Genomic DNA, 57671 nt, shown 5'->3' with positions numbered 1-57671 from the left:
GGGCCCGCGCACGGTGCAGCAGTTCAACCTGGGTTTCACGCCCTCGGCCGGCCGCCAGGAGCCCGCCAGCGACGAGGTGCTCACCTATCCTTGCGAGGGGACGACCGGTGTCTTCTACGAGATCACCAACGAGACGCCCAACCCTGTGCCGGGCCGCGACCTGCGGGCCAGCCCTCTCGGTCCGGGCGTGGTGGTCGCCGTGCGAAGCGGACAGACGCTTGCGATCTCCTCGGCCAGCATGACCACCCTGTCGGGCCGCACGCCTGTCACACTGCGGCCGCCCCTGGCCAAGGGGAGCGATCCGAACTCGGTGCTGGCGTCCCATCAGGCGGTGCTGATTCCCGACGCACCCCTCATGCCCAATACCAGCTACACGGTGAACGTCGTCGGAACGAACGAAGGCGCGCCTTTCGAGAAGACCTTCAGCTTCGCGACGGGGGCCGGCGCGGCGCGGTGAATACGTCGCGTGCTCCTTGGCAGGCCGATGTCCCCTTGAACAGACCCTGGCCCTTCGCACTATCCTGCCTCCCGCAGCTAGGCCGTTAGCCAGATTTGCCGCGAACCCCTCGCGCCGGAAACTAGATGTTTCCTACCCCGGCGGGACCGCCCGCCATCAACGGAGCGTGGATGAATTCGCGAACACAGGTGGTTTGTAGCGAGCGGATGCTGCTGCACCCCCAGCATCTGCAGCAAAGCGACAGCGCACCGCATCCGATCCGCTTGCGCGAGTTCCGCGAGTTCGCCCGTCCGGAGGGGCTGTGAAGGACGACGAAGGCTCGACGGCTGCGCCAGGCTGGTTCGGGAAGCTGCCCGGCTTGGGCGACTTCGCCGAGCGCCGCATGCCCATCGTCTTCCGCGATGCGTGGGACCGCTGGTTGCAGAACGGATTCGCCAGGCTGCGTGTGCGACATCCCGATTGGACCGAACGCTATCTCAAGGCGCCGCTGTGGTGCTTCGTGCTGGGGGAGGGCGTGATCGGCACCCCCAGCTGGCTCGGCGTGCTCATGCCATCGGTCGACAGCGCAGGGCGCTACTTCCCCTTGACGCTGACGGCCGAGCTTGTGTCCTCGCGCACCGCCCTGGAGGGCGAGGTGCTGGCGCGCACCCAGCGCTGGTGGACCCTGGCGGCGCAGGCTGCGTTCGAGGGGCTGGAGCACGATTTCGATGCGACGCACTTCGATGCGCGGCTGTTGGAGCTGTTCGCCGGCTATGGCAGCGAGGCGGGCGCGCGGGAGCATCCGCCGCTGGCGCTGCCGGAGGTCGGGCACTCGCTGTGGTTCACCGATCCGGATGCGGAGCGCGGGCCGGGCATGACGAGCCAGGGGTTGCCGCAGGATGAGCAGTTCGAGGCGCTGTTCGGCTTCGGCGGGGAGCCGGGTCTGCGTCAGGAGGCGGGGCCATGATCGCTGCATTCTTGCGCCCTCTCTCTTTTGGGGGAGGGCCTGACCAAACCCCTGCTGCCCGACATCAGTCGCGAATTCCTGAACCGGATCATCGGATGATCGAAGGCAGGCCGATCGAGCGGGTACAGGTGCCCGTGGCCGAGGGACAGGGCGCCTGGGTTTCTGAATGCGAAGAGATGCGCTCGCAGTGGAACTGATCGGGTGTGCGGGCCACTCACCGTCGACATATGACCAGGAGCAGTTGTCGATGAGCAACCCCACACCTTCAGTCGTCCAGCTCGCGCCGCGGGCCGACGCCTTCGACCCGGCGCTGGAGTGGACCCGCGCCCGTGAGCTGCACGAGGCCGGCCGGTTCGACGAGGCCGAGCAAAGCTACGATCGCATCCTCGCGGCAGCGCCGGACCATGCCGAGGCGCTGCATTTCAAGGGCTTGGCGGCGCACCAGCGCGGCGACCATGCGCGGGCAATCACGCTGATCCGCGCGGCCATTGCGCTTGATGGCGAGCAGTTCGGCTGGTACAGCAATCTCGGCAACGTGCTGCTGCTGGATGAACAGCCGGACGCGGCGGGCGAGGCCTACGAGCAGGCGCTGCGGCTGGCGCCGGAGCGCGCCGACGTCCACAACAACCTCGGCGTGTTCCAGGACGAACGGGGCCGGCTCGAGGAAGCGGAAGCCACGCTGCGCCGCGCCCTCGCGCTCGGCTCGGACAAGGCCGAAATCCATGCCAATCTCGGGCGCGTGCTGCTGCGCCTGGCGCGCAACGACGAGGCACTCGGTTGCCTGAACCAAGCCCTGCGCCTGAACCCCGAACTCACGATGGCGCGCCCCCTGCTGGGCATGATCTACCGCAGGCTCGGTCAGCTGGACGCGGCGGCGCAGGTCTATCGCGACTGGCTGGCGCGGGACCCCGGCGACCCGACTGCGTTGCACCATCTCGCAGGCTGCTCAGGCGAGGCCGTGCCGGAACGCGCCGCCGATGCCTACGTGGAACGCACCTTCAATGCCTTCGCCAATACTTTCGACAAGACGCTGGGGCGCCTGAACTACCGCGCGCCGGCGCAGGTCGCCGAGGCCGTAGCGCGGCACCTGGGCGAGCCGCGGCACGCGCTGGACGTGCTGGACGCCGGCTGCGGCACCGGCCTGTGCGGCCCGCTGATCGCACCGTACGCGCGGCACCTGGCCGGCGTCGACCTGTCGCAGCGGATGCTCGACAAGGCGCGGCTGCGGGACGTCTACGACACGCTGACGAAGGCCGAGCTCACCGGCTTCCTCGAAGACGCGGTGCCGGCCTCCTGCGACCTCATCGTCTCGGCCGATGTGCTGATCTATTTCGGCGAACTGGACCGCTGCTTCCAGGCCGCGGCAAAGGTCCTGCGGCCGGGAGGCTGGCTGGTCTTCACGGTCGAGGCCCTCCCCAGCGAGGACGGCGCCGACTTCCGGCTCCACGCTCATGGCCGCTACAGCCACCGAGAGGGCTACCTGCGCCAGGTGCTCGCAGCCGCCGGCCTCGCGATCGAGGGGCTGGAGCGCGTGTTGCTGCGCGCGGAGGCAGGCGAGCCCGTGGACGGGTGGATGGTGTCGTGCAGAAAAGGGGCGCCGTCCGCGGCGCACTAGCAAGCAGAGGATGTCCCTGCGCTCTTCGGCAAGGCCTTCGTGCAGGGCTACGAGGAACAGATAGTGAGCCTGAAGCATGGCCAAGGCCGCCAAGAGGAAGAGCAAGAGCAAGAGCCAGAGGTACTAGGACGAGGACGAGGACGACGGAGGGCCCATGGAGATCGAGATCGCCACCCTGTCGAGCCAGGGCGGCCGCAGCTACAACGAGGACGTGTTTGGCCAATGGAACGACGGCCGCTTCCTGGCCTGCCTGGTGGCCGATGGCGCGGGTGGCCACGGCGGCGGCGACGTGGCCGCGTCGATCGTGCGGCGCAGCGTGCTGGCGGGCTTCGCGGCGGCGCCGGGGCTGGATGCCGAAAGGCTTCGGCACCTGCTGGAGCAGGCCAACCGCGATGTGGTCGCGGGCCAGGCCGAAGGCGGCAAATTGGCGGCCATGCGCTCGACGGTGGTGCTGGCCGCCATCGATCTGCACGAGAACGCCGTGGCCTGGGCCCACAGTGGCGACAGCCGCGCCTACCTGTTCCGCCGCGGTGCGCCGGTGGCGCGCACCATCGACCATAGCCTCGTCCAGCAAATGGTGACGGGCGGCATGATCGACGAGGAGGCGGCGCGCCTGCATCCAAGGCGCAACATGCTGCTCTCGGCGCTCGGCTCCCTCGAGTCGGTGCCGGAGATCACGGTGTCCGAGCGCATGCCTCTCGCCGTGGGCGATGTGCTCCTGCTGTGCAGCGACGGCATCTGGGAGCCATTGGGCGACGCGTGCCTGTGCGAGACGCTGGAGGCCTCGAAGGACCCGAGCCGATGGGTGGAACAGCTCGACGCCGAGGTCCGCGCGCGCGCCAAGCCCGGGCACGACAACTACACGGCCTTCGCGCTATGGCTGCACGAGGATTGCGAGGGCGGCGTGGTCACGCGGCCGCGGCCCGGGGCGCGGCCGTAGCGACGTACGCCTGGTCCCGAGTGCGATCGCTATCTCGCCAGCGGCTGGTCGGCGGGCAGGAAGCGCTGGAACAGGTCGGAGACAAAAGCGGACCGGTTTTCGTCGCCCGCTGCCACGAGGTACAGCCCGCGCCAGCGCGCGCCGGCATGGCCACCGCGCGGCGCGTCGAAGAGCTGCTGCGCGAACGTGCGCAGCCCGGGCTGCAATGCGCGCAACTGCTCGACGAAGGCATGGATCGCCTGGCGGCGCGCCGGCTCCGGCTGCCTGCTCAGCAGGCCCATGCGCAAGGCATGCAGGCGCAGCGCCAGTGGCTCGAACAGCGCATCGGGGCGCCCCGCTGCCGCCGCGGTGTAGGACAGGCGGTGTCCCAGCGCCTGCGCACGCACCGCGGCCGGCAGCGTCTCGCGCAGTATCTCGTAACCCGCCAGCCGCTCCAGCCCGGTCACCAGCAGGTAGATGGGCAACTGCAGGCGCAGCAGCTCGGCCGCCTCGTCGACACGCTGACGCAGGCGTGCCGCATCGGCGGCCACGTGCTGCGCGTCGCCCTGCAGTCGGATTGCGTTCACGCAGACCACGATGCCGTTGAGCGGCAGGCGTTCGCGCTGGTCGGCGAGCGCCAGCAGGGCGCGGTACCAGAGGCCGCGTTCGTACGGCGTGGCCGGTTCGTGCACCGCCGCTGCGCGGGCTTCGATGGCGACCAGGGTCGGCAGGAAGTGCCAGCGCCAGAAATCCCCGTCCTCATCGGTGCCCTGCCCCGGCGGCACGGAGGTCTCGCGGCGCGCCGCAGTCAGCAACGCCGGGAGGCTGGCGTCCGCGTCGCCGATGAACAGCAGCCAGGGCAGGTCATAGAGCGGCTGATGCAGTCCCCGCAATGCGGGCGAGCTCAGCAACTGCTCGCGCACGCGTGCGACCGCGGCTCCGGGCTCGGCGAAAGCCTCCGGCGGTGCCGTGTCCGAGGGCGTGGCAAGCGCGATGCGGCGGCGCAGCAGGCGCCGCCGCGAAAGGTAGCGTGAGCCCAGCATGAACCACCACAGCGCGAGCAGCCCGGCCATGCACAGGGCCAGCAGGGCGCCGTAATGGGCGGGAAGTGGGTACATCATGTTCATGCGAGAGCCGGATGGCGGGTCTCAGCGCGAGACGGTCTCGAGGAACACGAAGTCGGCGACCGGCCGGCCTGCGGCCTCAGTGGAGGCCAGTGCTTCACGCAGCCGCTGCAGGTAGGCCGAGGCCAGCTCGAAGGGCGGCGTGTCGGCGGCGTCGGGCAGCGGCGCGGTCGACGACAAGGCGGTGATCAGCACCGTGCCGAAGGGCGGGCTCACCAGCCAGCTGGAGGGGATGTCGCGGCCCAGCTCGAGCACTTCGCCGGGGTGCAGAGGTCGAGAGCCGCGATTGGCGTGCAGGTGCATGACCGCGCCATCCGCCGTGTAGTAGTCGACCCGCAGGTAGCCCTCGTGGTCCGCGTTGATGACGCGCACCACCACCGTGTCGCCCTCGCGCACCCGGCTCTCCTGGGCCGTGAGCGCGGTGACTTTCAGCCCATGGCGCTTCTCCTGGTTGCGTGCCTGGTAGGGCCTGAGGATGGCAACCACCTCGCAATGGGGCCAGACGCGCAGCCCGAGTGCGAAGGTCGAGGTGCCGATGCCGGGCATGGCGCGCACCTCGCGCTCCACGCGTACCATGTCCTCCGCCGTGGGCACGAAGCCCTTCACCCGCGCCGTGCCGTCATCGCCCACCGCCACGGCCAGGTCCGCACAGGCAAAGGCCTGCAGCCGCTGCTCGATGCGCTGGGCCAGAGTCGGTGCCGGCTCGCGTGAGCCACCCAGCATGGCCCACAGCAGGTACGCCAACGGGACGAGCAGCGCCATCGCACCCGCGGCGCGCAGCAGCGCCCGCTCGCGCCCCTCCGGCACGCGCGGGCCCGGTGGGTCGGGCACGCCATAGGGCTGGGGCGTGATGCGGTCCTCGGCCAGCGTGTCGAGCGCCAGCGGGCACACGGGCAGCTGCCGCCCGTGCAGCTCCTTGAGCTTGCCGAGCTCGCCCCCGTCGCCGCTCTCGAAGTAGTACTGGCCCTTGAAGCCGTGGACCAGCGCATGCCAGTAGATCTCGCGCACCTCCCCGTCGTCCGGCTGAAGGGCGGAAAGGTGATGGAAGAACTCGCTCTGCGCGTTGTTGGAGTTGAAAAGCTGCACCTGCAATGGCGTCGCGCCCGGAGTCCACGCCGGATGGCGCGCGATCACCTCGTCGAGCCAGGCGACGACGGCGAAAGATGCCGATTCGACGTGCGCCTGGGTGCTGCCCGCCTCGCGCGCCGCGGCACGGGCCTGCTCGAGCAGATGGAGCGCGCGCCGCTGGGCGGCTTCGAGCATGGGTGCAGCACAGCGCGCCGCGATGGCCGCATCGAGCTCGAGGCCGAACGAGAAGAGCGTGCTGAAGCAGTCGAACAGGCGAGCCATGAACTGCTCGCGCTATTCTTCGGTGGCAACGGGAGCCTTGGGTTTGCGCCTGTCTCGATGGCACATGCCGATGTCCCTGTTGGAGCGGTGGATCTTGGATCGATTCTTTCAACGCCCCTGCACAGCGGCCATACCGCTTGGGGACTATGTCGTTCGTGGAGCCGGCGAGCCTTGCAGGGCTTGCTGTTCACCGTTATCTTTCGTGCTACTCGTTGAGTTGACTGCGTGCATCACGCTTAATCTATTGAGGCCGCCCATGAAAATCCTGATCGCCGACGACCACAGGCTCGTCATCGAGGCGGTCAAGGCCAAGCTGTCGGAGATCGAGCCGGGCATCGAGTTCGTTCTTGCGATGAGCGTCGACGAACTGCTCGCCCGCGCTTCCGACGATATCGACTTGGCCGTGATCGATCTCAACATGCCCGGTGCCGAGGGCCAGGCCCATGTCGACGAGATCCGGCGCCGCCACCCGGCCGTGCCTGTCATCGTGCTCTCGGGCTACGAGGATCCGGCCATCATGCGGTCGGCGCTCGAGCGTGGGGTGCTGGGCTTTATCCCCAAGGCCTACTCGCCCGAGGTCATGTTGTCGGCCGTGCGGCTGGTGCTGGCCGGTGGCGTCTATGTGCCGCCGATGCTGTTGTCGGCGGTGCCGCCGGGCGTGATGGCCGGCGTGCCGCCCGGTGCCGGCGAGGCCGCCCAGCGTGCATCGTCCGCCGCCACCGCCCAGACCCTCGAGCACCTGCGCACCGTCCTCACCGAGCGCCAGGTGGAAGTGCTGCAACTGCTGTCGCAAGGCAAGCCCAACAAGCTGATCGGGCGCGCGCTCGGCATCAGTGAGGGCACGGTGAAGATCCACTTGGCGGCGATCTTCCGTGCGCTCAACGTGCGCAACCGCACAGAGGCCGTCGTTGCGGCGCAGACGCTGACGGCGGAAGCCTGAGTGGCCAGCGCCGTTGTCGGCGGACAGTCTCAGAAGCGCAGGGTCAGCAGGTGCGGCAGGCGGGGGATCGCGAAGGCTCTTCCCGTGCGCATCGCCTCGCGATAGTCGTTCAAGAGGCGGCGCTGGTACAAGGTGACTTCATCGGCCGGCCAGCGTTCCACGTAGCGCGCCTGATGCTCCAGGGCCGCCGCCCAGTCCCCCTGCTCGAAACGGTAGCGCGCAAGTGCCATGATGCCGTTCGGATGCTCCGCTGTCCATGCAGGGACCTGGTCGAGCCAGCCCTGGACTTCGGAGAGCGCGCGATCCTCACACGCAAGCCACGCTGCGGCCAGGCAGGCGTTGGAGCGGACGATGCCGACCGGAGAGACCGCCATCGTCTCGCGCAGCCTGCGCCAGGTCTGTTGCCGATCACCGCGCGCATGGGCCAGCGCGGCCTTGAAGAAGGCGGCGGAGCCGTACAGGCAAGTCCCTTCGTAGAAGCGCCGATTGGCCTCGATCTCTGCAATCAGGTCGTGAGCAAGGTCGTAGCGCCCGCCTGCAATGGCCATGCCCGTGTTCATGGTGATCGCGAAGCTGAGCCAGAAGTGCCGCGCCTCACGCCCGAGCTTGCGCACTTGCTCCATGCGCTGCAGCGCGTCGCCGGTGCGGCCGCTGCGCCAGTGCAGCCAGGCGTCCGTCAGTTGCGATAGAAACCGGCCAGCGCGGGACTGCTGCATCGACGCCGATGCGAGCGTGGCCTGTGCCGAGTCGGCCACAGCCTGGTTGCCGGCGTAGCTGTGCACCGTGAGCTGGAACGCGAGCGTGAGCGCATGACGTACTGGCGTGCCAGCCAGTTTTGCGTAGTCGACTGCTTCGTCGATCGCCAGGGCCGCATCGTGCATGCGCCCTGCATCGCGGTAGACGATCGCGATCTGGTAGAGGGTGCGCGCGAGGTCCGCGTGCTGCAGTAGCGGGCTGCGGCTGAGCTGCGCCGAACGGTGCAGGACTTCGAGCGCGGGCGCCGCCTGGCCGCGCAAGTGCGCGATGACGCCTTCCTGCCGCAGGCATTGCGCCGTCAGCCGGTCGTGGTCGCCTCCCTGCGCTGCGGCGAGAACACGCCGGCCGATGCTTTGCGCGAGCTCGAACTCGCGATCGGCGATGGCCAGCTCGCAGCGCTCCAGCAGCAAGGCCGCCTTCAGTGCTTCGTCGCCATTCGCTTCAAGCAGCGTCAGCGCCTGGTGGATGAGCGTTCGGGCGAGCTCGTTGTTTTCGAGTGCGCGGTGATAGCCGGCGAGTGCACGCAGCACCCGCGCCTGTGCCGCCACGTCGGCCGATGCGGCCGCGCGAGCGAGCAGGCTCTCGGCCTTGGATGCGGTTTCGGGGTGTTCGATCGCCGCCAGGCTTTCGACGTGTTCCACCTCCATTTCGAGCGCATGCGGATGCGAGGCGACACACACCCGCAGGTAGTCCTGTGCCGTCTGGTAGCGCTGTTCCCTGGCTGCTTGCCTGGCGCGGGTGAAGGCCTCGTTCGTGAAGGTGTCGGTGACGACCCGTGCCGGCGCCTCGTCGACGAGCTCGCGGGCCAGCTTGCGGCCGAGTGCGATCGTCAGCTGTGTCAGGTCGCCGCCGCGCAGCGGACTGGGATCTGCAAGCGTCGTCTCCCCATGCAACTGGTAGCGCAGCTCGAAGCCGTTCTCGTGGGCGTGCACCTGGGCAGCAATCACGGTGCGGGCACCGAGTGCGCGGACCTGCTCGATGGCACGGGCGCTCGGAGGGCTTTCAGCGCTGCCCTCGAGCGCGGTGACCACGTCGACGAGCGGTAGCACTGAAAGCGCCTGCTGCGCTTCTAGCTCGCGGTTCAGCAGCGCCGCCATGCAAAACTCGACCCAGACCAGCGCGTCCCGGCCCGTGAGGTTGCGAAAGGGAAGCGCAGCGACGAAGCGCAGGAACGAAGACCCCGCCGCGGGACGGTGGATGGCGCCGATTCCCCGAGCCGGGAAAAGCGAGGGGGGATGCGGCGCCCCGATCATCGTGGACAGTGACATGGAACCACAATCAGAAAGAAGCCACTCCGTTCGCCGCTGAAAGCCGCAGGGCCAGTGGAGGAGCCCTTGTCTCGATCGCGGCTGGCAGGTTAGGCCTCCAAGCGCGGCGAGGCTTACCCGACGCGACAATTCATCAGGTTGTCATGGCTCATGGTGATCGCGCCGGCGCGTCCAAGCGATGCCCACGCCGTGCAGATTGCTCAGAGCCGGGCTCTCGCGGCCTCATTTCGTGAACGCTGTTGGGAACCCTTGTTTCCGCGCCGCCCAATCCTGATCAATTGTCGCAACCCCTCCACGCGGGTTTTGTTGCTCGGCACTATCGCAATCCTTAAGTCTTACACCACGCGTGGCGGCGACAAGGAAGCTCGTGCATTTCAACTTCTTTGCGAGTACCCACGCATTCACTGGAGCCCACTGACATGTCTGCCAGAAATGAACTGCGTCGAAGAGTTGCCGTGCTCGACCCCGTGCTTCGCTCGCGGGAACACATGCGACGTGCCATCCGCGCCCTGGGCCATGCGCCGCTCGTCTTCAACGATCTGGAGGAACTGCTGCCGTTGCGCGGAAGCCTCCTGCGATGCTCGGCCCTCTGCGTTGGCTTGCCGCAGAACCCGATCGAGCAACAGGCCTGGATCCGCGCCGCCAGAAGCCTGGTCGACCCGGAAGTTCCCTTGCTATTCCTGGCGAGAGAGAACCCCGTCAAGGCCGCCGAGACGCTGCGCTGCTCCGCCGGAGACGTGGTCCTCGCGGCGCCTTCCTCTTTTGCGGACGTCTACAAGGGGATGAGGGCTTTCTTCGCGCAGCACGGGCTCGCTGCCGAAGATGCAGGCCTGGAATGGGGCGGTTATCGCTTCCTGCCGTCCAAGGAATCCGTGGTGCTCGACGGGACCGAGATCGGCATGCGTCCGCTGGATTTCGAGCTCGCGCTGGAGTTCTTCCACAACATCGAGCACGTGCTGTCGCGCGATTGGCTGCGCACCATGGCGGCAGGGCTGGCGCCGGAAACAGGTGGCCGCTGGCTCGATGCCAGTGTGGGACGCCTGCGCGGCCAACTCGGACTCATCGCCTTCCATGGCTGCGAATGGAAGCTCAGCACCATCCGCTATGCCGGCTTCAAGCTCAGCAGGAGCCCCGGCAAGAAGGCGCCAAGATTGGTGACCTTGTCGGCTCGGGAGCCGCAGCTCGAAGCGTCGCCTGTCCTCGGATTCTGAAAACGCCCGGAACCTTCAAGCGTCAAAGGCCGGATTTTCCGGGCTCAAGGGAAGGCCAATGAAGAAGGTCGTCCCCGCGTCGGGTGCGCTGATGACATCGATCCAACCCCCGTGGCGCGCCACGACGGTGTGCACGATCGTCAAGCCGAGTCCCCAGCCGTGTCCTGCTTCTGGATCGGCATTTGCGCTCCACCGGCGGCCCTGGTTGGGGATCATCAACTTGGCACGCTGCAGTTCGTCCATGCCGCTCCCGCTGTCCTGTAACGAAATCAGCACCTCGCCATAGGGAGCGTTCGCTTCGACATTCGTCTCGACGCAGATATAAATGGTGCTCTCGGGCTTGCTGTGGCGGATGGCGTTGTGCAGCAAGTTCACGAGTGCCCGCGTCAGCAGCGAAGCATCGGCCGAGAGCGAGGCTTCCGAGGCGCCGAGCCGCGGCTTGACGATCAGTCCGCGGGCGTGGGCTGCGGCCCAGGTCGCATCGATGGCGTCGAGCACCACGGAGCCGGCGAAGGTCGGCGCGAAGTGGTATGCCTTCGATTCGGCCTCCAGCATGTCCATGAAGCTCTCGGCCAACTGGATCGTGCGCCGCGCCTCGCGGCCTACCCCGTCGACCACGTTCTGCATGGTGACGTTGGAAGCGCCCTCCACGTACAGCGCCAGCAGGCTGAGCATGGTGACCTGCGGGCCGCGCACGTCGTGCGAGAGAAAGCTGAACCACTGCTCACGTTCCCGCTGGGCACGGCGCTCGGTGGTGATGTCGTTGAGCACCACCACCCAGGCCCGCGATGTCGCCGCGCCCGATCCCACCTCCCCGAGCGACGCTGCCCTCAATGTGAAAACGCTGCCCTGCTCCGTCGTGTACTCGACGCCCATCGCCGCTTCCCAGGCGGTCGTAGTGGGCGTCGCGTGGGTGCCCGCAATCTCGGCCTTTTGCATATCGGCGAGCAGCCGCAGCACGTCGACGCCCTTCAGGTGGTCGACACCGCCCGCGGCAGGCCGCAACACGGCACCCGTGGACGAAAGCACCAGCGCGGTGGCGAGAAGATTCTGCGCAGCCGCGTTGCTCTGGCTCACGGTACCGTCGTCGCGGCAGATCAGCACCGGCACGGGCAGGCTCCACATGCCCTCCGTCAGCAGCGCCTGCAGGCGCGTCAGGCGCTCGATGGCCAGGTCCAGCGCATTCGCACGGCGTTCCACCGAGTCCAGCGGCGGCGGGTGCAAGGGCAGCGGCGGTTCGAAGGCGCCGGCCGGGACGGCATTCAGCAGCGCCGCACGCTGGCGGAAAAACACCAGCAGCGCGTTCAGCCGGCGCCAGCTCCAAAGCACATAGGACGCGATCACGCCGCACAGCGGCGAGGCGAGCGGCAAGGCGACCCGCCAGTGCACCAGCGCCAAGTAGTCCAACAGGATGCAGCCCAGCGAGACCGCGAAGGTCCAGGCCACCGCATGGCTGGCACTGACGAGGAACAGCATCAGCACGAGCCAGACCGGCGCCGAGATCCACAGCACCCGTCGCCAGTCGGTCGGAATGTCGATCGCGCGGTCGGTGAGAAGCGCATCCAATGCATTGGCGTGGATCTCGACGCCAGGCAGGCTCGTGAGCGCGCCGATGCCGGCCACCGGCATCGTGTCGCCCAGGCCTGCGTTGGCCAGCGCGCCAATCAGCACCAGCTTCCCGCGCACGAGCTCGTCCGTGAAATCGCCCCGCAGCATGTCGAGATACGAGACTGTCGGGTAACTGCCCGCAGCGCCCGCGAAGTCGACACCGAAGCGCCCCCCGCGAACCCAGCCTTCGGTCGACTGCAAGCCCAGGACTTGCGCTGACTCAGGCTCGCCCGTCTGCATGGCGATCTCGAGTCCCACGTAGGGCCAGACCTTGTCCGGCCGCCCCTCGTAGCGCCACATTGCCCGCACCAGTCCGTCCGCATCCGGTGCGGCGTTGGCGTGCCCCAGCCCTCGCGCACGCTTTGCCAGGTCGGGGATCGGGAGCTTGAAAGTGGGCGCTCCTTGCGGCAGGCCGATGGGCGGCGCGACGTAGTCGAGCGGCAGGTAGACGGGCAGCTTCGACATTGCCGTGGCCAGCGCCTGGTCCTGTGCCGGCTCGGCCGATGGCGTGTCGAAGAACAGGTCCAGCAGCACCGCGCGTGGAGCGTGCTCGGCCAATCGCTCGAGCAACTGCGCATGCATCGAGCGTGGAAGCGGCGAAGGGCCCAAGACTTCCAGCGTGCGCTTGTCGATGCCGATGATCAGGATGTCCTGGGCGGGCTGTTGTGCGCTGTCGAGCAGCATCTTGTCGTAAATGGCCGCATTGGCCTCGACAAGCCCCGGCTTGCCGTCCAGCCAGACCATGGTCGACGGCAGCAGCAGCAACATGAGCATCCACTCGAACAGGTAGCGACGGCGCAGTCGCTGCATGTACCCACCCGTCTCGACTCCCCGGTTCAAGGGGACGTTACTTCGAAGCTGCCTCCCCATTCGGTCGGCGGCGACGACTCCCCCTCGGCTTGTTCGCGACAACGCCAGTAGTAGCGTGCGGGACCTTCGAGCGGGCCGACCGTCACACCGCTCATGTAGGTTCCCGATTCGACCACCAGAGGGGACGCGAAATCGGGCGTGCGCGCGAGTTCGAAAGTATGGCGTTGCCGCTGGCGTGTTGTCCAGCGGATCTGCCAGAGGCTGTTGTCTGCTGCGCGCGCCTCGCTGGTCATCGGGCCCTGTGCCGGCGCTACAAAGGTGACGCCCTCGCTCGCCTGCCCTTCGATCCCTTGCTCGTCAAGGGCGGAGACCCGCGTGTGATAGAAACCAGCCGCCAGTGAATCCTGCAACGCGAAGCGCGGCGCCGGCTCGCGCGACTCCGCCGCCAAGCGCAGGAAGCTTGCGTCGCTCGCCAGTTGCAGGCGGTACGCGGCCGCGCCTGTCACCGGTTCCGCTGCGACCGTGTTCCGTTCGCTCGGCACGTGCTGTGTCGGCGCCGGCAGCAGACTGCGCACCTCGAGAACGGAGCCCGCGGCGCCGAGCGGCAAGCCTTCGAGTGCCGCTACTTCGGTACTGCGATTGCCACTCCCCAGCTCGGTCGCCTGAACCGTGCCTTCGAGCACCTCCAGCGCTTGCACCCCGCCTTCTGATCGGACGCGGAAATGCGTGCCCTTGACGCCCAGCGCGAAGCTGCGGGTGCGAATCTCGAACTCCCGCTCCCTCTGCTTCTCCACGTACGATTCGACCCGCCCGCTGAGCAGCTCCAGCTGCGTGCGCCGGCCATGCGCCTCGGTCAGCCGGGCCGAGCTGCTCGAGGGAAGCACTACACGGCTCCCATCTGCGAAGCCCACCGTCAGGAAGCTGTCGCGCCCGGTCGTCAGCCGGTCGCCCGCCACGAGAGCCGTTCCGGCGGCGAGCTGCTGCTCCGGCTCGGCGCCGCGTTGGAGCGACACGTTGCCCGAGACATGCAGGACGGCGGCGGGGCCTTCCAGGTTCAACATTTGCCCGACGCGCAGGCGCTCGGGCACTGGCACCGCGTTGCCGCGCTGAAGCTCGGGCCAGCGGTGTGCGGACTCCATGTACCTGCGCGCCAATCCCCACAAGGTGTCGCCCGGCTGGACCAGGTAGGTCGACACAGAACCCGGCGCCACCTTCGCCGGCTGCGCATGCGCTCGCGGCGTGGGCAGCGCTGCGAGGCAAACGAGGGTGACGAAGAGCCAACGGCGGCTGGAAACGCTAGGCGCCGGCTTTGTCATCGATGTCGTCGGATCGGCCGCTGGTGGCGGCAATGGTGTTTGCTTCGCTCTGGTCTCCGGTGACCCGCTCCAGCCGGTAGCCGCGACCGTAGACGGTCTGCAGGCGCAGGCCGCTGGCACTGTGCAAGCCCAGCTTGCTGCGCAGGCGGTAGATGTGGCTGTCGAGCGCCCGGGAGGGCATTTCCTCACCGTGGACGCCCAGCTTCTCGAGCAGGTAGGCGCGCGAAACCGCATGCCCCAGGTGGCGGAACAGCGCCAGCGCCAGGCGGAACTCGCGGTCCGTGAGGGCAATTCGTGTGAGCGCGCCGTCGGGTGCCTTGAAGTGCACGCACAGGTTCGGCTGGTCGAAGCGCCAGGCCCCGAAGCGCTCTTGCTCGGCGGCGGCCGTCAGGCTGGGCTGGCGGGTCAGCAGGCGGCGGATGCGGGCGCAGAGCTCCATCGTGCGGAAAGGCTTCACCACGTAGTCGTCTGCACCAATGCCGAGGGCGCCGGCTACGTCGCGCTCGGCGCTGCGCGAGCTCAGCATGATCACCGGCACGTCACTCTTCTGAAAGCTGCGCAGCCAGTGGAGCAGCTCCACGCCGTCCAGGTCGGGCACGTTCCAGTCGAGCACCAGCAGGTCGAAGGTTTCCTGCCGCAGCGACTTGCGCAGGGTTTCGCCCTTGTCGAAGGGCACACAGGTGATGGCTTCCTCGCCCGTATCCAGCCCGCGCTTGAGCGCGTGGACCAAGTAGCCCAGCTGGGTCGGATCGTCGTCAAGTACTGCGATACGCATGGGTTCTTTCGTCTCGTGGCTCAACAGGAAGGTGCCGAATTCTTGCCCTTTTTTCCGGCCCAAATCTCGTAAATTGTTTCGCCTTTGCCCTCCGCGCCTCGCTGTCGCCGCGCAGCGGCCCAGCTCGCTGGCACGTCCTGAAATGGGTGCCATAAGCAATCTTGCAAATTGTGACGCGTGGCGCACGAAAGATCCAATGCTCGGCAACATCCCGGCCTTTCGCAGTCAGTGGGCACATGCGGTGGGCAACAGCACGCTGCCCGCATTGGTGAGGTCAACGCTTCACATTTTTTCGCCCACGCCAAAAAGGATGTCAAGCAGCATGAACAAGTCATACCGCACCGTGTGGAACGAAGCGCTCGGTGCCTGGGTCGCGGCCTCGGAAATCACCAAGGCCAGAGGGAAGCGGAGCCGTTCTAGCGCGGTGGTGGCCGCTGCGGTGGTGCTGGTGGCGTTGGGTGGGTCGGGCGGGGCGGGCGCGCAGGCTGTCGGGGGAGGCATCATTGATGCCAGTGGTGCAACCGCCATTTCCCCGGATAACAAGCTCGTTCTTGGTTGCGAAGCCAATGCGACCGGTTACTCCGTTGCGATCGGGTGCGACGCCACTGCGGAACGCGTGTACGCACCGACGGGGGTGGGTCACCACAGCGTTCCCGCTGGGAATACTTCGGATGATAGCGTCGCAATCGGTGCTGGAGCGTTCGCGTCACCTGGCGACAATTACGGTCGTGCGGTCGCCGTCGGGGCAAGCGCAACCGCCACGCGTCCCCATGCGATTGCCCTCGGAGGCCGTGCGTTAGCTGAAGATTCCATATCGATCGGCTTCTCCCAACAAGGTGATGGCGGCGTTAGAGACGGCGAGTCCGAGAATGCGATCACGATCGGCTACAGAGGGGACTTGGCAAAATCGAGAGACGGGATTCTGCTGGGGGGCTGGTCCAAGCTCGGTGATTCGACGGGCGGCATTCTCGTCGGCACGCTTTCCTTTCTCAAGAACTCGCCGGGCGCCATTGCCCTCGGCACGGAAGTCGATATCGCAAGCGCGACCGATGGCGTTGCGTTGGGTCACTCCGCAAATGTCGGTGCGCCGAGTACCGTCGCATTGGGCGCCCGATCGAAAGCCATCGGAGCCAACGCGATCGCGGTCGGTGGCGGAAGTTCGGATGTGGAGTCTGCGCAAGCCATCGGAGCCAAGTCCATCGCGATGGGCGCTGGAGCGCGGGCCTCGGGCACCCAGTCCATCAGCATCGGCACAGGCAACATCGTCAACGGCAACAATTCCGGTGCCATCGGTGACCCCACCACCATCGATGCCACCAACTCCTACTCGCTGGGTAACAACAACACCATCGGTCTCAATGGAGGCAAAGCCACCGACGGCGTCTTCGTCGTGGGCAACAACGTCACAGTCCAGCAGGGCGCCAACGGCGCCCTCGTGCTGGGCAGCGGCTCCGTCGGCACCACCACCGTGGGCGCGGACGTCCAGAATGCCCTGGTGCTGGGCAATGGCGCGAGCGTCAGCGCCGACGACGGCGTGGCCATCGGCCAGGGCGCGAAGGCCAGCGGTGCGAACGCTGTTGCCATGGGCAACACGGCGACGGTTGACTCGCTGAACGGCATGGCGCTGGGAGCGGGCTCTTCCGTCACCAATTCGGTACAGGGCACGGTGATCGGTGCAGGTGCATCGGCCACGAACGCAGACAACGGAACGGCGGTCGGTGTCGCGGCCTCTGTCGCCGGGGTCAATGCCGTGGCATTGGGTGCTTCGGCCAGGGCCCTCGACTATGGTGTCGCTATCGGCGGCCTTGCGCAGGCCACGGGCGTGGGCTCCCTGGGCCTCGGGGAGGAAGCCGTCGCCAACGCAAAGGCCGCGACGGCTATCGGCACTCTGGCCCAGGCCAGTGGAGAGGGTGCAGTCGCGATCGGCGGCAGCACTGATATTGCGCAGGTACAGGTCACGCGAGCCGCCGGTGGCAACGCCATTGCCATGGGCAACGGTGCTCAGGCTCTGGGCGACAACTCCATCAGCATCGGCACGGGCAACATCGTCAATGGCAACAACTCTGGAGCCATCGGCGACCCGAACACCATCGATGCCAACGACGCCTACGCGCTGGGCAACAACAACCTGATCGGCACCGGAGCGGACGGCTCGTTCGTGGTCGGCAACGGTTCCGTGGTGAACCCAGGCGCCACCGGCGCCCTGGTGCTGGGCAGCGGCGCGACCATCAGCGCGAACGTCGCCAATGCGATGGCGCTGGGCAATGGCACCAGCGTCAGCGCCAACAACGGTGTGGCGATCGGTCAGCAGGCAGTCGTCAACTCTGCCAACGGTGTGGCGCTGGGCGCGGGCTCGATCGCCAATAGCGGGAAGCTGGGCGATGCGGCGTTCCTGGTGGGCGGGACGCCTACGGGTGAAGTCAATATCGGAAGTCGCCGCATCACCGGCGTCGCAGGTGGCTTGGTTGGTGACGACGCAGTCAACGTTCAGCAGCTCGTCGCTGCGACCCGGAATGTCGTCGGCGGCGTCGCGGTGGGAGCTTCAATGGCGGTTTCCCCGTCGAAGTTCGACTGCGCTGCTTGGGATGTCGCGAAGACTACGCCCTTTGGCCCTTTGGGCATGGCGATTGGGTGTGGTGCGAAAACTGGAAGCGGGACCACGAATATTGCAATCGGTACTGCCTCGAATGCGAGCGCTGCGAGTGGGGATCAGCTTGCAATCGGTTACGGTGCACAAGCCACCGGCACCGATTCGACGGCTATTGGGGCAGGTGTCACGGCGGCGGCTCCCAACTCCGTAGCGATCGGCAACACCGGCGACGGTGTCCTCGACGCCGCGTCGGTCAGCGCCACTTCCTTCGGAAACCAAGCCCGTGTGACTAACTCACCGTCCGCAACCGCGCTCGGGTTCGGCGTGACAGTCACAGATTCACAAGGCGGTACGGCGGTAGGTAATGGGACAAGTACCGTAAGTTCGGCCAACAGCACGGTGTTAGGCAATGGGGCACGTGCCGCATCGGCCATCGATGGCACGGCGATTGGTTCCGCATCATCGGTTACCGCAAGCGGAGGCACAGCGGTTGGTCGAAACGCAATTGTCTCCGCTCAAGATGGCGTGGCTGTCGGCCGCTTCAGCGCTGCCACTGGCCTGAATGCCATCGCCGTTGGCATCGGTGCGAGAGCTTCCGGCATCAGCGCCATCAGCATCGGCACGAGCAACGTGGTCAGGGGCGACAAGTCCGGTGCCATCGGTGACCCCACCACCATCGATGCCACCAACTCCTACTCGCTGGGTAACAACAACACCATCGGTCTCAATGGAGGCAAAGCCACCGACGGCGTCTTCGTCGTAGGCAACAACGTCACAGTCCAGCAGGGCGCCAACGGCGCCCTCGTGCTGGGCAGCGGCTCCGTCGGCACCACCACCGTGGGCGCGGACGTCGACAATGCCTTGGTGCTGGGCAATGGCGCGAGCGTCAGTGCCGACAACGGCGTGGCGATCGGCCAGGGCGCGAAGGCCAACAATGCCAACGACGTGGCGCTGGGCGCCAACGCCAGCACTGCTGCGGCGGTGGGCACGAGCAGCACCATCATTGCCGGGACCACCTACAACTTCGCGGGCGCTGCGCCTGTCGGCACGGTCTCGGTGGGCAGCGCAGGCAACGAGCGCACCATCACCAACGTGGCGGCAGGCCGGTTGAGCGCGACGAGCACCGATGCGGTCAACGGCAGCCAGCTGTTTGCGACCAACACGGCGATCGACGACATCACTGCCAACGCGGTGCAGTACGACGATGCGGGCAAGACCACGGTCACGCTCAACCCGGGCGGCGCCCCTGGCGCCACCACCAAGATCACCAACCTGACGGCCGGTGACGTGAGCTCCACCAGCACGGATGCCATCAACGGCAGCCAGCTGAGCAACGTCATCGACAAGGGCACCAAGTACTTCCACGCCAACTCGATCGGCAAAGACAGCAAGGCCCTGGGCACCGACTCGGTAGCCATCGGCCAGGACGCGGTGGCCAACAATGCCAATGACGTGGCGCTAGGCGCCAACGCCAGCACAGCTGCGGCGGTGGGCACGAGCAGCACCATCATTGCCGGGACCACCTACAACTTCGCGGGCACTGCGCCTGTCGGCACGGTCTCGGTGGGCAGCGTGGGCAACGAGCGCACCATCACCAACGTGGCGGCAGGCCGCCTGAGTGATACCAGCACCGATGCGGTCAACGGCAGCCAACTGTTTGCGACCAACACGGCGATCGACGACATCACTGCCAACGCGGTGCAGTACGACGATGCGACCAAGACCACGGTCACGCTCAACCCGGGCGGCGCCGCTGGCGCCACCACCAAGATCACCAACCTGACGGCCGGTGACGTGAGCTCCACCAGCACGGATGCCATCAACGGCAGCCAGCTGAGCAACGTCATCGACAAGGGCACCAAGTACTTCCACGCCAACTCGATCGGCAACGACAGCCAGGCCCTTGGCACCGACTCGGTAGCCATCGGCCAGGACGCGGTGGCCAACAATGCCAATGACGTGGCCCTGGGCGCCAACGCCAGCACCGCTGCGGCGGTCGGCACGGCCAGCACCGTCATCGCCGGGACCACCTACAACTTCGCGGGCACTGCGCCTGTCGGCACGGTCTCGGTGGGCAGCGCAGGCAACGAGCGCACCATCACCAACGTGGCGGCAGGCCGGTTGAGCGCGACGAGCACCGATGCGGTCAACGGCAGCCAGCTGTTTGCGACCAACACGGCGATCGACGACATCACTGCCAACGCGGTGCAGTACGACGATGCGGGCAAGACCACGGTCACGCTCAACCCGGGCGGCGCCCCTGGCGCCACCACCAAGATCACCAACCTGACGGCCGGTGACGTGAGCTCCACCAGCACGGATGCCATCAACGGCAGCCAGCTGAGCAACGTCATCGACAAGGGCACCAAGTACTTCCACGCCAACTCGATCGGCAAAGACAGCAAGGCCCTGGGCACCGACTCGGTAGCCATCGGCCAGGACGCGGTGGCCAACAATGCCAATGACGTGGCGCTAGGCGCCAACGCCAGCACAGCTGCGGCGGTGGGCACGAGCAGCACCATCATTGCCGGGACCACCTACAACTTCGCGGGCACTGCGCCTGTCGGCACGGTCTCGGTGGGCAGCGTGGGCAACGAGCGCACCATCACCAACGTGGCGGCAGGCCGCCTGAGTGATACCAGCACCGATGCGGTCAACGGCAGCCAACTGTTTGCGACCAACACGGCGATCGACGACATCACTGCCAACGCGGTGCAGTACGACGATGCGACCAAGACCACGGTCACGCTCAACCCGGGCGGCGCCGCTGGCGCCACCACCAAGATCACCAACCTGACGGCCGGTGACGTGAGCTCCACCAGCACCGATGCGATCAACGGCAGCCAGCTGTTCGACATTGCTGGGGACACCAACAACAACTACACCGATGCCAAGGGCCGCGGCATCCGGTACGCGCGCACCAACGAACGCACCCTCGCCAAGAGCGATGCCTTCGCTGAAGGCGTGGGCTCCACGGCCGTGGGTTACGAGGCGAAGTCCTCCGGCGTGAGTGCGGTGGCGGTGGGACGTGATGCGCAGGCCGCAGGCGACAACGCCATCGCCATGGGCAATGGCGCCCAGGCTCTGGGCGACAGCGCCATCAGCATTGGCACGCGCAACATCGTCAACGGCAACAGATCCGGTGCCATCGGCGACCCCAACACCATCAATGCTGACGACGCCTACGCGCTGGGCAACAACAACCTGATCGACACCGGGGCGAACGGCTCGTTCGTGGTGGGTAACGGTTCCACGGTGAACGCAGGCGCCGCCGGTGCACTCGTGCTGGGCAGCGGCGCGGTCATCGGCGCGAACGTCGCCAATGCGCTGGCGCTGGGCAATGGCGCCAGCGTCAGCGCCAACAACGGCGTGGCGATCGGTCAAGGGGCCAGCGTCAGCAGCGCCAGCGGCGTGGCATTGGGTTCGGGCGCCACGGCAACGGGGGCCACGCTCGGCAACCAGGCTTACCTGTCGGCCGTGCTGCCGGCTGGGGCGGGGCTGGTGCCGGCAGGTGAAGTGAGCGTCGGAGCCGCGGGCGCCGAGCGCCGCGTCACCAACGTGGCGGCCGGCGCGGGCGACACCGATGCGGTCAACGTCGCGCAGTTGCGCGCGGCATCCACCCAGGCCGGCCAGGGCTGGAACCTGAGTGCCAACAGCGAGGCCGCGCCGCAGACCATCGCCCCGGGCGAGACGGCGGACTTCGTCAATGGCGCGAGCGGGAACATCGTCGTCAGCCGCACCGGCAACAAGCTCGCGGTGGACACGGCTGCTGATGTGAACTTCACCAGCGTCACCACCGGTGCCACGAAGATCGACAACAGCGGCGTTGTGGTCGGGTCGAGCACCCTGGGTGCCACTGGCCTGGCTATCGCGGGTGGCCCGAGCGTGACGACCGTGGGCATCGACGCGGGCAGCGCGGTCATCACCAACGTGGCCGAAGGTGCCGTGAACGCCCTCAGCAAGGAGGCCATCAACGGCAGCCAGCTGAGCAACGTCATCGACAAGGGCACCAAGTACTTCCACGCCAACTCGATCGGCAACGACAGCCAGGCCCTTGGCACCGACTCGGTAGCCATCGGCCAGGACGCGGTGGCCAACAATGCCAATGACGTGGCCCTGGGCGCCAACGCCAGCACCGCTGCGGCGGTCGGCACGGCCAGCACCGTCATCGCCGGGACCACCTACAACTTCGCGGGCACTGCGCCTGTCGGCACGGTCTCTGTGGGCAGCGCAGGCAACGAGCGCACCATCACCAACGTGGCGGCAGGCCGGTTGAGCGCGACGAGCACCGATGCGGTCAACGGCAGCCAGCTGTTTGCGACCAACACGGCGATCGACGACATCACTGCCAACGCGGTGCAGTACGACGATGCGACCAAGACCACGGTCACGCTCAACCCGGGCGGCGCCGCTGGCGCCACCACCAAGATCACCAACCTGACGGCCGGTGACGTGAGCTCCACCAGCACCGATGCGATCAACGGCAGCCAACTGTTCGACATTGCTGGGGACACCAACAACAACTACACCGATGCCAAGGGCCGGGGCATCCGGTACGCGCGCACCAACGAGCGAACCTTGGCCAAGAGCGATGCCTTCGCTGAAGGCGTGGGCTCCACGGCCGTGGGCTACGAGGCGAAGTCCTCCGGCGTGAGTGCGGTGGCGGTGGGACGTGATGCGCAGGCCGCAGGCGACAACGCCATCGCCATGGGCAATGGCGCCCAGGCTCTGGGCGACAGCGCCATCAGCATTGGCACGCGCAACATCGTCAACGGCAACAGATCCGGTGCCATCGGCGACCCCAACACCATCAATGCTGACGACGCCTACGCGCTGGGCAACAACAACCTGATCGACACCGGGGCGAACGGCTCGTTCGTGGTGGGTAACGGTTCCACGGTGAACGCAGGCGCCGCCGGTGCACTCGTGCTGGGCAGCGGCGCGGTCATCGGCGCGAACGTCGCCAATGCGCTGGCGCTGGGCAATGGCGCCAGCGTCAGCGCCAACAACGGCGTGGCGATCGGTCAAGGGGCCAGCGTCAGCAGCGCCAGCGGCGTGGCATTGGGTTCGGGCGCCACGGCAACGGGGGCCACGCTCGGCAACCAGGCTTACCTGTCGGCCGTGCTGCCGGCTGGGGCGGGGCTGGTGCCGGCAGGTGAAGTGAGCGTCGGAGCCGCGGGCGCCGAGCGCCGCGTCACCAACGTGGCGGCCGGCGCGGGCGACACCGATGCGGTCAACGTCGCGCAGTTGCGCGCGGCATCCACCCAGGCCGGCCAGGGCTGGAACCTGAGTGCCAACAGCGAGGCCGCGCCGCAGACCATCGCCCCGGGCGAGACGGCGGACTTCGTCAATGGCGCGAGCGGGAACATTGTCGTCAGCCGCACCGGCAACAAGCTTGCGGTGGATACGGCCGCTGATGTGAACTTCACCAGCGTGACCACGGGTGCCACCAAGATCGACACCAACGGTCTCACGATTACGGGTGGCCCGAGCGTGACGACCGTCGGCATCGACGCTGGCAGCAAGGTCATCACCAACGTGGCTGACGGCGCCGTGAACCCTGTCAGCAAGGAGGCGGTCAACGGCAGCCAGCTGAACGCCACCAACACCAACGTGACCAACCTGGATGGGCGGGTGACCACGGTGGAAGGGGACGTGACGAGGATCGACGGCACCGTCACCAACATCGCGGGCGACACCACCACCAACAACACCAATGCCGTCGGTCTGGGCATCCGGTACGCGCGCACCAACGAGCGAACCTTGGCCAAGAGCGATGCCTTCGCTGAAGGCGTGGGCTCCACGGCGGTGGGCTACGAGGCGAAGTCCTCCGGCGTGAGTGCGGTGGCGGTGGGACGTGATGCGCAGGCCGCAGGCGACAACGCCATCGCCATGGGCAATGGCGCCCAGGCTCTGGGCGACAGCGCCATCAGCATCGGTACGGGCAACAAGGTCAACGGCAACAACTCCGGTGCCATCGGCGACCCCAACACCATCAATGCCGACGCCTCCTATGCGCTGGGCAACAACAACCTGATCGACACCGGGGCGAACGGCTCGTTCGTGGTGGGTAACGGTTCCACGGTGAACGCAGGCGCCGCCGGTGCACTCGTGCTGGGCAGCGGCGCGGTCATCGGCGCGAACGTCGCCAATGCGCTGGCGCTGGGCAATGGCACCATCGTCAGCGCCAACAACGGCGTGGCGATCGGTCAGGGGGCCAGCGTCAGCAGCGCCAGCGGCGTGGCATTGGGCTCGGGCGCCACGGCAACGGGTGCAACTCTCGGCAACCAGGCCTACCTGTCGGCCTTGCTGGCAGCCGGGGCGGGGCTGGCGCCGGCAGGTGAAGTGAGCGTCGGAGCCGCGGGCGCCGAGCGCCGAGTCACTAACGTGGCGGCCGGCTCGGGCGACACCGATGCAGTCAACGTCGCGCAGCTGAGGGCGGTGAACAATGTCGCCGGCCAGGGCTGGAACCTGCAGACCAATGGCGGCGCGGCGCAGAACGTGGCTCCGGGCGGCACGGTCGAGTTCATCGACGGCAAGAACATCCGGATCACTCAGGATGCCACCAACAAGATCACAGTGGCCACAGCCGATGACGTGAGCTTCACCAGCGTCACCACGGGTGCCACGAAGATCGACAACAACGGCGTTGCGGTCGGGTCGAGCACCTTGGGCGTCACTGGCCTGGTCATCGCGGGCGGCCCGAGCGTAACGACCACCGGTATCGACGCTGGCAGCAAGGTCATCACCAACGTGTCTGCCGGCGTGAACGGCACTGATGCCGTCAACGTGAGTCAACTCAAATCGGTGAGCGACGGCGCGGTGAAGTACGACGTCGACGTCAATGGCGTCATCGACTACACGAGTGTCACACTCAACCCGTCCAAAGCGCCAACTCGAATTCGCAACCTTGCGCCTGGAAGCGATCCCAACGATGCAGTCAACTTGAGCCAACTGACGACCGCAACCAATCGATGGATCATCGGGAACCCATCCACCTACCGTGTACCTGAGGCGACGGGCCCTAACAGCACGGCGGTGGGTTCGGGCGCCAAAAGCCTCGGCGACAACTCCGTCGCCTTGGGCAACAACTCGAATGATGGCGGGCGCAACAACGTGGTCTCGGTCGGCTCCGAGAATGGCGGCGAGCGCCAAGTCACCAACGTGGCGGCCGGTTCCAAGGATACCGATGCTGTCAACGTGAGCCAGCTCCTGCCCTTCGCCGATGCACTGGGCGGCGGCACGAAGTTGAACGCCGATGGCACGGTCACCGGGCCGACCTACAACATCAACAGGGTCGAGAATGATGGAACGCTCTCGCTTCAAACCTACAAGAACGTGGGCGATGCGCTGGGTGGCATCAGCTACTCGCTGGAGAATCTAACCGCGGAAACCAAGAACGAGTACGCCAACACCAAGTACTTCCGAGCCAACTCGACAGCAGCCGGAGCGGCAGCCATCGGCGCCGAAAGCACGGCAATGGGCCCGCAGTCCACAGCGGGCGGCGCAAGCGCAGTGGCGGCAGGCGATCGTGCCAGTGCCGGCGGCGCGGGCAGCGTGGCGGTGGGCCAGCAGAGCAACAGCTCTGGCGCATCGTCGGTAGCAATCGGCCAGAACGCGCAGGCGACCAATACCGGCTCCATCGCCTTGGGCTTCAACACCGTCTCCAGCGGGCTCAATACGATCGCGATCGGCACCGGCGCGGTGGCGACCAACTCGGTGGCCGTCGGCGCCGGCGCGCAGGCCGGTGGCGGCAGTGCGGCATTCGGCGACAACGCGATGGCGCTGAACGCGGTGCGCGGCACGGCTCTCGGCAATGCGGCTACGGTCACCAGCACCGGTGGCGTTGCGCTCGGTGCCGGCGCAGTGGCGAGCAGGGCGGGCATGAATGGCCAGCGCGAGGCAGTCTCCAACGTCGCCGTCAGCTCCACGCAGGGCGCCGTGTCCGTGGGCAGTCCGGGCAACGAGCGGCAGATCACCAACGTCGCGGGAGGTACCGAGGACACCGATGCAGTCAACGTGCGGCAGCTGCGTGCGGTGGCAGTGGACGGCGGCGTTCGCTACGACCAGAACGCGGACGGCACCACCAACTACAACAACGTGACCATGGGCAACGGCCAGGCGCCGAACGGGACTCGCATCTCGAATGTGGCGCCCGGCATCGCCGGCACCGATGCGGTCAATATGAACCAATTGAACGCGACCAACAGTCGCATCGACGGCGTGGCACGCAATGCCTACGCGGGCGTTGCGGCAGCCATGGCGGTGCAGATGCCCGGCACCTATGTGCCAGGCAAGACCGTCATGCGCGTGGGCTCGGCGGTGTTCAAGGGCGAGTCTGCGGTCGGCGTCAGCTTCCGGCGGACTTCGGAGAACAACGGGTGGAGCCTCACCGGCGGCGTGGGCATGAGCCGCGCCGGCGTGGCCGCCACGGTGGGTGCCGAGTGGGTTTTCAACTGATTCGAGGAATGTCCGCAATGACCAAAAACGCAAAGAGCCTTCGCCCCGCCCGCCGGGGCATGAGGCGCCTAGTTGCCGTGATGGCGTCCGCGATGCTGCTGGCCGCTTGCGGCACCCCGGGCCGCGCCATCGATCCGCAGGCCCAGGCGGCAGCCATGTCGGCCAAGCCTGCGGCTCCGGCTGCCGGGGATTTCCCGGCGATGGAGACGGCCAAGTGGCAGCAGGGCGCGTTCCCCAATCTGGAGAACCTCCGGCAGGTCCAGCCGGGCATGGGCAAGGACCAGATCCGCGAGCTGCTGAGTTGGCCGCACTTCAGCGAAGGGCTGTGGGGCGTGGAGGAGTGGAACTACATCTTCCACCTGCGCACCGGCGAAGGGCCGGCATTCGTGACCTGCCAGTACATGGTGCGCTTCAACGACGCCATGGTGGTGACGGGGGCGTACTGGAAATCCGGCGAATGCGAAGCACTGACGCGCCGGGAGCCCAAGACTGCAGCGGCCAGGCCGACCGTGCAGCCCTTGCCGACACCGCCGGCGCGTCCGTTGCCGCCGCAGAAGATCAGCCTGGGCACGGATGGGCTGTTCCGCTTTGGCGGCGCTTCCGCGGCCGACCTGCTGCCGGAGGGGCGGCAGAAGATCGAACTGCTGACGCAGGAGATTCGCCGCAACTTCGCCTCGGTGAAGTCGATTGCCATCACGGGGCATACCGATCGCCTGGGCAGCGCGGCCTACAACGAGGCCCTGTCGCTGGAGCGGGCGAACACGGTGCGCGACTTGATGGTCCGATCGGGTGTCGATGCGACCCTGATCAACGCGGTAGGCGTGGGCAAGACCAGGCCCGTGGTGGATTGCCCGGGTTCCAGGAAGACGCCTGCGCTCGTGACTTGCCTGCAGCCCAACCGCCGCGTTGAGCTCGAGGTCATCGGGGCAGTGCCGGTCAATGCAGCTGAAGCCGAAAAGTCGGCCGCATCTTCGAACAGGCCAACTCTCGGCAGGTAAAGCACGAGAGCAGCGCGCTGGGCTGCTCTGTGCAGCTGTTGCGCACGTTTCAGCAGTAGCGTCCCAGTTCATTTGTGCGTACGGCGATGAGGTCGATCAGCGGGTGGCATCTGCTTTCGAATTGAGACTCGGCGCCAATCATGGCGCCCTCCACTTCGCCGAGTGCTAGAAAGATCCCATGTGCCAAGCGCATGGGCATGGTGCGGCGATGCCCGATGGCCTTCAGCAGCTCGCTCAACTCGGTACGGTGAGCCAGCAGATGCTTGTGCAGATGGTCGAGACGGGCATTCACGATAAGGGTGGCCAGCGCCTCGCCGTCCTTTGAGCCGTGCTGGCGGGCCCGCTCTGGCAGGTTGCGAAATGTCTCGACCAAGGAGCGATGATTCAGCTCCCCGGTCTCGAATATCGCAGACAGCGCACCGGAGCTGGATCGGCAGGGGGAAATCGTCGCCGAACCACTGGCATGGAGCGTTGGTGCTTGCAGGCGAGATCCGGACAGTGCGGTCTGCAGCAATTCACGGGCGCTGCGCCGCTCTGATTCCGGTTGAATGTCCAGCAGCCGTTCTGGCGCGCCGATCATCAAGCCTTGCAAGTTGCGGTATGCGCATTGAAGCTGTTGCAACGCGCGTTGCGTGCTCGTCATCGTTCCGTTTCGCGCCAACTCGATGCCAACGCCCAGATCGACAAGATGCCGCCGGATTCGGACAGCCTGGCTGTACAGCTCTGCGGGTGCAGCATGACCCATCGTTCTGGCACATGCACCGGAACGCGCCGATGGCGCCTCGTGCTCCGGGAGCCTGGCCAGTGTGCCGCAGAAGCGTGCCACCATGCGCGCGAGCGGCTTCATCGCATCGTTCGCGATGCGGGACGGCCGCTCGGCGATGCGGAGAGGAACGCTCCTCAGCTGCGGGCGTTCGATGTGTTGTTCAGTTCGATCCAGCATGCGAAAAGAGGATGTCCGTTGATGATTTGGGGTGGGCCGGCGCGGTAGGCCAGGAAGCCCAGTTTTCGAAGGAGCCGCTCGATGCCGGGCGAGGAAAGCGTGGTGATGAGACGGCTCGCGCCGTGCCGAAGCGCGCAGGTCTGAACTGCCTTCAGCAGACCCACGGTCGTTGGAGATGAGAACGGCCCCGACAAAACGTTGGAACGAAAGTCGATTGCTGCAAACCGCGAGAGCTCCCAAACGTCGGAGGCCCGGGGTGGCGGCGCATCGCCCATCAACTCAGGGAAAACCTCACCGAGAAGGTAGGGGCGCACGGTTGGCAGCAATCGGGCCACTCCGATATACCGCCCCTCCTTGCGCGCTGCCACATAGAGAGTGTCCGGACGATCGAACTGATCGATTTCGAGCCCCGCCTGCGTGGGCAGATCCCACCCCAAGGTTTCGACAAATACCTTGTGCCGGTAACGAGCGAGCCCGACGAGAACTTCATCGGGTAAGTCGTGTGATGTGCCTGTAGTGAATTCCACCCTGACTCCTTTGTATGGGTGGTATTTCACCCAAACCGGAGGCGGATGGAAACTACCAATGTTGGTAGGACAACCTAGCCAACCAAATAGTTAGTGTCCCGGACGGCACGCGTACTGAACGAACAAAGCGGTACGTAGCGGCTCGGTCCACGCCAGAGTGTCCACCCACTCTGCGAGACGCTGCAGGTTGCATTGCCATGGGAGGTCCCGCCGATCTTCGTGGACCAGCAGCACATTGGTGAAAGGAAGGCTCAGGCGATGCCATCGGACCTGGCCGGGCATGCAGCGGATCTCCCAGTCCCAGCCCAGCGTTGCGGGTGAGCCCGCCGCGTCGATCCATTCCGTGTAGCCCGTGATCGTGGTGGGCCGGCCGCAGGTCTGCAGCGCAGGCGACAGGGAATCCTCGTAGACGCCCGAAATCAAGTGGGTCAGCTGCAGTGCCCGCAGGGCTGGGTTCGACAGGCGCAACAGGCCATCGGGAAAAGCGGGTGCACTGAATGCGAGATCTTTCATTGAATGGACTCTCTCTCCGCATCTGCGCCGTTCGCCCCATCGTGCCGTTAGAACCCGGTAGCCTCGATGGCCACTTCAATTCAGCAATCCGAGCATCAGGGCCCGCACGACAGCGGCTGTCTTGTTCGCAGAGCCGAGTTTGGCAGTGGCGTTGCTCACATGGAAGTTGACCGTTTCGGAGGAGATTGCGAGTATCTGCGCGATTTCGCCCGATGTCTTTCCATCGGCGGTCCATTTCAGGACTTCCAGTTCGCGGCTAGTCAGGCGAACATCCTGGGCCAGCGTTGGCGTCAGAGCCTGGGTCAGCGCCAGATGCGAGAGGTTGACCAGCCATCGCATCCGCGACTCCTTTGCCCCGAGTTCTGCGGCCGAAAGCGGCTCGCCCGAGCGCGCCAAGGTCAGCATGCCGACGACACCATTTGCGTCCAGGCTCGACTGGGCCCAGCCGACGCGTAGCCCATAGGACTGAGCCTCCGACCAGAGCTGCGGGGTGGACGCGAACAGCGCATCGTTCCAGACCAGAGGCGTTCTGCTGCGCCGGCCGTGCATGACCGTGGGGTCGGTACTGACGTAACCCGCCTCATGGTAGCGCTCGGCCCAGGCGCGGGGATATTCGAACAAGGTCAACACCTTGGGATTCGACATCGGGAAGGGGAAGCGAAGTCCGTAACTGCAGTACTCGAAGCCCAGCCCATGCGCAGCACTGACGATCTCGTCGAAGATCTTCTGCTCGCCGGGCGCCACAGCGATGATGCGCAGCAAATCTTCCTGCCAGTTTTTCATGACGCGCCTCCCAAGGACTCTGGATCGACGAGAGTTTGCCAGTCCCCTCGTTCCCCATGGCCGCGCAAGCAGAAATAATCACCATTTTGGAGATCTAGTTTGCACTTCCCCGACTTAGCGGCCCTGCACCGTCTCCGCCTCGAAGCAGCCATTGTCGACCTCGATGGCACGATGATCGACACGCTCGGCGACTTCGTCGTGGCGCTCAACTGCATGCTCGACGATCTCGCCCTGCCGCCGATCACCGCCGAGGCGATCGGCCAAATGGTCGGCAAGGGCTCCGAGCACCTGATCCGCTCCGTGTTGCGGCAGGTGCGCGGCGATCGCGAAGCCGATCCCGCGCTCTTTGATGCGGCGTGGCCCCGCTATGTGCATCACTATCTCGCCATCAACGGGCAGCATGCGTCGATCTATGCCGGCGTCGTCGAAGGCCTCTCGGTGTTGCGCGCCCGCGGCCTCCGTCTTGCTTGCCTCACCAACAAACCCATTGCCTTCGCGCGCCCGTTGTTGGCGGCCAAGGGTCTGGACGGCTACTTCGAGCATCTGTTCGGAGGCGAGGCCTTCGAGCGCAAGAAGCCCGATCCACTGCCGCTCCTCAAGACCTGCGAGGCCCTGGGCAGCGCGCCGGGGTGCACGCTGATGGTCGGCGATTCGAGCAACGACGCAAAGGCCGCGCGCGCGGCCGGATGTCCGGTGGTGCTGGTGAGCTACGGTTACAACCACGGCCAGCCGGTGCGCGAGGTCGATGCCGACGGCTTTGTCGATTCGCTGGCCGAGCTCGACCACGTGCTGGGGGCGGGAAGATGATAGTTGACAGCCGAATTGATGAAAAGTAATGTACCTATGAGCCCGCCGACTACGATGCCGGCGGCCCGCGGCCCACAACACTTCTTGCTCTATGAACATCGCGATCCTGGGCGGCGGCCATGGCTGCTATGCCGCCGCTGCCGACCTGTCTGAAGCCGGCCATTCGGTGCGCCTGTGGCGGCGCGACGCCGATGCCTTGGCGGCCGTGCGCCAGGCCGGCTCCATCCGTTTGAAAGACGCGCGCGGCGCTCGCGACGTGCCCATTGCGCTGGCCACTGCCGACATTGGCGAAGCCCTGCACGGTGCCTCGCTGATCGTGCTGCCCACGCCCGCCATCGCGCAGGAGGACATCGCCCGCGCCATGGCGCCATACCTGGTCGACGGTCAAGTGGTGTTCCTGCCTCCCGGCACCTTCGGCAGTTTCGTGATGGCACGCATCGTGAAGCAGGCCGGCAATCGGGCCGACGTGGCCTGGGCCGAGACCGGCACGCTGCCCTATCTGGCGCGCAAGCATGGCGAGCGAGAAGTCAACGTGACGATCCGCGCCATCCGCCTGCCAACAGGCGTGTATCCGGCGCGCAAGGAGGGAGAGGCGCTGGAGGTCATCCGCCAGGCCTATCCGAGCGTGCACGGTTGCGGCGATGCGCTCTCGGGCGCGTTGATGAATGCAGGCCCGATCATCCACCCGCCGCTGATGGTGATGAATGCCGCGCCTCTGCAGCATTTCGAGCGCTGGGACATCCACAACGAAGGCACGCAGCGCGCGGTGCGCGACGTGACCGACCGGCTGGACCAGGAGCGCATCGCGGTGCGCGAGGCTTTCGGCCATGGCGCGCCGCACTATCCGCTGGCAGACCACTACAACAACGACCAGTGGATGTACGGCGACGCCCACAAGCAGCTGGTGAAGTCGGGCGACTGGCGCGAGAACATCGACCTCTACGGCCACCGCTACATCACCGAAGACACGGAGCTGGGCCTGGCCTTCCTGGCTTCAGCGGCGCGGCATGCGGGCGTGGATGCGCCCATCGCCCATGGCCTCCTGGCCATCGTCGGCGGCTTCCTGGGCCGCGACTTGCGCAAGGGCCCGCGCACCTTCGAGGCGCTGGGCCTGGCCGGGCTGAACCAGGCCGAGCTGAAGAAGAGGCTGCACGATGGCGAATGAGGCCGCAGCGCCGCGTTTCGCTGCCGTCGGAGCCGGCCGCATGGGTCGCGGCATTGCGATCGCCTTCGCGTACGCGGGCCATCGCATCGCGCTCGTCGATCTGCGCATGCGCAGCGAAGAGGCCTGGCAGAAGCTGCGCGCCGAGGCCCGCGCGGAGATCGAAGCCAGCCTCGAGGGCCTGGCGCAATTGGGTGTGCTCGACGCGGCACAGGTGCCGGCAATCGCAGAACGCGTCGAGCTCGTGCCCGCGGCCGACGCCGCGCGCGCGCTGGCAGGGGCCGAGTTGATCTTCGAAGGCGTGCCGGAAACGCTGGATGCCAAGCGCGAAGCCTTCGAACAGCTCAACCGCCACTGCCGCAACGACGCCATCCTCACCTCCACCACCAGCAGCATCCTGGTCACCCAGATTGCCGCGCTGGTGAAGGGGCCGGAGCGCTTCCTCAACATGCATTGGCTCAACCCGGCCTACGTGATCCCCGTGGTGGAGCTCAGCTGCCACCCGGGCACCGACCCGGCGGTACTGGCGCGCACCAAGGCGCTGATGGAATCGATCGGCAAGCTGCCCGTGGTCTGCGGCCCGACCCCCGGCTACATCGTCCCGCGCTTGCAGGCGCTGGTGATGAACGAGGCCGCACGCATGGTCGAGGAGGGCGCCGCGACTGCCGAGGAGATCGACAAGGCAACGCGCTACGGACTCGGGCTTCGCTTCGCCGCGCTCGGCGTGGTGGAGTTCATCGACTTCGGCGGCGCCGACATCCTGCACCATGCGAGCCGCGAGATGTCGGGCTCGATCGATCCCGCGCGCTATGCCGCGCCGGCCATCCTCGACCGCATGATGGAAGAGGGCCACCTGGGCCTGAAGAGCGGCAGCGGCTTCTACGACTACGCAGGGCGCGACCTGGCCGCCTACCGGCGCGACGTGCTGGCGCGCACCCTCGGCATGCTGAAGCACGCCGGGCTCTGGCGGCCTCCTGCCGAGCGGACGCAATCATGACGAGGATCCGCCGCGCCTTCGCTGATCTGTCAGTCGGGCAAGTCCACTATGCGAGCTGCGGCGATCCGCGTGCCGAGACGGTGCTGCTGCTGCACCAGTCGCCGCGTAGCTGGGCCGAGTACCGGCACGTCCTGCCTCTGATCGGTCAGCGCTTCCGGGCCGTGGCGATGGACACCGCAGGCTTCGGCGATTCCGATGATGGTGCGGTTCCTGCCAGCATCGAGCAATGGGCGCGCGTGGCGATCGAGCTGATCGATGCGCTCGGCATTGCTCGCGCGCACGTGGTGGGCCACCACACGGGCGGCGTGATCGCAGTCGAACTGGCGAGCACCTTCGCAGCGCGCGTGCATGGGCTCGTGCTGTCGTCGACACCGTACACGGATGCGGCCTTCCGCCGCGCGCGAGCCGACCGTCCGCCCATCGACGAAGTGGCGATGAGTGACGACGGCAGCCATCTTGCCGCGCTGTGGCAGAAGCGCCTCGGCTTCTATCCGGCAGGGCGGCCCGAGCTGCTGGAGGCTTTCGTGCTGGACGCGCTCAAGGTGAGCGGCCGGATGGAAGAGGGACACCGTGCCGTGGCCGCCTATCGGATGGAAGAGCGCATCGCGAAGGTGAGGCAGCCCACGCTGATCCTTCGCGCAACCGACGATCCCTTCGCCGCCCCGCATGCGCAGGAGCTGAAGGCGCACATCCCGCACGCCCGCATCGTCGACATCGAAGGCGGCATGGTTCCGCTGCCCGATCAGATGCCCGAGGCTTTCGCGGATGCGGTGGTGGATTTTCTGGAGACGCTGCGGTGAAGGCTGTGCGCATCTCCGGCTTCAACGCGGCGCCGGTGCTGGAGCAACTGCCTGATCCGCAGCCGCGTGCCGGCCGCACGATCGTGCGCATGGCCGCGGCCACCGTCGGCCATATCGATCGCACGGTCTGGAGCGGCGCTTTTCTCAAGCATCCGCCGCTGCCCTACATTCCCGGCGTCGAGGCCGCCGGGACCGTCGTTGCGAGCGGAGCCTACCCTGCGGGTCAGCGCGTGTGGCTGCGCGGCAGCGGCCTTGGCACGACGGAGAACGGCACCTGGTGCGAGCTGATCGATGCGCCCGACGAGGCCTTGGGCCCGTTGCCAGATGGGCTCGACATGGCACTCGGCGCGGCCTTCTTCTCGCCCTGCACATCGGCCTGGGTCGCGTTGCACGAGATCGCGAAGCTGCAGCCGGGCGAGCGCGTGCTGGTGACCGGCGCCACGGGTGCGGTGGGATCGATGACGGTGCAGCTGGCGCACGAGGCGGGCGCCGCCGTGCTCACGCACGCCGAGGGAGCGGCGCAGCAGCAACAGCCTGTCGACCTCCTGATCGACACCGTCGGCGGCCCGGTGCTGGAGTCGGCACTGCCCTGCGTCGCCCCCGGCGGCCGCGCGGTGCTGGTCGGCTACACGGCCGGCAACACGCTGCCCTTGAACCTCGCCCATTTCCTGCAGCGCGACGTGGCGCTGCTGCCGCTCAACATGTTCCGTCGCGAAGCGGCCGGCCGTGCTGCCGTGCCGCACCTTCTGGCGCGGCTGGCGGACGGGAGGCTGGCGCTCCAGGTCCAGCGCTTCGCGCTCGGCGAAGCCGCCGCGGCGCTCGAGTGGATCACGCAGCGGGGGCACCGGGGCAGGGCGGTGCTGGTGCCCTGAGGGTGGTGCGCGGCGGCGCGATCTGAGATCCTTCCCACTGCAGCAACCCGCCTCCAGAAAGTCTCGACATGGACGCCCAGCTTGCCCATTCATGGCTCGCCCTGAGCCCGGCCGTAGCCGCTGCCCGCGCCGCAGGCCGGCCGCTGGTGGCGCTGGAGTCGACCATCATCGCGCACGGCATGCCCTATCCGGAGAACGTGCGCACCGCGCGCGAGGTGGAGGCCGTGATCCGCGGGCTCGGCGCCGAGCCCGCCACCATTGCACTGATGGGCGGACGCATCCGCGTCGGGCTGTCGGATGAGGAACTGGAATTGCTCGGCCGCTCCGGCCAGGCGCACAAGGTCAGCCGGCGCGACCTGCCGGCCGTGCTCGCCAGCGGCGAGCTCGGCGCCACGACCGTGGCGGGCACCATGATCTGCGCGGCGCTGGCGGGCATCGAGGTCTTCGTCACCGGCGGTATCGGAGGCGTGCATCGCGGAGCATCGCAGAGCTTCGACATCTCGGCCGACCTGCAGGAGCTGGCGAGGACTTCGGTGGCTGTGGTGTGTGCCGGCGCCAAGTCGATCCTGGACATCGGACTCACGCTGGAATACCTGGAGACGCACGGGGTGCCGGTGCTCAGCTGCGGCCAGGACAACTTCGCGGCCTTCTACACGCGCGACAGCGGCTTTCGCGCGGACTATCGGCTGGACGATGCGCAGGCGCAGGCGCGCTTCATCCGCACCAAGTGGGCCCTGGGCCTTGCGGGCGGCGTGGTGCTGAGCACACCCGTGCCGCAAGCCGCGGCACTGCCGCGCAAAGAGATCGACGCGATCACAGAACAAGCGCTGGCCGAGGCGGCGGCGCAGGACATCGCCGGCAAGGCAGTCACGCCGTTCCTGCTGGCCCGCATCAAGGCGCTGACCGGCGGGCGCAGCCTGGCGACCAACATGGCGCTCGTGAAGCACAACGCCGAAGTGGGTGCCCGGCTCGCGCTGGCGTTGGCGCGCACGTAGGCGGCTACGCCTCCTCCGCCTCGTCCGCTTCCCTCGGCGCGCTGGCGTGCAGCTCGATCATCTGCCGCAGCGTCGTCTTCAACTCCTCCGCCCGCAGCAAGCCGAAAGGCTCCAGCACCCGCCGCTCGTGCTCCAGCGCCAGTTCCATCAGCCGCTCCACCGTCTTGGCGCCCTTGCGGGTGATGCGCACCAGCGTGACGCGCCGGTCACTGTCGTGGGGCAGCCGCTCGACCTGGCCCTTGGACTCCATGCGATCCAGCAGGCGGGTGACCGTCGGCTGCTTGGTCACCGTGACCTGCGCCAGCTGGCCGATGCTGATGGGCTCGCCGCCTGCCAGCGACGCCATCACCCGCCACTCCGACACCGAGAAGCCCTGCTGCCGCGCCACTACGTGGAACTCCGAAGAGATGAGCTGGCTGGCCTGCGCCAGCAGCGCCGGCAGGTAGTCGTCGACGAAGCGCAAGGCCTTCTTCCTAGAAGCGGCAGTGGCCATGAAGCATCCCCTCTGCAAAAGCGGGCACGCAGCTTGCGTGTCTAGGGTTATTCATGATTGTGGATACATTCACTTGTCAACATTATAGAGACCGTGCGATAAAGCGGCTCCCACGCCGATACGGGAAAGATACAAACCATGGCTGAACGATCGTTCGTCGAGGAAGTGAAGAAGCTCCGGCTTGCCGAGGGCGAAGTGTTCCGGGGTGAAGGCATTCTGGCAGTCACGAAGGCGCTGCTCGAATCGGGTGTTTCCTATGTGGCCGGCTACCAGGGCGCGCCGATCTCGCACCTGATGGACGTGCTGGCCGACGCGCAGGACATCCTGGCGGAGCAGGGCATCCGCTTCGAGAACAGCGCGAGCGAGGCCACCGCCGCGGCCACGCTGGCCGCCTCGGTCAACTATCCGCTGCGCGGCGCCGTCACCTTCAAGGCGACAGTGGGCACGAACGTGGCCTCGGACGCGCTGGCCAACCTGGCTTCGGGTGGCGTGACCGGCGGCGCGCTGATCATCGTGGGCGAGGACTACGGCGAAGGCTCCTCGATCATGCAGGAGCGCAGCCACGCCTTTGCGATGAAGTCGCAGATCTGGCTGCTCGATCCGCGCCCCAACCTGCCCTCCATCGTCGAGGCGGTGAAGAAGGGCTTCGAGCTGTCCGAAGCCAGCCACACGCCGGTCATGCTGCAGCTGCGCATCCGGGCCTGCCACGTGCATGGGCAGTTCGTGGCCGGCGCCAATCGTCGACCCACGTTCACGTTGAAGGACGCGCTGGAGAACCCGCAGCGCGATGTCAGCCGCATCGTGCTGCCGCCGGCCAGCTTCGTGCACGAGCAGGAAAAGGTGAAGGAGCGCTGGCCTGCGGCGGTGCGCTTCATCGAGGAGCACAAGCTCAACGAGTTCTTCTCGGAAGACGCCGACGACATCGGCATCATCGTCCAGGGCGGCAGCTACAACACCTTGCTGCGTGCGCTCGAACGGCTGGGCCTGGCCGATGTGTATGGCAACACGCAAGTGCCGCTCTATGTGATGAACGTGGCCTACCCGCTGGTCGACAACGAGGTGCTGCGCTTCTGCGAAGGCAAGCGCGCCGTGCTGGTGGTGGAAGAGGGCCAGCCCAACTTCGTCGAACAGAACCTCGCCACCATCCTGCGCCAGGCCGGCTCGGCCACCGCGCTGCACGGCAAGGACATGCTGCCGGTGGCCGGCGAATACACGGCGGCCGAGCTGCTCAAGGGCGCACGCGCGTTCGGCGAGCGCTACGGTCGGCTGCAGCCCTTGCCGGTCCCGGCGCCGGTCCGCAAGGTGATCCCGCTCAAGGAAGTGGCCGAGATCGGCGTCGATAACGCGCCCGAGCCGGCCCTGCCGCTGGGCGACAGCGTGCACGCCCGCCCGCCGGGCTTCTGCACCGGCTGCCCCGAGCGCCCGATCTTCAGCGCGATGAAGCTGGTGGAGCGCGAACTCGGACCACACCACGTGAGCGCCGACATCGGCTGCCACCTGTTCTCCATCCTGCCGCCCTTCAACATCGGCAATACCACCATGGGCTACGGCCTGGGCGGCGCCGGCGCTTCGGCGCTCAACGCGCCGGCGGGCAAGCGCGCGATCTCGATGATGGGCGACGGCGGCTTCTGGCACAACGGGCTGACCAGCGGCGTGGCCAACGCGGTCTTCAACCAGAGCGACAACCTGACCATCGTGGTCGACAACAACTACACCTCGGCCACCGGCGGGCAGGACATCCTCTCGTCGAAGGCGCAGAACGCGACGCGCAGCACCGGCCACGCGATCGAGCGCGCGGTGCGCGGCGTCGGCGTGCAATGGGTGCGCACGATGCGCCGCACCTACGACGTCGCCGGCATGCGCGACGTGATCAAGGAGGCGCTCACGACAAAGCAGAAGGGCCCCAAGGTCCTGATCGCGCAGTCCGAGTGCATGCTCAACAAGCAGCGTCGCGAGAAGCCGCTGGTGCGCAAGGCCATTGCCGAAGGCAAGCGAATGGTGCGCGACAAGTTCGGCATCGATGAAGACACCTGCACCGGTGACCATTCCTGCATCCGGCTCTCGGGCTGCCCCTCGCTCTCGATCAAGGCCAATCCCGATCCGCTGCGTACCGATCCGATCGCCACCGTGCTCGACAGCTGCGTCGGCTGCGGCAACTGCGGCGATGTCTCGCATGCGGCGGTGCTCTGCCCTTCCTTCTACAAGGCGCAGATCGTCAGCAACCCGAACGGCTGGGACCGCTTCCGCGAGCGCGTGCGCGCGGGCGTGATCGGATGGTTGCAGCGAGGCGAGGCGAGGCGCCGCGCAGCCTATGCGTTCTGAAGTGAGCCAACCTGGGGGCGAGCCATGACACAACCGATCAAGATCGCGATCCTCGCGATGGGCGGCGAGGGCGGTGGCGTGCTGGCCGACTGGATTGTCGACATGGGCGAGGCCAACGGCTATGTGGCGCAGACCACCTCGGTGCCCGGCGTGGCCCAGCGCACCGGCGCGACCATCTACTACGTCGAGCTCTATCCCGAGGCGCAGGCCGAAGCCGATGGCGGCCGGCCGGTGCTGGCGCTGATGCCACTCCCGGGCGATGTGGACGTGGTGCTGGCCTCGGAGCTGATGGAAGCCGGCCGCGCCGTGCAGCGCGGCCTGGTCACGAAGGACCGCAGTACGCTGATCGCGTCGACCCATCGCGTCTACTCCATCGCCGAGAAGAGTGCGATGGGCGATGGCCGGGTCGACAGCGCCGAATTGCTGGCGCACGCGGACAGGGCCGCCAAGCGCTTCATCCGCTTCGACATGGCGCAGACTGCCGAGGCTGCGGGCAGCGTCATCAGCGCCGTGCTCTTCGGCGCGCTGGCCGGCGCCGGCGTGCTGCCTTTCAGCCGCGCCCAGTTCGAGGCCACCATCGAACGCGGTGGCGTGGGCGTGAAGCCCAGCCTGAAGGCCTTCGACGTTGGTTTCGCACGAGCCCAAGGCACGCGCGACGACGAGAAGCCCGTGCAGGCCTCCGCAGCCGCGCCGCAGCCTCGCCATCCCGCAGTGCGCGCGCTGGTCGAACGCGTTCAGCGCGACTTCGCGCCGGCGCTGCACCCCGTGCTGTTCGAGAGCGTGCGGCGCCTGATCGACTACCAGGACCCCGACTACGCCGGCCTCTACCTCGACCGGCTGGCCGCGATCGCCGCACTGCCCGCGGGCGATGACCATCGCCTGCAGCGCGAGACCGCGCGCCACCTGGCGCTCTGGATGTCCTACGAGGACACGGCCCGCGTCGCCGCGCTCAAGACCCGCGCGTCGCGCTTCGACCGCGTGCGCGGCGAGGCTGGCGTGCAGCAAGGGCAGCTGCTCGCGATCAACGAATACATGCATCCGCGCCTCCAGGAGATCTGCGAGACCCTGCCCGGCGGCCTTGGTCGCTGGCTGATGGGCTCGGGCTGGCCACGCCGCCTCGTCGAGCGCATGACCCGCAAGGGCCGCGTGATCCGCACCAGCTCGCTGAGCGGCTACCTGATGCTCTCCGCCGTCGCCGCAACGAAACGCTGGCGCCGCAGCACCACCCGCTACGCCGAGGAGAACCGCCGCATCGAGGAATGGCTGCAGCGCGTCGCCGGCATGGCCGCGCAGCATCCCGAGCTGGCGATTGAGCTCGCGCAGTGCCAGCGCCTCGTCAAGGGCTACAGCGACACGCACGAGCGCGGCCTGCGCAACTACGACACGCTGATGGCCGCCTTCCAGCGCGCAGGCAGCCGCATGGCGCCCGCGACCCTGCGCGAGCTGCGCGACGCCGCGCTGGCCGACGAACAGGGCCACCAGCTGCGCGCCATGCTGGTGCGGCATGCGCTGGCTTGAATTGCTGTGAACAGACAAGAGAGACACGCATGACCTCAACCCTTCAACTGCGCGTCGCCGAAGCCTGCGAACTGAATTCGCTGATTCGCATGTTCGTGCTGCGCGCCGACGACAACCGCGCGCTGCCGGGCTACAGCGCCGGTGCCCATGTCCGCGTGCAGGTCGAGCTGCCCGATGGCGCGAAGGACTGGCGCCACTACTCGCTGATCAACTTCGCGACCGAGCGAAATGCGACGAACGCGCCCACCCGCTACGTGATTGCCGTGCGCAAGGAAGACGAAGGCCGGGGCGGCTCGCGCTTCATGCACGAGCACCTGAAGCAGGGAGACCTGCTCACCCTCGAACCGCCCAAGAACGACTTTCCGCTGCACACCGGCCCCGGCGGCACGGTGCTGGTTGCAGGCGGCATCGGCATCACCCCGCTGGCCAGCATGGCTGCGCGCCGCCGCGCCGAAGGTGCGCCCGTCCGCCTGCACTATGCGGGCCGCAGCCGCGAGCTGATGGCCTTCCTCCCCGAGCTGCAGTCGCTGCTGGGCGACGACCTGCGCGTGCATGCCGATGCCGACGCCGGAACGCCGCTGAACATCGATGCGGTGCTCGACGACGTGCCGGCCGGGGACCGGCTCTACGTCTGCGGCCCCAAGGTCATGCTCGACGCCGTGCTGGCCCGCACCCAGGCGCGCGGCTGGGAACACGACCGCGTGCACTTCGAGCTCTTCACCACGCAGGTCGCCGAGGCAGGCGACCAGCCCATCGAGGTGGAGCTCGCCCAATCGGGCCAGCGCTTTACGGTGCCCGCGGATCAGAGCATCCTCGACTGCCTGATCGAGCATGGCTGCGACCCGCTCTACGACTGCAAGCGTGGCGAATGCGGCGTGTGCGCGACGCCGGTGCTGGAAGGCGAGATCGACCATCGAGACTATGTGCTGAGCGCGCGCGAGAAGGCCGACGGCAACGTCATGCAGATCTGCATTTCGCGCGCCAAGGGGCCGCGGCTGGTGCTGGACATCTGAAGGAGAGCACAACGATGAGCTATCGAGGCAAACCGGAGGCGGTGCGCGCCCTGGTCGAGAACGACCGGGTGCACCGCGACCTCTACATCAGCCAGGAGCTGTTCGAACTGGAGCAGGAGCACTTCTTCGCCAACACCTGGAACTATGTCGGGCACGAAAGCCAGCTCCCCAGGCCCGGCGACTACATCAGCAACGAGATCGGCGGTCGGCCGATCATCGTGGTGCGGCACACCGACGGCACGGTCCGCGCGATGATGAACCGCTGCGCCCACAAGGGCTCGCGCCTGGTGAGTGCGCCCTGCGGCAGCACCGGCAAGTTCTTCCGCTGCCCCTATCACGCCTGGACCTTCAAGACCGACGGATCGCTGCTCGCCATTCCGCTGAAGAACGGCTACGAAGGCACGCAATTGCACGAATGCGAGTCAGCCAAGGGACTCACCACCCTCCGCAACGTGCGCAGCCATCGAGGCTTCATCTTCGTGAAGATCAACGACGCCGGCCCCGACTTCGAGGCGTATTTCGGCGATTCGCTGAGCTCCATCGACAACATGGCCGACCGGTCGCCCGAAGGCGAGCTGGAGATCGCCGGTGGCTGCCTGCGCTTCATGCACCAGTGCAACTGGAAGATGTTCGTCGAGAACCTCAACGACACCATGCATCCGATGGTGGCGCACGAGTCGTCGGCCGGTACCGCCAAGCGCATGTGGTCCGACAAGCCGGCCGACGAGCCCAAGCCCATGGCCATCGAGCAGTTCGCGCCCTTCATGTCGGACTACAAGTTCTTCGAGGACATGGGCATCCGTACCTACGACAACGGCCACAGCTTTACCGGCGTGCACTTCAGCATCCACAGCAAGTACAAGGCAATCCCCGAATACGACGATGCGATGAAGGCGAAGTACGGCGAGGAGCGCACTGCGCAGATCCTGGGCATGGCGCGCCACAACACGGTGTACTACCCCAATCTCACGATCAAGGGCGCGATCCAGGCGATCCGCGTGGTCAAGCCGATTGCAGCCGACAAGACGCTGGTCGAGAGCTGGACCTTCCGCCTGAAGGGCGCGCCGCCCGAGCTGCTGCAGCGCACCACCATGTACAACCGCCTGATCAACTCGCCCTTCTCGGTGGTCGGCCACGACGACCTGCAGGCCTACCGGGGCATGCAGGCCGGACTGCATGCGAGCGGCAACGAGTGGGTCAGCCTGCACCGCAACTACGACCCCGAGGAGCTCAAGGGCGGCGAGATCACCACCGGCGGCACCAACGAGCTGCCGATGCGCAATCAATACCGCAGCTGGGCCCGCTACATGACGGAGACCATGCGATGAGCAGCATCGCACGCCAGGACCTGATCGACTTCGTCGTGCACGAGTGTCGCCTGCTCGATGCCAGGCGCTTCGAGGAATGGAACGCGCTTTTCTCGGACGATGCCTACTACTGGGTGCCGGCCACACCGGACCAGGAGGACGGCCTCAACCATTGCTCGCACCTGTACGAGGACAAGCTCCTGCGCGACCTGCGCATCGAGCGCCTGAAGAGCCCGCGTGCCTTCTCGCAGCAGCCGCCGAGCCGCTGCCATCACCTGCTGCAGACGCCCACGGTCGACGTGTTCGACGAGGCGGGCAACACCTTCGTGGTGCGCACGGAGTTCCACTACACCGAATCGCAGGCCGACGAGCTGCAGTTCTACGTAGGCACCTTCTTCCATCATCTCAAGCAAGTGGACGGCCAACTGCGCATGACGCTCAAGCGCGTGAACCTGCTCAACTGCGACGCGGCGCTGCCAGCCGTGCAGCTTTTCATCTAGGGACGCGATGCACACGACCGTCCACCAATGCTTCGCAGCCACTGCCGCGCGCACGCCGGATGCGGAATTCCTGTTCACCGAGTCGGTGACCGCCGATGCCTACGGCATTGCACCCGGCGCCCTCCGCTGGGGCGAGGCCGCAGCCCAGGTCGAGCGCCTTCGCCGCGCCTACTCGGCCGCAGGCTGGGGCCACGGCCATCGCGTCGGACTGCTGCTCGAGAACCGGCCGGCATTCCTGCTGCACTGGTTCGCGCTCAACGCACTGGGTGCGAGCGTGGTGCCCATCAATGCCGAGATGCGTTCGGCCGAGCTCGTCTACCTGATCGGTCACAGCGAAATCGGCCTGGCGGTGACCTTGCCCGAGCGCGCAGCCGACCTGCGCGCCGCGGCGGCACAGGCCGGCGTCGCCTTCGACACCATGGGGCCGGAGGACGTGGTCCCGCCAGCAGGCAAGGCGCCGCCGCGCCCCCACGAAGCGATCGGCGCCGACACCGAGTGCGCGCTGCTCTACACCTCCGGCACCACGGGCCGACCCAAGGGCTGCATCCTGAGCAACGCCTACTTCCTGCGCGCGGGCGAGTGGTACGCGGCACTCGACGGCGTGTGCGCCATCCGCCCGGATGCCGAACGCGTGATCACACCGCTGCCGCTCAACCACATGAACGCGATGGCCTTCTCGACCATGGTGGTGCTCGTGGCGGGCGGCTGCCTGGTTCAACTGGACCGCTTTCATCCGAAGAGCTGGCTCGCGAGCGCGCGCGAGAGCCGCGCCACCATCGTCCACTACCTGGGCGTGATGCCGGCGATGCTGCTGGCCGCGCCTGACTCGGCGGCCGACAAGGACCATGCGATCCGCTGGGGCTTCGGCGCCGGGGTCGACCGCAAGAACCACGCGCCCTTCGAGGCCCGCTTCGGCTTCCCGCTGGTCGAGGCCTGGGCCATGACCGAGACCGGTGCCGGCGCCTGCATCATGGCCCATCGCGAGCCGCGCGAGGTGGGCACCAGCTGCTTCGGCCGCCAGGAGGACTACGTCGAGATCCGGCTGGTGGACGACGAAGGCCGCGACGTACCCGCCGGCATGCCTGGCGAGCTGCTGGTGCGCTCCGCTGGCACCGACCCGCGGCGCTATTTCTTCTCCGGCTATCTGAAGGACGAGGAGGCCACGCGCGAGGCCTGGACCGGTGGCTGGTTTCATACCGGCGACCTGGTGCGGCGCGACGCCGAAGGCAACTTCTTCTTCGTCGATCGCAAGAAGAACGTGATCCGGCGCAGCGGCGAGAACATCTCGGCAGTGGAGGTCGAGAGCGTGTTGAACCAGCACCCGGCGGTGAAGACCTCCGCGGTGGCCGCCACGCCGGACTCTGTGCGCGGCGACGAGGTGCTGGCCTGCATCGTGCTGCGAGATGGCCTGGACGCTTCGGAGCGCGACCACATCGCGAGCAGCATCGTCGAGCACGCGCTCGCGCAGCTCGCCTACTACAAAGCGCCGGGCTATGTCGCCTTCGTCGATGCATTGCCGCTCACCGCCTCGCAGAAGATCCAGCGCGGCCAGCTGCGCGAACTGGCCCAGGCATTGCCGGGGCAGCCGCATTGCATCGACACGCGCGCGATGAAGAAGAGGCAGGCATGAGCCGCACGAGCAAGCGCCTGTCCTACGAAGGCGTCGCGGTGGCGGTCCCCGTCACCGTGCCCTATGTGCGCTATTCCACCCGCAGCGCCCACTGGTTCATCGGCCAGGCGCTCGAAGCGCTGGTCAAGGCGAGCGGCGTGGCCAAGGAAGACATCGACGGACTGAGCCTCAGCAGCTTTTCGCTCGCGCCCGACACGGCGGTCGGCGTGACGCAGCACCTGGGCTTGTCGCCGCGCTGGCTGGACCACATGCCCACCGGCGGCGCGTCGGGCGTGATGTGCCTGCGCCGCGCCGCGCGTGCGGTGCAGGCGGGCGATGCCGACATCGTTGCCTGCGTGGGTGCCGACACCAACCACGTCGACTCCTTCCGCCAGACCCTGGGCAGCTTCAGCAACTTCGCGCGCGATGCGAGCTACCCCTACGGCTCGGGCGGGCCGAACTCCATCTTCGCGATGATCACCGCCAACTACATGCGCACCTATGGCGCGAAGCGCGAGGACTTCGGCCGCATCGCGGTGGACCAGCGCACCAATGCGCTGCGCAACGCGAACGCGGTGTTCAAGAAGCCCCTCACGCTGGACGAATACATGGACGCGCGGCCCATCTCCGACCCGATCCACCTGTTCGACTGCGTCATGCCTTGCGCCGGTGCCGATGCCTTCCTCGTGATGAGCGAGGCGCGTGCCCGCGACCTCGGCCTGCCGCATGCCGTGATCCGCGGCGCCATCGAGCGCCACAACGCCTATGCCGAAGACGCGGTGATGGTGCAGGGCGGCTGGCGCAAGGACCGCGACGACCTCTACGCGCAGGCCGGCCTCAAGCCCGCCGACCTGGACTTCGTCCAGACCTACGACGACTATCCGGTGATCGTGATGATGCAGTTCGAGGACCTCGGTTTCTGCGAGAAGGGCGAGGGCCCGGACTTCGTGCGCGCGAACACCATGACCTTCGACGGCAGCTTTCCCAACAACACGAGTGGCGGCCAGCTTTCGGCCGGCCAGGCCGGGGCGGCGGGCGGCTTCCTCGGCATGGTGGAGGCCATCCGCCAACTCACCGATGCGGCCGGTGCGCGCACCGTGCCCGATGCAAAGCTGGGCCTGGTCGCGGGCTTCGGCATGGTCACCTACGACCGCTGCCTCTGCACCGGCGCCGTGATTCTGGGGAGACCGGCATGACCATGCCTTTGATGCGCCCCAAGCGCAAGAACCCGATCCTGCGCACGCGGCAGATGAACCTGCCGCCCGGCTCCCGTGGTCGGGTTGCGCTGGGCATGACTGCCGCCGCCGCCGAAGGCCGCTTCGAGCTGCAGACCTGCAAGGACTGCGGCACGGTGCAGTACCCGCCGCGCGAGGCCTGCCACAAGTGCCTCTCGCCGCGCCTGTATTGGCGCGAGCAGACCGGCGAGGGCGAGCTCATCAGCACCACCACGCTGCACCACAGCAACGACCTGTTCTTCCGCGAGCGCCTGCCCTGGCGCCTGGGCCTGGTGCACCTCGACACCGGCCCGACGCTGATGGTCCACCTGCACGGCGAAGTCGGCGATGCGCCGGCCCGCGTGCGCGTGGGCGCGCGCCTCGACCGCGCGGGACAGGCCGTCCTCATTGGATTTCCGAACGAAGGGAGTGCCCATATGGCCGACGACAAGATGCTGCGCGAGATGACCAGCGACCCGAAGTTCCGCAAGGCCCTGGTGACCGACGGCAAGACCCCCGTGGGCCAGGCCCTGGTGCGTGCCTTGGTCAAGGCCGGCGCCGACATCGTGTGGGTCGGCCATGCCGAGCCCTGGAAGAAGCTCGGCGGGATGGACGACATCACGGCCCTGCCGCAGGTGACGCTGGTGCCGCTGGACCTGACCAACGGCCGCTCCGTCAGCGAGCTGGCCGGCGAGATCGGCGGCAAGGTCGACATCGTGATCAACAACGCCGAGGTGCACCGCACCTTCGGCATCGGCGCGCGCCGCGGCACCGATGTCGCCAAGGCCGAGATGGACATCAACTACTTCGGCTTCCTTCGGCTCGCGCAGGAGTTCGGGCCGGCGCTCAAGGGCCGGTCGGCCGATGGCGTGACCAGCGCCACGGCCTGGGTCAACCTGCTGTCGATCTATGCGCTCGCGAACTTTCCGCCGCACGGCACCTTCAGTGCCTCGAAAGCGGCGGCGTATTCGCTGGCGCAATGCCTGCGTGCCGAAATGCGACCGGCGGGCATTCGCGTGGTCAACGTGTTCCCGGGGCCGATCGACGATGAATGGAACCAGCACATGCCGCCGCCGAAGGTGACGCCGAGCGCGCTGGCCAACGCGATCGTCAAGGCGCTGCGCGAAGGCATCGAGGACGTGTACCCGGGCGAAGTCGCGCAGGAATGGCTGGAGCGCTGGCGTGACAACCCCAAGGTGCTGGAGCGCGAGCTCGCAGCCGGAGGATGAGTAAAGCTCGCCCCCAGGTTGGCTCACTTCGTGTAGCCGCCCACCCCCTACCGGGGGCAACACCAGCGGCCCGGCAAAGCCGGTTCCGCGGTGTTCTTGGAAAAGAGATCGGAGCACAACATGACGATGACAGATGATTTGATGTCCACCGCCGAGATCCTCGGCGGCCTGGTCGGCGCCCTGGCCACGGGCCGCATCCGCGTGGTCGACCTCACGCAGACGCTCACGCCCGAGTTCCCGCAGATCGCGCTGCCGCCCGAGATGGGCCAGTGCTGGCCTTTCCGCATCGAGGAGGTCTCGAAGTACGACGAGCGCGGGCCTGGCTGGTACTGGAACAACTTCTCGTGCGGCGAGCACACCGGCACGCACTTCGACGCGCCCATCCACTGGATCTCGGGCCGCGACCTGCCGAACAATTCGGTCGACACCATCCCCGTGAAGCACTTCGTGGCACCGGCCTGCGTGATCGACTGCTCGGAGCAGGCGAAAGCCGACCCCGACTACCTCCTGACCGTGGAAGACATCGAGCGCTTCGAGGCGAAGCACGGCCGCATCCCGAAGGGCGCGTGGGTGCTGATGCGCACCGACTGGTCGAAGCGGCAGGACCCCGAGGCCTACCAGAACTTCGACGAGACCGGCCAGCACACGCCGGGCCCGAGCACGGAGGCGGTGCGCTTCCTGGTCGAGCAGCGCGAGGTGCTGGGCTTCGGCTCGGAGGCCATCGGCACCGATGCGGGACAGGGCTACCACCTGCGGCCGCCTTATCCCTGCCACTACTTCATGCACGGGGCGGGCCGCTATGGCCTGCAATGCCTGAGCAACCTCGACCTGCTGCCGCCGACCGGGGCGGTGCTGATCTGCCCGCCGCTCAAGATCGAGAAGGGCAGCGGCAGTCCGCTGCGCGTGCTGGCGCTGGTGGGTGACGCTGCTTGAGTCGCAACAGGAGACCACGATGAACCTCACGCATTCCGTTGCCGCCGTCACCGGCGGCAGTGCCGGCATCGGCAAGGCGATCTGCGCGGACCTGCTCGCGCAAGGCTACGAGGTGGTGTCGTTGGCGCGGCGTCGATGCGAGATCAACCATCCCAAGCTCTTCAACATCGAGGTCGACCTGATGGACCGCGCCGCCACCGCGCAGGCCGCGCAGGAGATGGCGCAGCGCTTCGAAGTGCGAACGGTGGTGCACAACGCGGGCGTGATCCGGCCGGCGCTGTTGCCCGAGGTCCAGCTCGAGGATCTCGACGCGCTCGCCCAGCTGCATCTTGGCTGTGCGATCCAGCTCGTGCAGGCCGCGTTGCCTGCGATGCGCGCCGAGCGCTTCGGCCGCGTCGTGCTCATGTCCTCGCGCGCCGCGGTGGGCCTGGCCACGCGCACAAGCTACTCCGCCACCAAGGCCGGCATGCTGGGCATGGCGCGCACCTGGGCGCTCGAGCTCGCGGCCGAAGGCATCACCGTGAACGTGGTGGCCCCGGGCCCGATACGCACCGACATGTTCTACGACGTGGTGGAAGCCGGCAGCGAGAAAGAACGCCAGCTCGCCGCCTCGGTGCCGGTGCAGCGCCTGGGCGAGGCCGCCGACGTGGCACGGGCCGTGCGCTTCTTCGCCGACCCGGCCAACGGCTTCGTGACCGGCCAGGTGCTCTATGTGTGCGGCGGCACCAGCGTGGGCAGCCTGGCCCTGTAGCGGTGCGTTGCGCCCTCGTTTGCCCGAATCCTCGTTGTCTCGCTTGTCATCCAGCCGAGGTCTCGCTAGCATTGTTTAGGTCTAAACATTTCACAAATCATCTTCAGGCCCGCTTCAACTTCCGAAGGATCGTCATGAGAGTTCCAAGTCCCTTTCGCGCCCTGGCAGGCATCGTCCTCGGCATCGGCGCACTGAGCGCGGCCAGTGCCTGGGCCGCCGACTACAAGGTCGGCTTCATAACGTCCTTGTCGGGGCCGGTGTCCTCGCTGGGCATCCCCTACGACAAGGGCATGAAGGCCGCGCTGGCCTACAAGTCCGAGTTGAACGGCCGCAAGATCCAGTTGGTGCAGCTCGACGATGCCTCCGATCCATCGACCGCCGCGCGCAACGCGCGCAAGATGATCGACGAGGACAAGGTCGACGTCATCATCGGAACGGCCGGCTCACCCGGCGCACTGGCGATCGCCGCCGTGGCGCGCGAAACGAAGACGCCGCTGATCTCCATCGCCAATGCCAACCTGCCGGGCGAGGAAGGCGCATGGATGGTCACGCTGCCGCAGCCCGCCCCGCTGATGCTGAACGCGGTGGTCGACCAGATGAAGAAGTCCGGTGTGAAGACCGTTGGCTACATCGGCTTCTCCGATGCCTGGGGCGACCTGGTCTACGACGCGCTCACCAAAAGCGCGCCGGCGGCCGGCATCAAGGTCGTGAGCAACGAGCGCTATGCACGCGCCGATGCCTCGGTCACCGGCCAGGTGCTGAAGATCGTCGCGCTGCGTCCCGATGCGGTGATCACCGGCACCTCGGGCACGCCGGGCGCGTTGCCCTACCTCGCGCTCTCGGAGCGCGGCTACAAGGGGCAGATCTACGGCATGCATGCGCTGATCAACCCCGACTTCGTGCGCGTGGGCGGCAATGCGGTCGAAGGCCTGCTGGCGCCCACGGGGCCGGTGATCGTGGCCGAGCAGCTGCCCGACTCCAACCCGATCCGCAAGGTCTCGATGGACTTCCGTGCGGCCTACCAGAAGGCCAACGGCGCGGCGCCCACCGATGCCTTCTCCGCCTACACCTTCGACGCATGGCTGCTGTTCCTCGACGCCGCACAGCGCGCGAAGGGCGAGCCCGGCACGCCGGCGTATCGCGTGGCGCTGCGCGATGCCATCGTCAGCACCAAGGAGCTGGTGGGCACGCACAGCGTCTACAACTTCAAGCCGAACGATCGCTACGGCTCCGACGAGCGTTCGCGCGTCGTCGTCAAGCTTGAAAAAGGTCAATGGAAACTGGTCCCCTGAACATGAAGAACATCGCACGTCTCGTCGGCCTCACGGCCATTGCCCTGGCCGCCGCGCAGGCCACGGCCGCCGATCTCAAGATCGGCTTCATCAGCTCGCTGTCGGGGCCCGTTTCGGCGTTGGGCATTCCGTATGAGAAGGGCATTCGCGCCGCCATCGCCGAGCATCCGGCGCTGGCAGGCCACAAGGTCGAGCTGATCGTGCTGGACGATGCCTCCGACCCCACCACTGCCGGCCGCAATGCACGCAAGCTCGTGACCGAGGACAAGGTCGACGTGCTGATCGGCAGCTCGGGCGTTCCCAATGCGATGGCCATCGCCGCCGTGGCGCGCGAGCTCAACACACCGCTGATCTCGCCCACGCCGGTCACCATTCCCGGCCCCGAAGGCGCCTGGACGGTGACGGTGTCGCAGCCCTTCCCGCTGATGGTCGCGGGCGTGGTCGAGAAGATGAAGCAGTCGGGCGTCAAGACGGTGGCCTACATCGGCTTCTCCGATGCCCTGGGCGACCTGGCCTACGACTCGCTGGTGAAGAGCGCCGAGCCCGCCGGCATCAAGGTGGTGGCCAACGAGCGCTATGCGCGCACCGACTCCTCGGTCGCGGGGCAGGTGCTGAAGATCATGGCCAGCCGGCCCGACGCGGTCTTTGCCGGCAACTCCGGCACGCCCGGCGCGCTGCCTTACCTGAGCCTCGCCGAGCGCGGCTACAAGGGTCGGATCTACGGCACGCACGGGCTGATCAATGCCGACTTCGTGCGCGTGGGCGGCGCCTCGATCGAGGGCCTGCAGGTGCCCAGCGGCCCGGTCCTCGTGGCCGACCAGCTGCCGGCCGACAACCCGATCAAGAAGGTGTCGATGAACTTCCGCAGCGCCTACCAGAAGGTGCACGGCGCGCTGCCGACCGATGCCTTCTCTTCCTACACCTACGACGCCTACCTGCTGCTCGCCGATGCCGCATCGCGCACCAAGGGCGAGCCCGGTACCCCGCAGTACCGAACGGCGCTGCGCGATGCCATCGTGAGCACCAAGGAGCTGGTGGGCACGCACGGGGTCTACAACTTCAAGCCGGACGACCGCTACGGCTCCGACAAGCGCGCGGTGGTGGTGGTGCGCATGGAGAAGGGCCAGTGGAAGCTGGTGCCATGATTTCTCACGGTTGAGCCATGACACCCGAAGCGATCCGCGCGCTGGTCCAGGAGGACCGCGTGCACCGCGATCTCTACCTGAGCGAGGAATTGTTCGCGCTGGAGCAGGAGCGCTTCTTCGCCAACACCTGGCTTTACGTGGGCCATGCGAGCCAGGTGCCGAACGTCGGCGACTACTGGGCGCTGGAGCTCGCCGGCAGGCCCGTGATGATGGTGCGGCAGGCCGACGGCGCGGTGCGCGTGTTCTACAACCGCTGCGCGCACAAGGGCAGCCGATTGGTCACGGACGAGAGCGGCAATGCGGGCAAGTTCTTCCGCTGCCCCTACCACGCGTGGACCTACAAGCTCGATGGCGCGCCGCTTGCGATCCCGCTCAAGTCCGGCTACGAAGGCACGCGGCTGAAGGAATGCGAATCGGGCCGTGGCCTCGTCGAGCTGAAGAACACGGCGGTCTACCGCGACTTCGTGTTCGTGCGTCTGGCCGATCATGGCCCCGGCTTCGAAGACTATTTCGGCGAGGTGCTGGGCGCGATCGACAACATGGTGGAGCGCTCGCCCGAGGGCCGGCTCACCGTGGGCGGCGGCGTGCTGCGCAACATCATCCATTGCAACTGGAAGATGTACCTCGAGAACATCAACGACACGGTGCATCCGATGTCCACGCACGAGTCGGCCACGCAGGCGGCCGACGCGCTGTGGCAGGGGCGCTCGCCGGACGAGCCCAAGCCGATGGCGATGGAGCAGATCCTGCCCTTCGGCTCGGGCTACGACTTCTTCGACAAGATGGGCGGGCGCGTGTTCGCCAATGGCCACAGCGTCCTGGGCATCAACTTCAGCATCCACTCGAACTACGCGCAGATGCCTGACTACGAGGCAGCGATGCGCGAGGCACACGGCGCGGAGCGGGCGATGGAAATCCTGCAGCGCTCACCGCAGAACTCGGTGCTCTTCCCCAGTCTCTCGGTCAAGGGCTCACCGCAGGCCATCCGGGTGATTCGCCCGTTGGCCGCAAACCGCACGCTGATCGAGGCCTGGAGCTTCCGCGCGGCAGGCGCGCCGGACCTGCTCTTCGAGCGCGCGATGACCTACAACCGGCTGGTCTTCTCCCCCATGTCGGTCGTGGCGCACGACGACGTGCACCTGTTCGAGAGCATGCAGCGCGGCCTGGCGGCCGAGGGCAACGAATGGGTCAGCCTGCATCGCAACTTCGATCCGGCCGAGCTTGCCCAGGACACGATCAGCACCAACGGCACCAACGAGCTGCTGATGCGCAACCAGTTCCGCGCCTGGGCCAGGTACATGACGGAGCCCTCTGCATGAAAGAGGCGCAGGACTTCGTCGCCCATGAGGCGGCCCTGCTCGATGCCGGCCGCTTCGACGAGTGGCTCGCCCTCTTCGCCGACGATGGCCACTACTGGGTGCCGTTGCAGGGCGCCGCGCAGGCCGATCCGCTCTCGCACAACTCCATCGCGTATGAAGACCGGCTGCTGCTGCAACTTCGCATCGAGCGCCTGAAGAATCCTCGCGCCCACTCGCAGCATCCCCGAAGCCATTGCCAGCACGTGCTGCAGCGCTCGGTGATCGAGCAGGACGACGAGGCCGGCCTCTCGCTCTCCACGCCCTTCATCTACGTGGAAGCGCGCGGCGAAGAGCAATTGCTGCTTGCCGGCACCTGCCGCCACCTGCTGGTGCGGCACGGCGAGGGCTTCCTGATTCGGCAGAAGCGCATCGACCTGCTCAATGCCGGCCGCGCGCTGCACGCCATCCAGTTGTTCATCTGACCCATTCCACCCACCCTCGAGGAGCCCCGACATGACGAAGAGCTTGATGAAGACCCTGGCGCGCAGCGCGCTGGCCACGGCCCTGGCCGCCGGATTCGCGATCACCGCGCTCGCGGCCGATCTCAAGGTGGGGCTCAGCGTCTCGCTCTCCGGGCCGAACTCCTCGCTGGGCGTTCCCTACGCCAAGGGCATGCAGGCCGCGCTCGCCTACAAGAGCGAGGTCAACGGCCGCAAGATCCAGCTGATCGTGCTCGACGACGGCTCCGACCCGACCACCGCCGGGCGCAACGCGCGCAAGCTGGTGGACGAGGAGAAGGTGGATGTGCTGATGGGCACGTCCGGCGTGCCGGCCGCGATCGCGATGGCGCAAGTGGGCCGCGATGCCAAGGTGCCGATGATCGGCCTCACACCGATCCAGCTCGACCCCGCGGAGAACGGATGGGTCTTCACCGTCGCGCAGCCCACGCAGCTGATGATCGACGCGGTGGTCCAGCGCATGAAGAGGGACGGCGTCAAGACCGTGGGTTACATCGGCTTCTCCGATGCCTGGGGCGACCTGGTCTACAACGCGCTGATGAAGTCGGCGCCCGCGGCCGGCATCAAGGTGCTGGGCAACGAACGCTATGCGCGGGCCGATGCCTCCGTCACCGGCCAGGTGCTCAAGCTGCTGGCGATGAAGCCGGACGCGGTGATGACCGGCGGCGCCGGCACGCCGGGCGCGCTGCCCTTCCTGGCACTGAGCGAGCGCGGCTTCAAGGGGCCGATGTATGGCCAGCACGGCTTGATCAACCCCGACTTCGTGCGCGTGGTCGGCGCTGCCGGCCAGGGCGCGCTGATGCCCACCGGCCCGGTGATCGTCGCGGAGCAACTGCCGGACGGCTACCCGACCAAGAAGATCGCATTGGATTTCCGCGCCATCTTCCAGAAGGTCAACAACGCGCCCACCAGCGACGCTTTCTCCGCCTACTCCTTCGACGGCTGGCTGGTGTTCACCAACGCTGCGGCGCGCGCCAAGGGCGAGCCGGGCACGCCGGAGTTCCGGCAGTCGCTGCGCGACGCCATTGCCAGCACCAAGGAGGTGGTGGGCACGCACGGCGTCTACAACTTCAAGCCGGGCGACCTGTACGGCGTGGACGAGCGCGCACGCGTGATCGTGAAGCTCGACAACGGCCAGTGGAAGCTCGCGAACTGAAGCCCGCGAGCGGCAGCGGAATGAAGCGGAGGACTCTTCAATGACACCCGATGTGGCACTGATCCTGGGCATCGACGGCCTGGCGAACGGCGCCGTCTATCTCCTGGCCGGGCTGGGGCTGGTGCTGATCTTCTCGGTCACGCGCGTGGTCTTCGTGCCCTTCGGCGATGTCGCGGCCTTCGCTGCGCTGTCGCTGGCCGCCTTCGAAACGGGGCGCGTGCCGCCCACCATCGGCCTGGTGCTGGTGCTGACCGCGCTCGCGCTGGCGACCGAGGTCGGCAGCCTGCTGCGGCGCGGCGAGAGCGCGCGCATCCCCAAGGCCCTGCTGGGCTGGGGCGTGCTGCCGCTCGTTCCCTGCCTGCTGGCGTGGCTGGCGAGCCGGCCCGGCGTGCCGGCGCCGCTGCACATCATCTCGACGGTGCTGCTGGTGGTGCCGATCGCGCCGCTCCTGTCGCGCGTCGTGTTCCAGCCGATCGCCGATGCCTCGGTGCTGGTGCTGCTGATCGTCTCGCTGGCACTGCACTTCCTGCTGTCGGGCCTGGGCCTGCTGTTCTTCGGCCCCGAGGGCTCGCGCACGCAGCCGCTGGCGGGCGGCGCGATCACGCTCGGCGACGGCTTCACGGTGAGCGGCCAGGTGGTCCTGATGGTGGCCGCAGCGGTCGTGCTCAGCGGGCTGTTCTTCCTGGTGTTCGAGCGCACGATCGCCGGCAAGGCGCTGCGCGCCACCGCGGTCAATCGCGTGGGCGCGCGGCTGGTCGGCATCCGGCCGGCGCGCACGGCGCTGCTGGCCTACGGCTGCGCCTCGCTGCTGGCCGGGCTGATCGGCGTGCTGATCGCGCCGGTCACCACCATGTATTACGACTCGGGCTTCATCATCGGCCTCAAGGCCTTCGTGGCGGCCATCATCGGCGGGCTGGTGAGCTACCCGATGACTGCGATCGGCGCTCTGGCGGTGGGCGTGGTGGAGAGCTTCGCCTCGTTCTGGAGCGGCGCGCTGAAGGACGTCATCGTCTTCAGCCTGCTGATTCCGGTGCTGATGCTGCGCTCCTTCATGAGCGTGCATGCGGAAGAGGAAGAAGAGGAGGTGGACCAATGAGCACGGCACAAACGACCGAAGGTGCGGTCCCCGTGAGCGGCACGCCCGCAGGCACATCGACGAGGCGCCTTCCCACGCGTTTGCTGTGGATCGGCCTCGTCGTCGTGGTGCTGGCGCTGGTGCCGCTGCTGGCGGGCAACTTCACGGTGTCGCTGCTGAACGATATCGGCATCGGCGCGCTGGTGGCGCTGGGCCTCGTGCTGCTGACCGGCATCGGTGGGGCGACCTCCTTCGGGCAGGCGGCCTTCGTCGGCATCGCCGCCTATGCAACGGCCTGGCTCAGCACCGCGCAGGGGCTGTCGCCCTGGCTGGGTCTGGTGTTCGCGTTGGGCCTGACGGGGCTCTCGGCGCTGGCGATCGGCATGCTCACGCTGCGGTTGGGCGGGCACTTCCTGCCGCTCTCGACCATCGCGTGGGGGCTGTCGATCGCGATGTTGTTCGGCAATGTCGATGCATTGGGGCGCCACACGGGCTTGTCGAATATTCCGGCACTCAGCATCGGCGGTTGGTCGCTGGCCGATCCGAGCGCCATCTACTACCTCATCTGGGCTCTGGTCGGCCTGGCCATGCTGTTCAGCCACAACCTGCTGCAGTCGCGGCCTGGCCGCGCGATCCGAAGCCTGCGCGGCGGCGCCATCTTGCTGGCCAGCGTGGGGGCCGATGCGTACCGCGTGCGGCTCACGCTGTTCGTCACGGCCGCGCTGTTCGCCGGCCTCGCGGGGTGGCTCTACGCGCACATGAACCGCTTCGTGAGCCCCTCGCCCTTCGACGTGCGCGCCAGCATCGAGTACCTGCTGATGGCCGTGGCCGGCGGGCTCGGGCACCTGGCCGGCGCGCTGGTTGGCTCGGCGCTGGTGCTGATCCTCAAGAACGGGCTGCAGGACGTGCTTCCGCTGCTGACGCAGCGTGCCGGTCAGCTGGAGGCGGTGGCCTTCGCCACGATCTTCATCCTGCTGCTGCACTTCGCGCGCGGCGGGCTGATGGGCTTCGTGCGGCGCTGGAGCCACAAGCGTGCGCGTGCGCAGGTGCCACGGGAACCCATGGCGGCGGTCGAGCCGTTGCCGCATCGCACACTGCCGGAGCGCGGTTCGTCCATCCTCTCGGTCGCGGGGGCCGTCAAGCGCTTTGGCGGACTGGTGGCGGTGAACGACGTGAGCTTCGAGGTGAAGGCCGGCGAGATCATGGGCCTGATCGGGCCCAACGGCGCTGGCAAGTCGACGATGTTCAACCTGCTGACGTGCACCTTGCCGATGACGGCCGGGAAGGTGCGCTTCCTCGGCCATGAGATCGCCGGCATGCCGCAGCGCAAGGTAGCGCGGCTGGGGCTGGCGCGCACCTTCCAGCACGTCAAGCTGCGGCCGCACATGACGCTGCTGGACAACGTCGCGCTCGGTGCCTATGCACGCACGGGCGCGGGTGTGCTCAAGGCAGGTCTGCGGCTGGACCGCGCCGAGGAGCGCCAGGTGCTCCAGGAGGCGCAGCGGCAGCTGGATCGCATCGGGCTGGGCGAGCGGGCGCACGAGCTCGCGGGGAGTCTGCCGTTGGGGACGCAGCGCATCCTCGAGATTGCGCGTGCGCTGGCGGCCGACCCGGTGCTGCTGGTGCTGGACGAACCCGCCGCAGGGCTTCGGCGCAAGGAGAAGATGGCGCTGGGCGACCTGCTGCGCAAGCTTCGCGAGGAGGGCGTGACGATCCTGATCGTGGAGCACGACATGGACTTTGTCATGAAGCTGGTGGATCGGCTGGTGGTGATGAACTTCGGATCGAAGCTGGTGGAGGGCGTGCCGTCTGCCGTGCGGGCGGATGAGCGGGTGCAGGCGGCTTATCTGGGGAGCGTGGTATGAGCTGGGACTTGCTCCCTCTTCCTCTGGGGGAGGGTTGGGGTGAGGGCACCGGGGTTGCGATTCGTACGTTGCGCTCTATCAAAGGCAGGAGCCGGGGGGTCGTCCCGGCGGCCGAGTCACTTTCTTTTGCTTCGCCAAAAGAAAGTAACCAAAGAAAAGGCGACCCCACTGCGCGCGACCCTTCGCTTCGCTACGGGCAACCTGCGGTGCTCGCTTTTCGCGGGGTCCGCGCAAACTCGCTGCGCTCAAACACGCGCGGCCCTGATCCGCGAAAAGCTGCGCTCCTCGGCACGCGCAGAGGGGATTGGGGAACGGTCGGGCCATTGCTTCGCTCGGCCAACAACGGCCTCGCTGCGCGAGGCCTGGAACAGGTGCGTCCTTGTGCGCCCGAACGTGAGCATGAGCACGGCCATGGCCATGGCCATGAGCACGAGCTTGAGCATGTGCATGTGCATGTGCTGCGTGTGCTGCGTGCGCGCGAGAGTCAGCGTGAGAGAAGACCCGGAGTGACTCGGCCGCCGGGACGACGCCCCGGCTCAGGCTTCAAATCAACAGCAACGTACGAATCAAGCGCCCGGTGCCCTCACCCCAGCCCTCCCCCAGAGGGAGAGGGAGCAAGACAAGCGGGAGCAACACACCCCGAAGTGACAAGCCAAGAGAAGGCCTCCAAATGACCGCGATGCTCGAAATAGGCGACCTTCATGTGTCTTACGGTCAGGTCGATGCGGTTCGCGGCGTCTCGCTCAACCTGGAACACGGCCAGATCATCTCGGTCATCGGCCCGAACGGCGCAGGCAAGACCACGCTGCTCGCTGCCGCCATGGGCCTGCTGCCCTGCAAAGGGGTGCTGCGCTTCGAGGGCGAGGACCTGCACGGGCTCGACGTGGAGGC

46 protein-coding genes and 1 pseudogene (2 of these 47 cut by a window edge) are annotated in these 57671 nt (G+C 67.3%); 35 read left to right on the top strand and 12 right to left on the bottom strand.

All coding sequences use genetic code 11. The features are described 5' to 3' along the window. The 6 genes from G3W89_RS25545 to G3W89_RS25525 form a co-directional block, all read left to right on the top strand. Positions 1-457, top strand: the end of a protein-coding gene (locus tag G3W89_RS25545) for a CAP domain-containing protein (protein ID WP_232076752.1). Its footprint begins 593 nt before the window's first position; only the last 457 of its 1050 coding nucleotides appear in the window; the start codon falls outside the window, past its left edge; the stop codon is at positions 455-457. A 170-nt stretch (positions 458-627) separates the two neighbouring features. Then, a complete protein-coding gene (locus G3W89_RS33510) occupies positions 628-762 on the top strand; it encodes a hypothetical protein (RefSeq protein WP_269474988.1) in 135 nt (44 codons plus the stop codon). Next, positions 759-1403, top strand: a complete 645-nt coding sequence (gene tagF / locus G3W89_RS25540) for a type VI secretion system-associated protein TagF (RefSeq protein ID WP_162576768.1) — start codon at positions 759-761, stop codon at positions 1401-1403. The genes G3W89_RS33510 and tagF overlap by 4 nt, the downstream gene beginning before the upstream one ends. Continuing rightward, positions 1400-1600: a hypothetical protein gene (locus tag G3W89_RS25535; RefSeq protein ID WP_162576767.1), complete on the top strand. Its 201-nt coding sequence runs from the start codon at positions 1400-1402 to the stop codon at positions 1598-1600. Before tagF ends, G3W89_RS25535 begins: the two co-directional genes overlap by 4 nt. A gap of 50 nt (positions 1601-1650) precedes the next feature. Continuing rightward, complete coding sequence (locus G3W89_RS25530) at positions 1651-3018, top strand: tetratricopeptide repeat protein (protein ID WP_162576766.1); 1368 nt, start codon at positions 1651-1653, stop codon at positions 3016-3018. Between the two features lie 154 nt (positions 3019-3172). Continuing rightward, positions 3173-3958: a PP2C family protein-serine/threonine phosphatase gene (locus tag G3W89_RS25525; RefSeq protein ID WP_162576765.1), complete on the top strand. Its 786-nt coding sequence runs from the start codon at positions 3173-3175 to the stop codon at positions 3956-3958. A 29-nt stretch (positions 3959-3987) separates the two neighbouring features. On the opposite strand, the gene G3W89_RS25520 is transcribed toward G3W89_RS25525, so the two are convergent. Both G3W89_RS25520 and G3W89_RS25515 read right to left on the bottom strand, forming a co-directional pair. Next, positions 3988-5064: a type VI secretion system protein gene (locus G3W89_RS25520; RefSeq protein ID WP_232076750.1), complete on the bottom strand. Its 1077-nt coding sequence runs from the start codon at positions 5062-5064 to the stop codon at positions 3988-3990. Positions 5065-5085: 21 nt separating this feature from the next. Then, positions 5086-6411 carry a DotU family type IV/VI secretion system protein gene (locus tag G3W89_RS25515; RefSeq protein WP_162576764.1) on the bottom strand — a complete coding sequence of 442 codons (1326 nt, stop codon included), beginning with the start codon at positions 6409-6411 and terminating at the stop codon, positions 5086-5088. A 256-nt stretch (positions 6412-6667) separates the two neighbouring features. Here G3W89_RS25515 and G3W89_RS25510 point away from each other — a divergent pair, with 256 nt between their 5' ends. Further along, positions 6668-7351 carry a response regulator transcription factor gene (locus tag G3W89_RS25510; protein ID WP_162576763.1) on the top strand — a complete coding sequence of 228 codons (684 nt, stop codon included), beginning with the start codon at positions 6668-6670 and terminating at the stop codon, positions 7349-7351. 29 nt (positions 7352-7380) lie between these two features. Here the strand turns inward: G3W89_RS25510 and G3W89_RS25505 are convergent, their stop codons facing one another. Next, entirely contained in the window at positions 7381-9375 is a 1995-nt protein-coding gene (locus G3W89_RS25505) for a hypothetical protein (protein ID WP_162576762.1), read from the bottom strand. 419 nt (positions 9376-9794) lie between these two features. Here G3W89_RS25505 and G3W89_RS25500 point away from each other — a divergent pair, with 419 nt between their 5' ends. Continuing rightward, positions 9795-10586, top strand: coding sequence for a response regulator transcription factor (locus tag G3W89_RS25500; RefSeq protein ID WP_162576761.1), 792 nt, complete (start codon positions 9795-9797; stop codon positions 10584-10586). A gap of 15 nt (positions 10587-10601) precedes the next feature. Here the strand turns inward: G3W89_RS25500 and G3W89_RS25495 are convergent, their stop codons facing one another. Genes G3W89_RS25495 through G3W89_RS25485 form a run of 3 tightly spaced genes read right to left on the bottom strand, consistent with a single transcriptional unit; the run spans position 10602 to position 15095 of the window. Next, positions 10602-13004: a CHASE2 domain-containing protein gene (locus G3W89_RS25495; RefSeq protein ID WP_162576760.1), complete on the bottom strand. Its 2403-nt coding sequence runs from the start codon at positions 13002-13004 to the stop codon at positions 10602-10604. A 26-nt stretch (positions 13005-13030) separates the two neighbouring features. Then, positions 13031-14320, bottom strand: a complete 1290-nt coding sequence (locus tag G3W89_RS25490) for a FecR domain-containing protein (protein WP_162576759.1) — start codon at positions 14318-14320, stop codon at positions 13031-13033. Beyond that, the gene (locus tag G3W89_RS25485) at positions 14301-15095 is read right to left on the bottom strand and encodes a response regulator transcription factor (RefSeq protein ID WP_162576758.1); all 795 of its coding nucleotides are present in this window, start codon (positions 15093-15095) and stop codon (positions 14301-14303) included. The genes G3W89_RS25490 and G3W89_RS25485 overlap by 20 nt, the downstream gene beginning before the upstream one ends. Between G3W89_RS25485 and G3W89_RS33735 the strand changes: the two are divergent. The 3 genes and pseudogenes from G3W89_RS33735 to G3W89_RS25475 form a co-directional block, all read left to right on the top strand. After that, positions 15094-15885 (top strand): annotated as a pseudogene (locus G3W89_RS33735) (ESPR-type extended signal peptide-containing protein); the annotation flags it as partial. The gene G3W89_RS25485 and the pseudogene G3W89_RS33735 sit on opposite strands and share 2 nt — an antisense overlap. A gap of 108 nt (positions 15886-15993) precedes the next feature. After that, positions 15994-26145, top strand: a complete 10152-nt coding sequence (locus G3W89_RS25480) for a hypothetical protein (RefSeq protein ID WP_232076748.1) — start codon at positions 15994-15996, stop codon at positions 26143-26145. 17 nt (positions 26146-26162) lie between these two features. After that, positions 26163-27143 carry an OmpA family protein gene (locus G3W89_RS25475; RefSeq protein WP_232076746.1) on the top strand — a complete coding sequence of 327 codons (981 nt, stop codon included), beginning with the start codon at positions 26163-26165 and terminating at the stop codon, positions 27141-27143. A 49-nt stretch (positions 27144-27192) separates the two neighbouring features. Here the strand turns inward: G3W89_RS25475 and G3W89_RS25470 are convergent, their stop codons facing one another. The 4 genes from G3W89_RS25470 to G3W89_RS25455 all read right to left on the bottom strand — a co-directional run bounded on the left by G3W89_RS25470 (position 27193) and on the right by G3W89_RS25455 (position 29909). Further along, a complete protein-coding gene (locus G3W89_RS25470) occupies positions 27193-28086 on the bottom strand; it encodes a hypothetical protein (RefSeq protein ID WP_162576756.1) in 894 nt (297 codons plus the stop codon). Beyond that, positions 28044-28613: an acyl-homoserine-lactone synthase gene (locus G3W89_RS25465; protein WP_162576755.1), complete on the bottom strand. Its 570-nt coding sequence runs from the start codon at positions 28611-28613 to the stop codon at positions 28044-28046. Before G3W89_RS25465 ends, G3W89_RS25470 begins: the two co-directional genes overlap by 43 nt. A 90-nt stretch (positions 28614-28703) precedes the next feature. Beyond that, positions 28704-29126 (bottom strand): DUF4902 domain-containing protein, encoded by a 423-nt coding sequence (locus G3W89_RS25460; protein ID WP_162576754.1) that lies wholly within the window; start codon positions 29124-29126, stop codon positions 28704-28706. Positions 29127-29201: 75 nt separating this feature from the next. Further along, positions 29202-29909, bottom strand: a complete 708-nt coding sequence (locus G3W89_RS25455) for an autoinducer binding domain-containing protein (protein ID WP_162576753.1) — start codon at positions 29907-29909, stop codon at positions 29202-29204. Between the two features lie 99 nt (positions 29910-30008). On the opposite strand from G3W89_RS25455, the gene gph reads away from it, so the two are divergent. The 6 genes from gph (at position 30009) to G3W89_RS25425 (ending at position 35542) form a co-directional block, all read left to right on the top strand. Further along, complete coding sequence (gene gph, locus G3W89_RS25450) at positions 30009-30716, top strand: phosphoglycolate phosphatase (RefSeq protein ID WP_443083186.1); 708 nt, start codon at positions 30009-30011, stop codon at positions 30714-30716. A gap of 91 nt (positions 30717-30807) precedes the next feature. Continuing rightward, positions 30808-31881: an NAD/NADP-dependent octopine/nopaline dehydrogenase family protein gene (locus G3W89_RS25445; protein WP_162576752.1), complete on the top strand. Its 1074-nt coding sequence runs from the start codon at positions 30808-30810 to the stop codon at positions 31879-31881. Further along, a complete protein-coding gene (locus tag G3W89_RS25440; RefSeq protein WP_162576751.1) occupies positions 31871-32875 on the top strand; it encodes a 3-hydroxybutyryl-CoA dehydrogenase in 1005 nt (334 codons plus the stop codon). Before G3W89_RS25445 ends, G3W89_RS25440 begins: the two co-directional genes overlap by 11 nt. After that, positions 32872-33675: an alpha/beta fold hydrolase gene (locus G3W89_RS25435; RefSeq protein ID WP_162576750.1), complete on the top strand. Its 804-nt coding sequence runs from the start codon at positions 32872-32874 to the stop codon at positions 33673-33675. Before G3W89_RS25440 ends, G3W89_RS25435 begins: the two co-directional genes overlap by 4 nt. Next, complete coding sequence (locus G3W89_RS25430) at positions 33672-34547, top strand: quinone oxidoreductase family protein (protein WP_162576749.1); 876 nt, start codon at positions 33672-33674, stop codon at positions 34545-34547. The genes G3W89_RS25435 and G3W89_RS25430 overlap by 4 nt, the downstream gene beginning before the upstream one ends. A 68-nt stretch (positions 34548-34615) precedes the next feature. Continuing rightward, on the top strand, positions 34616-35542 hold the full coding sequence (locus G3W89_RS25425) for a pseudouridine-5'-phosphate glycosidase (protein WP_162576748.1): 927 nt from the start codon (positions 34616-34618) through the stop codon (positions 35540-35542). Between the two features lie 4 nt (positions 35543-35546). Here G3W89_RS25425 and G3W89_RS25420 read toward each other — a convergent pair whose 3' ends face one another. Continuing rightward, the gene (locus tag G3W89_RS25420) at positions 35547-36035 is read right to left on the bottom strand and encodes a MarR family winged helix-turn-helix transcriptional regulator (protein WP_162576747.1); all 489 of its coding nucleotides are present in this window, start codon (positions 36033-36035) and stop codon (positions 35547-35549) included. Between the two features lie 138 nt (positions 36036-36173). On the opposite strand from G3W89_RS25420, the gene G3W89_RS25415 reads away from it, so the two are divergent. The 17 genes from G3W89_RS25415 to G3W89_RS25335 all read left to right on the top strand — a co-directional run bounded on the left by G3W89_RS25415 (position 36174) and on the right by G3W89_RS25335 (position 56780). Next, positions 36174-38357 carry a thiamine pyrophosphate-dependent enzyme gene (locus tag G3W89_RS25415; protein WP_162576746.1) on the top strand — a complete coding sequence of 728 codons (2184 nt, stop codon included), beginning with the start codon at positions 36174-36176 and terminating at the stop codon, positions 38355-38357. A 24-nt stretch (positions 38358-38381) separates the two neighbouring features. Continuing rightward, positions 38382-39875 carry an indolepyruvate oxidoreductase subunit beta family protein gene (locus G3W89_RS25410; RefSeq protein ID WP_162576745.1) on the top strand — a complete coding sequence of 498 codons (1494 nt, stop codon included), beginning with the start codon at positions 38382-38384 and terminating at the stop codon, positions 39873-39875. A 29-nt stretch (positions 39876-39904) separates the two neighbouring features. Further along, entirely contained in the window at positions 39905-40888 is a 984-nt protein-coding gene (locus G3W89_RS25405; protein ID WP_162576744.1) for a PDR/VanB family oxidoreductase, read from the top strand. A 14-nt stretch (positions 40889-40902) separates the two neighbouring features. Continuing rightward, positions 40903-42216, top strand: a complete 1314-nt coding sequence (locus tag G3W89_RS25400; protein ID WP_162576743.1) for an aromatic ring-hydroxylating dioxygenase subunit alpha — start codon at positions 40903-40905, stop codon at positions 42214-42216. Continuing rightward, positions 42213-42695, top strand: a complete 483-nt coding sequence (locus G3W89_RS25395) for an aromatic-ring-hydroxylating dioxygenase subunit beta (protein WP_162576742.1) — start codon at positions 42213-42215, stop codon at positions 42693-42695. Before G3W89_RS25400 ends, G3W89_RS25395 begins: the two co-directional genes overlap by 4 nt. Before the next feature lie 7 nt (positions 42696-42702). Then, the gene (locus tag G3W89_RS25390) at positions 42703-44325 is read left to right on the top strand and encodes an AMP-binding protein (protein ID WP_162576741.1); all 1623 of its coding nucleotides are present in this window, start codon (positions 42703-42705) and stop codon (positions 44323-44325) included. Next, positions 44322-45500 carry a thiolase family protein gene (locus G3W89_RS25385; RefSeq protein ID WP_162576740.1) on the top strand — a complete coding sequence of 393 codons (1179 nt, stop codon included), beginning with the start codon at positions 44322-44324 and terminating at the stop codon, positions 45498-45500. Before G3W89_RS25390 ends, G3W89_RS25385 begins: the two co-directional genes overlap by 4 nt. Then, positions 45497-46747: an SDR family NAD(P)-dependent oxidoreductase gene (locus G3W89_RS25380; RefSeq protein ID WP_162576739.1), complete on the top strand. Its 1251-nt coding sequence runs from the start codon at positions 45497-45499 to the stop codon at positions 46745-46747. The genes G3W89_RS25385 and G3W89_RS25380 overlap by 4 nt, the downstream gene beginning before the upstream one ends. A 120-nt stretch (positions 46748-46867) precedes the next feature. Then, on the top strand, positions 46868-47680 hold the full coding sequence (locus G3W89_RS25375; protein ID WP_162576738.1) for a cyclase family protein: 813 nt from the start codon (positions 46868-46870) through the stop codon (positions 47678-47680). Between the two features lie 19 nt (positions 47681-47699). Beyond that, positions 47700-48431, top strand: coding sequence for an SDR family oxidoreductase (locus G3W89_RS25370; RefSeq protein WP_162576737.1), 732 nt, complete (start codon positions 47700-47702; stop codon positions 48429-48431). A 134-nt stretch (positions 48432-48565) separates the two neighbouring features. Beyond that, complete coding sequence (locus tag G3W89_RS25365) at positions 48566-49723, top strand: ABC transporter substrate-binding protein (RefSeq protein WP_162576736.1); 1158 nt, start codon at positions 48566-48568, stop codon at positions 49721-49723. Continuing rightward, on the top strand, positions 49705-50868 hold the full coding sequence (locus G3W89_RS25360; RefSeq protein ID WP_443083185.1) for an ABC transporter substrate-binding protein: 1164 nt from the start codon (positions 49705-49707) through the stop codon (positions 50866-50868). The genes G3W89_RS25365 and G3W89_RS25360 overlap by 19 nt, the downstream gene beginning before the upstream one ends. Before the next feature lie 17 nt (positions 50869-50885). Beyond that, positions 50886-52187 carry an aromatic ring-hydroxylating dioxygenase subunit alpha gene (locus tag G3W89_RS25355; protein WP_162576735.1) on the top strand — a complete coding sequence of 434 codons (1302 nt, stop codon included), beginning with the start codon at positions 50886-50888 and terminating at the stop codon, positions 52185-52187. Beyond that, complete coding sequence (locus tag G3W89_RS25350; protein WP_162576734.1) at positions 52184-52648, top strand: aromatic-ring-hydroxylating dioxygenase subunit beta; 465 nt, start codon at positions 52184-52186, stop codon at positions 52646-52648. The genes G3W89_RS25355 and G3W89_RS25350 overlap by 4 nt, the downstream gene beginning before the upstream one ends. A gap of 46 nt (positions 52649-52694) precedes the next feature. Further along, on the top strand, positions 52695-53840 hold the full coding sequence (locus G3W89_RS25345) for an ABC transporter substrate-binding protein (RefSeq protein ID WP_443083216.1): 1146 nt from the start codon (positions 52695-52697) through the stop codon (positions 53838-53840). A gap of 40 nt (positions 53841-53880) precedes the next feature. Continuing rightward, positions 53881-54936: a branched-chain amino acid ABC transporter permease gene (locus tag G3W89_RS25340; RefSeq protein ID WP_162576732.1), complete on the top strand. Its 1056-nt coding sequence runs from the start codon at positions 53881-53883 to the stop codon at positions 54934-54936. After that, a complete protein-coding gene (locus G3W89_RS25335; protein ID WP_162576731.1) occupies positions 54933-56780 on the top strand; it encodes a branched-chain amino acid ABC transporter ATP-binding protein/permease in 1848 nt (615 codons plus the stop codon). Before G3W89_RS25340 ends, G3W89_RS25335 begins: the two co-directional genes overlap by 4 nt. Before the next feature lie 245 nt (positions 56781-57025). Here the strand turns inward: G3W89_RS25335 and G3W89_RS25330 are convergent, their stop codons facing one another. Continuing rightward, entirely contained in the window at positions 57026-57229 is a 204-nt protein-coding gene (locus tag G3W89_RS25330) for a hypothetical protein (protein ID WP_162576730.1), read from the bottom strand. A 221-nt stretch (positions 57230-57450) separates the two neighbouring features. Here G3W89_RS25330 and G3W89_RS25325 point away from each other — a divergent pair, with 221 nt between their 5' ends. After that, positions 57451-57671, top strand: partial view of an ABC transporter ATP-binding protein gene (locus G3W89_RS25325; RefSeq protein WP_162576729.1) — the 5' end (the start) only. It continues 511 nt past the right edge of the window; 221 of the gene's 732 nt are visible here — the first part of the coding sequence; the start codon lies at positions 57451-57453; its stop codon lies off the right edge, out of view.

The organism is Variovorax sp. PBL-H6 (genome assembly GCF_901827155.1).
Lineage (GTDB): Bacteria > Pseudomonadota > Gammaproteobacteria > Burkholderiales > Burkholderiaceae_C > Variovorax.
The sequence above is the reverse complement of the archived record's forward strand: the minus strand, read 5'-3'. Positions and strand labels throughout refer to the sequence as shown.

Excerpts from the sequence above, each read along its gene's own strand:
- G3W89_RS33510 (WP_269474988.1), top strand. The coding sequence starts at position 628 with ATGAATTCGCGAACACAGGTGGTTTGTAGCGAGCGGATGCTGCTGCAC.
- G3W89_RS25535 (WP_162576767.1), top strand. The coding sequence starts at position 1,400 with ATGATCGCTGCATTCTTGCGCCCTCTCTCTTTTGGGGGAGGGCCTGAC.
- G3W89_RS25530 (WP_162576766.1), top strand. The coding sequence starts at position 1,651 with ATGAGCAACCCCACACCTTCAGTCGTCCAGCTCGCGCCGCGGGCCGAC.
- G3W89_RS25525 (WP_162576765.1), top strand. The coding sequence starts at position 3,173 with ATGGAGATCGAGATCGCCACCCTGTCGAGCCAGGGCGGCCGCAGCTAC.
- G3W89_RS25520 (WP_232076750.1), bottom strand. The coding sequence starts at position 5,064 with ATGAACATGATGTACCCACTTCCCGCCCATTACGGCGCCCTGCTGGCC.
- G3W89_RS25515 (WP_162576764.1), bottom strand. The coding sequence starts at position 6,411 with ATGGCTCGCCTGTTCGACTGCTTCAGCACGCTCTTCTCGTTCGGCCTC.
- G3W89_RS25510 (WP_162576763.1), top strand. The coding sequence starts at position 6,668 with ATGAAAATCCTGATCGCCGACGACCACAGGCTCGTCATCGAGGCGGTC.
- G3W89_RS25505 (WP_162576762.1), bottom strand. The coding sequence starts at position 9,375 with ATGTCACTGTCCACGATGATCGGGGCGCCGCATCCCCCCTCGCTTTTC.
- G3W89_RS25500 (WP_162576761.1), top strand. The coding sequence starts at position 9,795 with ATGTCTGCCAGAAATGAACTGCGTCGAAGAGTTGCCGTGCTCGACCCC.
- G3W89_RS25495 (WP_162576760.1), bottom strand. The coding sequence starts at position 13,004 with ATGCAGCGACTGCGCCGTCGCTACCTGTTCGAGTGGATGCTCATGTTG.
- G3W89_RS25490 (WP_162576759.1), bottom strand. The coding sequence starts at position 14,320 with ATGACAAAGCCGGCGCCTAGCGTTTCCAGCCGCCGTTGGCTCTTCGTC.
- G3W89_RS25485 (WP_162576758.1), bottom strand. The coding sequence starts at position 15,095 with ATGCGTATCGCAGTACTTGACGACGATCCGACCCAGCTGGGCTACTTG.
- G3W89_RS25475 (WP_232076746.1), top strand. The coding sequence starts at position 26,163 with ATGACCAAAAACGCAAAGAGCCTTCGCCCCGCCCGCCGGGGCATGAGG.
- G3W89_RS25470 (WP_162576756.1), bottom strand. The coding sequence starts at position 28,086 with ATGCTGGATCGAACTGAACAACACATCGAACGCCCGCAGCTGAGGAGC.
- G3W89_RS25460 (WP_162576754.1), bottom strand. The coding sequence starts at position 29,126 with ATGAAAGATCTCGCATTCAGTGCACCCGCTTTTCCCGATGGCCTGTTG.
- G3W89_RS25455 (WP_162576753.1), bottom strand. The coding sequence starts at position 29,909 with ATGAAAAACTGGCAGGAAGATTTGCTGCGCATCATCGCTGTGGCGCCC.
- G3W89_RS25445 (WP_162576752.1), top strand. The coding sequence starts at position 30,808 with ATGAACATCGCGATCCTGGGCGGCGGCCATGGCTGCTATGCCGCCGCT.
- G3W89_RS25440 (WP_162576751.1), top strand. The coding sequence starts at position 31,871 with ATGGCGAATGAGGCCGCAGCGCCGCGTTTCGCTGCCGTCGGAGCCGGC.
- G3W89_RS25435 (WP_162576750.1), top strand. The coding sequence starts at position 32,872 with ATGACGAGGATCCGCCGCGCCTTCGCTGATCTGTCAGTCGGGCAAGTC.
- G3W89_RS25425 (WP_162576748.1), top strand. The coding sequence starts at position 34,616 with ATGGACGCCCAGCTTGCCCATTCATGGCTCGCCCTGAGCCCGGCCGTA.
- G3W89_RS25420 (WP_162576747.1), bottom strand. The coding sequence starts at position 36,035 with ATGGCCACTGCCGCTTCTAGGAAGAAGGCCTTGCGCTTCGTCGACGAC.
- G3W89_RS25415 (WP_162576746.1), top strand. The coding sequence starts at position 36,174 with ATGGCTGAACGATCGTTCGTCGAGGAAGTGAAGAAGCTCCGGCTTGCC.
- G3W89_RS25410 (WP_162576745.1), top strand. The coding sequence starts at position 38,382 with ATGACACAACCGATCAAGATCGCGATCCTCGCGATGGGCGGCGAGGGC.
- G3W89_RS25405 (WP_162576744.1), top strand. The coding sequence starts at position 39,905 with ATGACCTCAACCCTTCAACTGCGCGTCGCCGAAGCCTGCGAACTGAAT.
- G3W89_RS25400 (WP_162576743.1), top strand. The coding sequence starts at position 40,903 with ATGAGCTATCGAGGCAAACCGGAGGCGGTGCGCGCCCTGGTCGAGAAC.
- G3W89_RS25395 (WP_162576742.1), top strand. The coding sequence starts at position 42,213 with ATGAGCAGCATCGCACGCCAGGACCTGATCGACTTCGTCGTGCACGAG.
- G3W89_RS25390 (WP_162576741.1), top strand. The coding sequence starts at position 42,703 with ATGCACACGACCGTCCACCAATGCTTCGCAGCCACTGCCGCGCGCACG.
- G3W89_RS25385 (WP_162576740.1), top strand. The coding sequence starts at position 44,322 with ATGAGCCGCACGAGCAAGCGCCTGTCCTACGAAGGCGTCGCGGTGGCG.
- G3W89_RS25380 (WP_162576739.1), top strand. The coding sequence starts at position 45,497 with ATGACCATGCCTTTGATGCGCCCCAAGCGCAAGAACCCGATCCTGCGC.
- G3W89_RS25375 (WP_162576738.1), top strand. The coding sequence starts at position 46,868 with ATGACGATGACAGATGATTTGATGTCCACCGCCGAGATCCTCGGCGGC.
- G3W89_RS25370 (WP_162576737.1), top strand. The coding sequence starts at position 47,700 with ATGAACCTCACGCATTCCGTTGCCGCCGTCACCGGCGGCAGTGCCGGC.
- G3W89_RS25365 (WP_162576736.1), top strand. The coding sequence starts at position 48,566 with ATGAGAGTTCCAAGTCCCTTTCGCGCCCTGGCAGGCATCGTCCTCGGC.
- G3W89_RS25360 (WP_443083185.1), top strand. The coding sequence starts at position 49,705 with ATGGAAACTGGTCCCCTGAACATGAAGAACATCGCACGTCTCGTCGGC.
- G3W89_RS25355 (WP_162576735.1), top strand. The coding sequence starts at position 50,886 with ATGACACCCGAAGCGATCCGCGCGCTGGTCCAGGAGGACCGCGTGCAC.
- G3W89_RS25350 (WP_162576734.1), top strand. The coding sequence starts at position 52,184 with ATGAAAGAGGCGCAGGACTTCGTCGCCCATGAGGCGGCCCTGCTCGAT.
- G3W89_RS25345 (WP_443083216.1), top strand. The coding sequence starts at position 52,695 with ATGAAGACCCTGGCGCGCAGCGCGCTGGCCACGGCCCTGGCCGCCGGA.
- G3W89_RS25340 (WP_162576732.1), top strand. The coding sequence starts at position 53,881 with ATGACACCCGATGTGGCACTGATCCTGGGCATCGACGGCCTGGCGAAC.
- G3W89_RS25335 (WP_162576731.1), top strand. The coding sequence starts at position 54,933 with ATGAGCACGGCACAAACGACCGAAGGTGCGGTCCCCGTGAGCGGCACG.
- G3W89_RS25330 (WP_162576730.1), bottom strand. The coding sequence starts at position 57,229 with ATGCACATGCTCAAGCTCGTGCTCATGGCCATGGCCATGGCCGTGCTC.